44 protein-coding genes, 10 pseudogenes and 1 riboswitch are annotated in these 57671 nt (G+C 36.2%); of the genes and pseudogenes, 11 read left to right on the forward strand and 43 right to left on the reverse strand.

Annotated features, from left to right (window positions below; genetic code table 11):
* Positions 1-202: 202 nt before the first annotated feature.
* Positions 203-759: pseudogene (locus H1D32_RS12475) on the forward strand (tyrosine-type recombinase/integrase).
* A gap of 30 nt (positions 760-789) precedes the next feature.
* Positions 790-1611: pseudogene (locus H1D32_RS12480) on the forward strand (YitT family protein).
* Between the two features lie 65 nt (positions 1612-1676).
* Here the strand turns inward: H1D32_RS12480 and H1D32_RS12485 are convergent.
* The 7 genes and pseudogenes from H1D32_RS12485 to H1D32_RS12515 all read right to left on the reverse strand — a co-directional run bounded on the left by H1D32_RS12485 (position 1677) and on the right by H1D32_RS12515 (position 8242).
* Positions 1677-2670, reverse strand: a pseudogene (locus tag H1D32_RS12485) (ABC transporter substrate-binding protein).
* Positions 2667-3419 (reverse strand): annotated as a pseudogene (locus H1D32_RS12490) (ABC transporter permease). Before H1D32_RS12490 ends, H1D32_RS12485 begins: the two co-directional pseudogenes overlap by 4 nt.
* Entirely contained in the window at positions 3416-4180 is a 765-nt protein-coding gene (locus H1D32_RS12495) for an ABC transporter ATP-binding protein (RefSeq protein ID WP_261178636.1), read from the reverse strand. The pseudogene H1D32_RS12490 and the gene H1D32_RS12495 overlap by 4 nt, the downstream one beginning before the upstream one ends.
* Positions 4173-4844 (reverse strand): annotated as a pseudogene (gene tenA, locus H1D32_RS12500) (thiaminase II). The gene H1D32_RS12495 and the pseudogene tenA overlap by 8 nt, the downstream one beginning before the upstream one ends.
* A 2-nt stretch (positions 4845-4846) precedes the next feature.
* On the reverse strand, positions 4847-6133 hold the full coding sequence (locus tag H1D32_RS12505; RefSeq protein WP_261178777.1) for an acetylornithine deacetylase: 1287 nt from the start codon (positions 6131-6133) through the stop codon (positions 4847-4849).
* Between the two features lie 120 nt (positions 6134-6253).
* Positions 6254-6355, reverse strand: a riboswitch (TPP riboswitch).
* 195 nt (positions 6356-6550) lie between these two features.
* Positions 6551-6916 (reverse strand): hypothetical protein, encoded by a 366-nt coding sequence (locus H1D32_RS12510; RefSeq protein WP_261178637.1) that lies wholly within the window; start codon positions 6914-6916, stop codon positions 6551-6553.
* Positions 6917-7264: 348 nt separating this feature from the next.
* Positions 7265-8242, reverse strand: a pseudogene (locus H1D32_RS12515) (aldo/keto reductase).
* A 543-nt stretch (positions 8243-8785) separates the two neighbouring features.
* Between H1D32_RS12515 and H1D32_RS12520 the strand changes: the two are divergent.
* Complete coding sequence (locus tag H1D32_RS12520) at positions 8786-9289, forward strand: VanW family protein (protein ID WP_261178638.1); 504 nt, start codon at positions 8786-8788, stop codon at positions 9287-9289.
* A 52-nt stretch (positions 9290-9341) separates the two neighbouring features.
* Here H1D32_RS12520 and H1D32_RS12525 read toward each other — a convergent pair whose 3' ends face one another.
* From H1D32_RS12525 to H1D32_RS12535, 3 genes are all read right to left on the reverse strand, one after another.
* On the reverse strand, positions 9342-10103 hold the full coding sequence (locus H1D32_RS12525) for a protein NO VEIN domain-containing protein (RefSeq protein ID WP_261178639.1): 762 nt from the start codon (positions 10101-10103) through the stop codon (positions 9342-9344).
* Positions 10104-10154: 51 nt separating this feature from the next.
* On the reverse strand, positions 10155-11282 hold the full coding sequence (locus H1D32_RS12530) for a DNA adenine methylase (RefSeq protein WP_261178640.1): 1128 nt from the start codon (positions 11280-11282) through the stop codon (positions 10155-10157).
* A 139-nt stretch (positions 11283-11421) separates the two neighbouring features.
* The gene (locus H1D32_RS12535; protein WP_261178641.1) at positions 11422-12558 is read right to left on the reverse strand and encodes a S8 family peptidase; all 1137 of its coding nucleotides are present in this window, start codon (positions 12556-12558) and stop codon (positions 11422-11424) included.
* Positions 12559-13106: 548 nt separating this feature from the next.
* Here H1D32_RS12535 and H1D32_RS12540 point away from each other — a divergent pair.
* Complete coding sequence (locus tag H1D32_RS12540; protein ID WP_261178642.1) at positions 13107-13958, forward strand: helix-turn-helix domain-containing protein; 852 nt, start codon at positions 13107-13109, stop codon at positions 13956-13958.
* A gap of 41 nt (positions 13959-13999) precedes the next feature.
* On the opposite strand, the gene eutH is transcribed toward H1D32_RS12540, so the two are convergent.
* The 11 genes and pseudogenes from eutH to H1D32_RS12600 all read right to left on the reverse strand — a co-directional run bounded on the left by eutH (position 14000) and on the right by H1D32_RS12600 (position 25033).
* Complete coding sequence (gene eutH, locus H1D32_RS12545; protein ID WP_261178643.1) at positions 14000-15121, reverse strand: ethanolamine utilization protein EutH; 1122 nt, start codon at positions 15119-15121, stop codon at positions 14000-14002.
* A gap of 127 nt (positions 15122-15248) precedes the next feature.
* Positions 15249-15674, reverse strand: coding sequence for an OsmC family protein (locus H1D32_RS12550; protein WP_261178644.1), 426 nt, complete (start codon positions 15672-15674; stop codon positions 15249-15251).
* Between the two features lie 291 nt (positions 15675-15965).
* Positions 15966-16807, reverse strand: a pseudogene (gene speD / locus H1D32_RS12555) (adenosylmethionine decarboxylase).
* A 360-nt stretch (positions 16808-17167) separates the two neighbouring features.
* Positions 17168-17449 carry a DUF6509 family protein gene (locus tag H1D32_RS12560; protein ID WP_261178645.1) on the reverse strand — a complete coding sequence of 94 codons (282 nt, stop codon included), beginning with the start codon at positions 17447-17449 and terminating at the stop codon, positions 17168-17170.
* A 246-nt stretch (positions 17450-17695) separates the two neighbouring features.
* Positions 17696-18493 (reverse strand): TerC family protein, encoded by a 798-nt coding sequence (locus tag H1D32_RS12565; protein WP_261178646.1) that lies wholly within the window; start codon positions 18491-18493, stop codon positions 17696-17698.
* A gap of 283 nt (positions 18494-18776) precedes the next feature.
* A complete protein-coding gene (locus H1D32_RS12570) occupies positions 18777-19373 on the reverse strand; it encodes a hypothetical protein (protein ID WP_261178647.1) in 597 nt (198 codons plus the stop codon).
* A gap of 178 nt (positions 19374-19551) precedes the next feature.
* On the reverse strand, positions 19552-19851 hold the full coding sequence (locus H1D32_RS12575) for a thioredoxin family protein (protein WP_261178648.1): 300 nt from the start codon (positions 19849-19851) through the stop codon (positions 19552-19554).
* Between the two features lie 377 nt (positions 19852-20228).
* The gene (locus H1D32_RS12580; protein ID WP_261178650.1) at positions 20229-21143 is read right to left on the reverse strand and encodes a TIGR01777 family oxidoreductase; all 915 of its coding nucleotides are present in this window, start codon (positions 21141-21143) and stop codon (positions 20229-20231) included.
* A 383-nt stretch (positions 21144-21526) separates the two neighbouring features.
* Positions 21527-21882, reverse strand: a pseudogene (locus H1D32_RS25420) (YisL family protein).
* A 406-nt stretch (positions 21883-22288) separates the two neighbouring features.
* Positions 22289-23641, reverse strand: coding sequence for a TldD/PmbA family protein (locus H1D32_RS12595; protein WP_261178652.1), 1353 nt, complete (start codon positions 23639-23641; stop codon positions 22289-22291).
* A 3-nt stretch (positions 23642-23644) separates the two neighbouring features.
* Positions 23645-25033: a TldD/PmbA family protein gene (locus tag H1D32_RS12600; protein ID WP_261178653.1), complete on the reverse strand. Its 1389-nt coding sequence runs from the start codon at positions 25031-25033 to the stop codon at positions 23645-23647.
* Between the two features lie 270 nt (positions 25034-25303).
* On the opposite strand from H1D32_RS12600, the gene H1D32_RS12605 reads away from it, so the two are divergent.
* On the forward strand, positions 25304-26365 hold the full coding sequence (locus tag H1D32_RS12605; protein ID WP_261178654.1) for an AbrB family transcriptional regulator: 1062 nt from the start codon (positions 25304-25306) through the stop codon (positions 26363-26365).
* Between the two features lie 159 nt (positions 26366-26524).
* Here the strand turns inward: H1D32_RS12605 and H1D32_RS12610 are convergent, their stop codons facing one another.
* The 3 genes from H1D32_RS12610 to hmpA all read right to left on the reverse strand — a co-directional run bounded on the left by H1D32_RS12610 (position 26525) and on the right by hmpA (position 29404).
* Entirely contained in the window at positions 26525-26989 is a 465-nt protein-coding gene (locus tag H1D32_RS12610) for a hypothetical protein (protein ID WP_261178655.1), read from the reverse strand.
* 73 nt (positions 26990-27062) lie between these two features.
* A complete protein-coding gene (locus H1D32_RS12615; protein WP_261178656.1) occupies positions 27063-28034 on the reverse strand; it encodes a bile acid:sodium symporter family protein in 972 nt (323 codons plus the stop codon).
* Positions 28035-28168: 134 nt separating this feature from the next.
* Entirely contained in the window at positions 28169-29404 is a 1236-nt protein-coding gene (gene hmpA / locus H1D32_RS12620) for an NO-inducible flavohemoprotein (RefSeq protein WP_261178657.1), read from the reverse strand.
* A 300-nt stretch (positions 29405-29704) separates the two neighbouring features.
* Between hmpA and H1D32_RS12625 the strand changes: the two genes are divergently transcribed.
* Positions 29705-30154 carry an RrF2 family transcriptional regulator gene (locus H1D32_RS12625; RefSeq protein ID WP_261178658.1) on the forward strand — a complete coding sequence of 150 codons (450 nt, stop codon included), beginning with the start codon at positions 29705-29707 and terminating at the stop codon, positions 30152-30154.
* Between the two features lie 233 nt (positions 30155-30387).
* Positions 30388-31086 (forward strand): iron-sulfur cluster repair di-iron protein, encoded by a 699-nt coding sequence (gene ric / locus H1D32_RS12630; RefSeq protein ID WP_261178659.1) that lies wholly within the window; start codon positions 30388-30390, stop codon positions 31084-31086.
* Between the two features lie 39 nt (positions 31087-31125).
* Here the strand turns inward: ric and H1D32_RS12635 are convergent, their stop codons facing one another.
* The 17 genes and pseudogenes from H1D32_RS12635 to H1D32_RS12715 form a co-directional block, all read right to left on the reverse strand.
* On the reverse strand, positions 31126-31569 hold the full coding sequence (locus tag H1D32_RS12635) for a hypothetical protein (protein ID WP_261178660.1): 444 nt from the start codon (positions 31567-31569) through the stop codon (positions 31126-31128).
* Between the two features lie 105 nt (positions 31570-31674).
* Entirely contained in the window at positions 31675-32391 is a 717-nt protein-coding gene (locus H1D32_RS12640; protein ID WP_261178661.1) for a metallophosphoesterase family protein, read from the reverse strand.
* A 29-nt stretch (positions 32392-32420) separates the two neighbouring features.
* Complete coding sequence (locus H1D32_RS12645) at positions 32421-33281, reverse strand: proline iminopeptidase-family hydrolase (RefSeq protein ID WP_261178662.1); 861 nt, start codon at positions 33279-33281, stop codon at positions 32421-32423.
* A 713-nt stretch (positions 33282-33994) separates the two neighbouring features.
* Positions 33995-36274: an EAL domain-containing protein gene (locus H1D32_RS12650; protein WP_261178663.1), complete on the reverse strand. Its 2280-nt coding sequence runs from the start codon at positions 36272-36274 to the stop codon at positions 33995-33997.
* Between the two features lie 574 nt (positions 36275-36848).
* A pseudogene (locus H1D32_RS12655) lies at positions 36849-37561 on the reverse strand (polysaccharide deacetylase family protein).
* Positions 37562-37965: 404 nt separating this feature from the next.
* On the reverse strand, positions 37966-39738 hold the full coding sequence (gene ltrA / locus H1D32_RS12660) for a group II intron reverse transcriptase/maturase (RefSeq protein WP_261178779.1): 1773 nt from the start codon (positions 39736-39738) through the stop codon (positions 37966-37968).
* A gap of 907 nt (positions 39739-40645) precedes the next feature.
* Positions 40646-41032, reverse strand: a complete 387-nt coding sequence (locus H1D32_RS12665) for a retropepsin-like aspartic protease (protein ID WP_261178664.1) — start codon at positions 41030-41032, stop codon at positions 40646-40648.
* Entirely contained in the window at positions 41029-41286 is a 258-nt protein-coding gene (locus H1D32_RS12670) for a hypothetical protein (protein WP_261178665.1), read from the reverse strand. Before H1D32_RS12670 ends, H1D32_RS12665 begins: the two co-directional genes overlap by 4 nt.
* Before the next feature lie 139 nt (positions 41287-41425).
* A complete protein-coding gene (locus tag H1D32_RS12675) occupies positions 41426-41734 on the reverse strand; it encodes a hypothetical protein (protein WP_261178666.1) in 309 nt (102 codons plus the stop codon).
* A 971-nt stretch (positions 41735-42705) separates the two neighbouring features.
* A complete protein-coding gene (locus H1D32_RS12680; RefSeq protein WP_261178667.1) occupies positions 42706-42888 on the reverse strand; it encodes a hypothetical protein in 183 nt (60 codons plus the stop codon).
* Positions 42889-43078: 190 nt separating this feature from the next.
* Positions 43079-43900 carry a S1 family peptidase gene (locus tag H1D32_RS12685; RefSeq protein WP_261178668.1) on the reverse strand — a complete coding sequence of 274 codons (822 nt, stop codon included), beginning with the start codon at positions 43898-43900 and terminating at the stop codon, positions 43079-43081.
* A gap of 187 nt (positions 43901-44087) precedes the next feature.
* Positions 44088-44408: a GNAT family N-acetyltransferase gene (locus H1D32_RS25425; protein WP_396126184.1), complete on the reverse strand. Its 321-nt coding sequence runs from the start codon at positions 44406-44408 to the stop codon at positions 44088-44090.
* 1104 nt (positions 44409-45512) lie between these two features.
* Positions 45513-46636 (reverse strand): annotated as a pseudogene (locus tag H1D32_RS12695) (RNA-guided endonuclease InsQ/TnpB family protein).
* A 105-nt stretch (positions 46637-46741) separates the two neighbouring features.
* A complete protein-coding gene (locus H1D32_RS12700; protein ID WP_261178669.1) occupies positions 46742-47047 on the reverse strand; it encodes a phospholipase D-like domain-containing protein in 306 nt (101 codons plus the stop codon).
* A gap of 362 nt (positions 47048-47409) precedes the next feature.
* Positions 47410-48189, reverse strand: coding sequence for a phytoene/squalene synthase family protein (locus H1D32_RS12705; RefSeq protein WP_314733411.1), 780 nt, complete (start codon positions 48187-48189; stop codon positions 47410-47412).
* A gap of 66 nt (positions 48190-48255) precedes the next feature.
* Positions 48256-49710 carry a phytoene desaturase family protein gene (locus H1D32_RS12710; protein WP_261178670.1) on the reverse strand — a complete coding sequence of 485 codons (1455 nt, stop codon included), beginning with the start codon at positions 49708-49710 and terminating at the stop codon, positions 48256-48258.
* The gene (locus H1D32_RS12715; protein ID WP_261178671.1) at positions 49710-51209 is read right to left on the reverse strand and encodes a phytoene desaturase family protein; all 1500 of its coding nucleotides are present in this window, start codon (positions 51207-51209) and stop codon (positions 49710-49712) included. Before H1D32_RS12715 ends, H1D32_RS12710 begins: the two co-directional genes overlap by 1 nt.
* A gap of 260 nt (positions 51210-51469) precedes the next feature.
* On the opposite strand from H1D32_RS12715, the gene H1D32_RS12720 reads away from it, so the two are divergent.
* The 4 genes from H1D32_RS12720 to H1D32_RS12735 all read left to right on the forward strand — a co-directional run bounded on the left by H1D32_RS12720 (position 51470) and on the right by H1D32_RS12735 (position 56262).
* The gene (locus H1D32_RS12720; protein WP_261178672.1) at positions 51470-52207 is read left to right on the forward strand and encodes a glycerophosphodiester phosphodiesterase; all 738 of its coding nucleotides are present in this window, start codon (positions 51470-51472) and stop codon (positions 52205-52207) included.
* 71 nt (positions 52208-52278) lie between these two features.
* The gene (locus tag H1D32_RS12725) at positions 52279-53562 is read left to right on the forward strand and encodes an MFS transporter (protein WP_261178673.1); all 1284 of its coding nucleotides are present in this window, start codon (positions 52279-52281) and stop codon (positions 53560-53562) included.
* Positions 53563-53940: 378 nt separating this feature from the next.
* Positions 53941-55032, forward strand: a complete 1092-nt coding sequence (locus H1D32_RS12730) for a hypothetical protein (protein WP_261178674.1) — start codon at positions 53941-53943, stop codon at positions 55030-55032.
* Between the two features lie 3 nt (positions 55033-55035).
* The gene (locus H1D32_RS12735) at positions 55036-56262 is read left to right on the forward strand and encodes an amidohydrolase family protein (protein WP_261178675.1); all 1227 of its coding nucleotides are present in this window, start codon (positions 55036-55038) and stop codon (positions 56260-56262) included.
* 244 nt (positions 56263-56506) lie between these two features.
* On the opposite strand, the gene H1D32_RS12740 is transcribed toward H1D32_RS12735, so the two are convergent.
* On the reverse strand, positions 56507-56980 hold the full coding sequence (locus H1D32_RS12740; RefSeq protein ID WP_261178676.1) for a hypothetical protein: 474 nt from the start codon (positions 56978-56980) through the stop codon (positions 56507-56509).
* 271 nt (positions 56981-57251) lie between these two features.
* On the reverse strand, positions 57252-57617 hold the full coding sequence (locus tag H1D32_RS12745) for a hypothetical protein (RefSeq protein ID WP_261178677.1): 366 nt from the start codon (positions 57615-57617) through the stop codon (positions 57252-57254).
* Positions 57618-57671: the final 54 nt, after the last annotated feature.

Raw genomic sequence — 57671 nt, forward strand, 5'->3', positions numbered from 1 at the left:
AAAGATATGTTATTTTACTTCATAGGTTGTCAGGGTGATTTTTTAATAAGTTCCTATCTAAGTGATGGGGTTCTGTGGTTTTTTTTCGTGGTGTTGATGTGGTTTTTTGAGTCCTTTAATTATAACATATATTCAGAATATACGTTACTTATAACTATGTTATACTAATGTTAAGTAACATAATAAGTAGGTGATTGATAAAATGGAATTTGTTGAAGCTATTAAAAACCGTCAAAAAATTAATGAAATTAAAGAGATTTTATATCACCGTTCAAAACGAGATTACCTTTTATTACGTTAGGTATTAACACAGGGCTGAAAATAAGCGATATATTAAAACTTAAAACTTCTGAAATTTTGGATCCGGATTCTTCTATTCATGAGTTTTTACTATTAGGTAAAAATGAGACAAGTTTGTTTTATTTAAATGACCAAGTCAAAAAAGCAATTCAGGTGTATATGGAGACCGTTCCTTCCCTGTCTCAGGAAGATTATTTATTTAAATCAAAAAAAGGTGAAAATCCTATTACACGACAACAAGCGTATCGGATCATTAATTCCGTGGCAAAAGAAGTTGGGATTGAAACAAAAATCGGGACACATACTTTACGTAAAACGTTTGGGTATCATGCCTACCGTGGAGGGGTTGCCGTTTCCTTACTGCAAAAAATCTTTCATCACTCCTCCAAAGGTGAGACGATGAAATACATAGGGATCGAAAAAGATACTGAGCCTGCAAGAATAGATGTGAATTTATAAATGGTGGTGTACATATGAGGATATTACTTAATTACTGCCCTACTTACAATCGGATCAATTATCGTAGCGATTGGACTAGAATTAATTCTTTCTCCTAACGGTTTAGTTGATGGTGGTGTCACTGCTCTGGCAATTATGGCAAAATCAATATTCAATGTTCCAATTTGGGTTGTATTTATCCTACTAAATATCCCATCGTTACTAATTTCGGGTAAGTTTATGGGAGAAAGTTTGTTGTTAGGACTTTATATGCCAATGTTGTTACGACCATAACGTTAATTTACTTAACTCCATTTCCTGCGATTACATCATCAGAAGTTTTAATTGTTCTGTACGGTGGGCTATTGCTCGGATTAGGGATTGGATTAGTTGTAAAAGCTGGCGGAGCAATTGACGGGTCTGAAATGATTGCTACCTGGATAAACAAAAATATGGGATCCCGATTAGTAATTTTTATTAGGGATTAATGCAATCATATTATCTATGGCAGCAGTCGTTTTTTCTTTAGAAAAGCGATGTTTTCAGTCGCCATCTTTTTTATTGTTACGAAGGTGATTGATTTATATTGGACGGTATTAATCAAGGGAAATCAGTGGTGATCATTTCTAGTAAACCTGAGGAAATCGGGCAAAACCTCATTGAAGAACTAGGCATATCGATTACATACCTAAATGGAACCGGTGGTTATACAGGCGAACCTGTGCAACTGATTTATTGTATAACTGATCGGATGATGTACCCAAAGCTTAAGAAATTGTTTTAACGCTTGACCCTTCGGCTATTTTAGAAGCATCCTACGTGACAGAAACGACTGGTGTTGAAAAAAACTCATTACTCTGTTCAAACAAATAAATAGTGAAAAGTCACTTTGAACTTCACATGAAGCTATCAAGTGACTTTTCTTTTCGATTCTTATATTATTCTACGATATTAACAAAAATCTCCTCTAAAGCAGGCTCTTTGTAATTAAGTTAAAATTGAGCATCCACTCAATGGTTTCTTCCCAAGAAGAGGCTTCTTGACTACCGAAACCAGCTGCCGACTCCATTTTAGGTAAAAGGATTTCAAGGCTTTGCTTTTCTACTTCTTCCACTAGTGGGAAGTTAGCTTTATCTTGGTGGCTTAATAAAATCGATAGGGCTTCATCTGGGTTTGCTTTCATGAATTCATAGCCTTTTGTAGCTGCACGCCAGAAGGCTTTAATATCCTTTTGGCGCTCATTCCATGTCTTATCGTTTGTTACTACTACTAGCTCATAGAAACTAGGAACGCCGTAATCAACAGGGTTAAAGTATCGTGTCTCATAGCCCTTATGCTTTAAAACAGGAACTTCATGGTTGATATAAGCTCCAATCACCCCGTCAACGCGACCAGTTGTCAGTGATGTACCTAATTCAAAACCAACATCAATCATTGTGACGTTGTCAGGGTTTCCACCATCGGTTTTAATCATTGTCTTTAATAACGCTTCATTTAAGGAATTCCAGGAAAGCCAATTGTTTTTCCTTCAAGATCCTTTGGTGTTTGAACGGTACTTTCTTCAAGAAAAACTACATGGTTTAAAGGTGAGCGAACAATCGCTCCCACAGCTTTCACTGGGACATCTTGGTTTGCACGGGCGATGACAACATCTGGCTGATAAGAAATTCCTAATGTAATTTGACCTGCTGCTGCAAGATTAATAGGATCCGTTGGGTTTGCTGGAAATTGAATATTTAGCTTTATTCCCTCTTCTTCAAAATAGCCTTTTTCCATTGCTACATACAAATAGCTATGTACTGCATTTGGATACCAATCTAACATTAAATCAACCTCAGCTAATTGATCTTTTCCAGTTGTTGCTTTCTGACCACATGCCATAAGTACAAACGTTAATAATAAAGCCATGAATAACAAAGAATATTTTTTCACCCTGTTTTCCTCCAGTGTAAGGTCATTTTTCTAGTAAAACGACGGCTAAAAATAGGCCGATTCCAATAGCTGATAATAAGACAATTGGTGCAAATACACCTGCGCCATCAAATTGAGTCATCATTCGTCGACTAAAATAGCCAAGACCACTTTGAGCGCCTAACCATTCGCCAATGGCTGAGCCTATCACGCTTAAGGTAACGGCGACTTTTAATCCGGAATAAAAGAACGGTAAAGCAGTAGGAACATTTAACTTAAAAAAGATATCTTTTTTACTAGCTCCCATCGTAAGCATTAAATCTCTCAGTTCTTTGTTACTTGAGCGAAGTCCATCGAACGTACTAACGGTAATCGGAAAAAAACGTGATAATTAGTGTTACCGCCACTTTACTCCATATTGAATATCCAAACCAAAGAACAAAAATTGGTGCTAAGGCAATAATCGGAATCGTTTGTGAAGCGACAATAATAGGATAAAATGCTTTCTCTGCTGTTTTATTTACGTTCATCCAGACGGCAATTCCTATACCTAATAGGATCGATAAGGCGAGACCAACAATAATAATCGAGAGTGTTGCAGGTAAATGAACTAAAAATAATACGCCTCTGAGTTCCCACAGCTTAACGATCACCTGGATTGGTGTTGGTAATATAAACGCCAAATCAACAATAATCCCCACTACCTGCCAAATGATCAAGAAGAAAAAACTAATAGGAATGGGTGCAACTGTTTGATTAACATGCTTCATAGTGTCACCTTTGCTCGCAGTTGTTCAATGAGTCTTTCTTTCACTTCAATAACAGCAGGAGCATGAATATCACGAATTGTCCGTGGACGACCGAGAGGGACGCTCACTTCCACAAAATTTGTTACTGGTTGTTCAGTAAAGATAAAAATACGATCTGATAAAAACAATGCTTCGTCAACATCATGAGTAATAAATAAAATTGATAGCTTCCACGTTTCCCATTGAGTCAGTAACCATTCTTGCATCGATAGTCTTGTAATCGCATCTAAGGCACTAAATGGTTCATCTAACAGTAAAACGTTAGATCCGCTTAAGACAGTTCGTAAGAAGGATATTCTTTGTTTCATCCCTCCGGATAACTCACTTGGATACAAGTGTTCAACTCCATTTAAACCGAACTGTTCTAACAGGGTTACTACCCTTTGACTAGCTTCTTGTTTTTTTACCCCTTGGATTTCTAGAGGTAACGAGGCATTTTCAAGGACCGTTCGCCAAGGCATCAGTAAATCTTGTTGTGGCATATATCCAACCTGGCCTAAGCGACTTTTGTGTGTTTGGCCATTAATAAAAATGTCTCCCTGTTTTGCTTCTTCAAGACCAGTAATTAATTTGAAGATCGTACTTTTTCCAGAGCCACTAGGACCGATAATGCTAACAAATTCGCCTTCGTCGATATGAAAGTTTAATTTACTCAAAAGCGTTTTTTGGCCATTTTCATAGGCAAATGATACATCTTCAAACTTTAACGAACACTTAGTCATTTGTTGGCCACATCGCTTGATGATAAGCCATATCCCAAAACATATATTCAAATCTTGTAGTGTTCAGGAAGACTTCCTCTAATCTCTTTAAGTCTTTTTCTGGAAGGCCAGTTGTGAGATCATCGAGGAGTTCGATACACCAAATCGCAAGTTGACCAAATTCGTCAGAACTATACATTTTAATCCACTCACCATATAACTCGTGTTCGCTAGCGCCAGGAATTTATTAAGTTCCTTTCCTATCTCCCAGTAGCTCCACATACAAGGTAGTAAGGCTGCAACAAGAGCTGCTAAAGTCCCATTTGCCCTACCTGCAACATATAATGGCTGTAGGCCAGAGTTGTTGGGGAAGGATCCGCATTTTCAAGCTCGGTTCAGTTACTCCGAATTTTTCTGCATATTGGCGGTGTAAGGACATTTCCTCATTTAATGTGGAATCTAACAAACTAGCAAAGCGCCCCATCGTCCGAACGTCGCTCGCTTTGACTGCCCCAAGAGCAAATAATTTGGCGTAATCGATTAAGTATAAATAGTCTTGAATCATGTAGAACCGGAACTTCTCTTTTGGTAGTGTCCCAGCACCCATCTCTTGTACAAATGGGTGAGTGTGATTTGCTTGCCAGATTGGTTGTAGCTCTTGATATAATCGTTCACTAAACTTCATGGTTACACAGCTCCTTCTTTTTTCGTATTGGTCCAGCTATAAATGAATTTCGCTAATACTTTTGTAAATTCGAGCAATTGATCGATTGACACTTGTTCATTCACTGAGTGAGCGTACTGAAGTGTTCCGGGTCCATAAATGACGGTTGGAATTCCCGCATCTCCTAACCAGCCTCCATCAGTTACCGTTGGTGAAACATCAATTTCCGCTTTTTTCCCAGAGACATTTGCGTGAGAGGTAGCTAATAATTGAACAGCTTGATGAGATGGATCAACTTCTAAGGAAGGGAATACCTCACCACGCTCTTCTATCATTGATGTGCCTCCCCAAGTAAAAAAAGGTGCATTTTCCTTTAACCACGGATCACTTTCGGCAACACGTAAAACATGATCTTCAATTTCTTTTGCTACTTGTTCGTAGGTTTCATTTGGATAAAAATGTACGGTAATCCAAAGGCGACATTCATCAGCGATAAACGCTGCATGTCTTCCACCTTCAATGACAGCTGGATTGATAGTGTTTGTTCCAGGTTGGAATCCTGGATAACTTTTGGTGACAGCCCAGTGTCGTTCAAGATCTTGCAAGCCTGAAATGATTTTCATCATTTTTTCAATTGCACTTGCACCGAAAAGGCCACCACCTGCATGAATCATGTTTCGTCTTGTTGCATCATGAAACGTTTGATTACTTTTGATCGTAATCCACCCAGTAATCACACCACCTTGACCTTGAATGTGCAAATCGCTTGTGTCAACAACAACCGCAAAATCAGCTTTGTAACCCTTTTGACAACACTGTAATGTCCCTGCTTCCCCTACCTCTTCACCAATGACAGACTGAAAAATGAGATCACCTGGGAAGGAAATACCAGCTTCTCGTAATAGTTTTACGGCAAATAATGCACCAGCCAAGCCTGCCTTCATATCTGCTGCACCACGACCAATGATAGCACCATCTTTTACATAAGGACTAAAAGGGCTTTTATTCCATGCTTCATCTTCACTTACTTCTGCGACATCAATATGACCATTAATAATTAAGCTGTTATGTGTAGCAGAATTCGTACCTTTTAATGTCCCTACTACATTTGGGTCATTAGGATAGACATCCCACATATCGATGTCAAAGTCGATCTCTTTTAAAAAGTCGGCAATGAATTCCTGAGCCTCCTTCGTATTTCGTGCTGGTGGTGCCGGCGTTTTAAATGAAATTAGTGTTTTTGTTAACTCAATTAGTTCGTGTTTGCGTACATCAATCTGCTCTAATACAAGATTAAGCTTTTCTGGCATTTCATCAGTCCTTTCGGAAATCATGTAAAACAAAAAGAAAATAGCCAACAAAAACCACTTCCAATAAAGAAGTGGTTTAGATAGACAATCATAATTAGGCAAAAATAAGCTCGCCAACTATATGTATCCGCACTTCTTCCCTCCGCTAGTATGACCTAGATCAGGTTTTAAGGGTTAAGACATCAGTCTCTCTCAGCTATAAAAGCACCCCTAGAGTGGTAATTATGTAGTTTTGAAGAATTAGTAACTATTACTATTTATTTCTATCATACTTGAGATCTTTTTTCAATAAAGTTTTTCAACTGCATTACCTTAACCGAGTGATATCAATCTATATGTAGTGCGAAAATAATATATTAGGAAGTTCATTAATCAAAATATGTGACTAGAATTTCCTAGTCACATACCCCGATTCCCCTATTCTTTTGTACTACTATTACGATTTAAACGACGTTGAAAGTAGATGAAAATTGGAAGTGGAATGATAATCCAGCCAAAGCTTTTTACTAAATTATTTTTTGCGCGTTCAATTTCATTTTCTTTCTGTGAGTTCACCATCATATCATAACTGATTCGTAATTCTTCTTCGGTTAACTTTTCAGCTGGTTGCTCTGGAGACTTTTCAAACCCAGGTCCTCCAAACCGCTTGTATTCTTCAAATGATTGATAATAAGGTGTTGGGGCAACGATATCAGCCACTGCCATAAAAGCGGCAACACTTCCACCTATAGTCATCATTAAGGTAGCAAATAACACTAGATAAATATAAACATTTTTAATCATGTCTTCTCCCCCTCTTTCTGAGTTTCCTTTCATCCCTGCCGCAGTAAGTAAAAAAATGAATGCAATAATAAAAATAGGTAGTAACAAAATAGAAAACAAACTCCCTCACTCCTTCTACCGTTTGATTTTCTGAAATTGGCTACGTAAATCGGCATCCCCCCGATCTTGCAGTTGGTGACATTTACTCCTATGACGGAAAAAAGAAAACCTATAGAATAAATGCATGTGAAATTGTCGTGAGAGACATCAGATAATTACATATTATACTTCTATTTTAAAATATAGTCGTCTTTATCCGAGTTTAGTTACAAAAAACACACTAAATTTTAGTGTGTTTAAAATCTTTCTTTAAGGCATTAGCTCGCCACGAGACGCGACATAAAGGGAGTACCACTCTATCTTGTCATGAGTTCTGCTTGCATTGCTGCATCTTTACATTTTTTAATCCGATCTTCGTTTGAGGTGCCGATAACTGGCTGAACCATTGCAGGATGTCGCATGAGCCAACCAAGGACGATGGCTTCTTTTGTTGTTTCTTTTTGAATGGCGAGTTCCTCAACTATCTGTTTTGTTTTTAAGTAAGCTTCTGTCGGATTCTCCTTTTCGCGTCCTGTATAAATTCCTTTGGCTAATGCTCCCCAAGCTTGGACTTGAATATTTTCTAAGCAGCAATGTTCAATTATCCCCTCAGAAAAGTTAAATTGTGTGCCGGATTTTTGATTCACTAATACCCCTGACTCAAGCCAATCAAGTTTATGTAAGTTCATTTCAAGCTGATTGACGACAAGTGGACTTGTACAATAACTTTGTAATAGCTTCATTTGGGCAACGTTCATGTTGGAGACACCGAAATGGGTCACTTTCCCTGAATTTTTTAATTGCTCAAACGTTTCGGCAACCTCTTCGGGCTCAATTAACGGATCAGGTCGGTGTAATAATAGGATATCAATCTACTCAAGGCCTAATCTGTCTAAAATTCCTTCTACGGAATTGATAATATGGTCTTTAGAAAAATCGTACCGATTTGGAATTTCCCCTTCTGGAAACCGAATACCACATTTTGATTGAATAACCATTTTTTGCTTTAGTTTTGGATTGCGTCTCAACACTTCACCAAACACTTTTTCTGCTTTGCCGAACGTGTAAATGTCGGCATGATCAAACATGGTAATCCCAATCGAAAGTGCTGCATCAATGGCACGTTCAGCATGTAAAATATCGTTTTCTGATATCGGATTTTGGTTCCAGCCGCCACCTAACCCCATGCAGCCAAAGACAAGTCTGCTAGATGTAATTTGTCGCCTGCTGTAATGGTATAACTTTCATTCACTCATCTCCTATGTTGCTAACCTTAGGACATCATTATACACATTTCTATGATAGATTTCTATTATTAGGAAAACGATAAAGATTTTTCAATTTACATAAAAATTCATGAAAAGCTCTCTTCCTACCCATACTAAAACTAGGAGGAGTTTCTGAATATGAAATATGCTTGTATTGCACTTATTTTGCTTTTGTTCAAACACTCAATGTATCTGACAATGTCTTGATTTCTTTGAAGGGCAAACGATTGCTAGTGTCAATCGTTCTGAATTTCACTCCATACTTGGTAATTCAGTCATAGATGTTGAAAAAGTTGATCAATTTTTAGATAAACTTGATCAGCAAATAAAAAAAGACCCAATTAATGCTTGGATTGATGATTACGGCGGTGTTGTTGATGAGCAACTAGGTCATAAACTTGATCGCCAAACATTCTTAAATGACTTTTACACCTACTTTTATAGCAAAGGATCAACAAAAATTTCTGTTCCGACCATTCCTATTTATCCTAAGGTTGATAGTGAATTACTTGCAAATATTCGTGTGAAACAAATTGGTCAGTACATAACCTATTTTAATCAGCGAAGGAAAGGAAGGGTTCAAAATATCAAACTGGCTTCTGAAGCTATTAACAATCATGTTGTTTTTCCAGGAGAGGTCTTTTCTTTTAATCAGGTTGTAGGGCAAAGAACGTTTGAGAAAGGCTATTTACCTGCTCCGGTTATTATTAAGGGGAGAGTTTATCGAGACTTTGGTGGTGGAATTTGCCAAGTATCCTCTACTTTGTTCAATGCTGTTGACCGTGCAGGAGTACAAATCGTACAACGTTATTCCCACAGTAAACGTGTTCCTTATGTACCGCCAGGACGGGATGCACAAGTAAGTTGGTACGGTGCTGATTTTTCTTTTAAAAATATCCATAATCAACCACTCTTAATTCGAGCAAAAGTTTATGGGGGCTCACTCCTCATTACAATTCATTCCTCAGACGTAATCAATTTCAAATCTAGGAATGTACCCAATGCACCAATCGAAAGTCCTTTATAATATCTCTAAAAGTAAGTAAGGTAGCCACAAGAGTGGCTACCGCTTTTTTTGCTTATTCATTTAGGGTAACCTTGAATGCAATTGCTTGTAACGTTACTTGATTAAGGAAATCTTTTCCGTTTAAACGATAAATGTCGCCTTTTCCCGATGCTTCTTGGAAATTATATACTCGAACGATTTCTGCTTCTTCTTTATATACTTCGATAAATGCCTTTTCATTTTCAGATAGGTAAAATGGCGTATTCTTTGGTCCTGTCGTTGTTTTGACTTCAAGAAACTTCGGGTTACCATTTGCATCATAAGAAAGAATGTCGTAGCCAGCGCCGTCCCCTTCTTCGAGAGATACATGAATAACCTTTTCAGCCAATTCAGTATTCAAACTATCTTTTTCATGTTGAAGAACAAACACTTCACCTTTTAAGCCAATGCTTTTATTTCTAGCATTAATCTCGTCAAAATTTAGTTTTCGGGCTCGAAACTTCCTCTTCTTTTCTTTTCGTTTTTGAATTTCTTGTTGTTGTTTTTCTTCATAAGGGAAATTCATGACAGTTTTAGATCGTAAAAATCCATTTTTTCCTTTTCGCTCATACTCACAATATTTTAGTAGGTCATTATGATCCCGGTGGGAAACCATATTCCGCACCTTTTGTTCAAATTTTGTATCGTTTCTATTTTGATTTATTTCTAAATCATTTCCACTTGGGTTCATTTCCTCCATTAGTGCTTCTTTCAGCTCAGTAGTCGACATCTCTCCTACTTCCTCTAACATTTTAATGGCCACTGAAAGGATTTCTTTTTCACTGAAGTTACTCAATTCAATTCCCCCTTCGTAAAAAAACTTCACGCAACAATGACTAATTAGTAATTAGTAATTAGTAATTAAAATATGTTCGACCTTTTTATCATTTCGATCCATGAAGCTTACACTATATGCCTTGTCAAAGCCGATAATATTAATTCCTGGTTTGTTATAGAGCTGATAGATAAAATCAGTATTTTTTATGATCAGCATAAAACGACAGTTGCATTTCGTAAGTAAGTAATTCGCTAGGCGCTCTTGGTCATTACTTGCGAAAGCATTTCCTGCATACGTTGAGAAATCGCTATCGTATGGTGGATCTAAAAAGATGAAATCATGTTCATCGATACTAATATTCTCAAAGAACTGTTCAAAATCTAAATTAAATAGGCTTGTCCGATCTAAAATCTCTTGTAGGCCAGAATTCCAAAGGTATTCGATTTTATTTATGAAGGCTTTGCTATTATAGGATGCACCACCATAGGGAACATTAAAGCCTCCACTTTTGTTATAACGAAACATGGATGAGTAACAAAATTCCCTTAGGTAGAAAAATAAAGCGATGTGCAATTCATGGCTAATCTGATATGTCGCTCTTTCATTATATAAATGACGATAATACGTATAAACGCTAGCACGAATACTCGCTTCTAGGTTTTTTTGATAATCCTCTTCAGGCAAATCACCTTTCTTTTGTTCGTTATTCCTTGTATTGTTGAATTTAGAAAGTATTGATTTTTTCAGCTCTGTGATTAAGACTTCTCGATCAATCCCTAATGTAGCGGGAATGGCAAGCTCAATTTCTGTTCGGGTTCGGTCCACCAATTGATCGAGTTCTATTTTTAAGTCTTCTTTTGTGATTTCATCGCTTTTGTAACGTCGATATAGTTCTCTTAATTCGTTGTAATGATGGTCTGAATAGGTTCCGATATAGCACCATAAATCCCAAATGTCTAATAAATATTGTTTAAAATTCTGATTATGCTCTTTAATTAATTTATATAAGGAGATTAATTCAGTTGAGAAGTCATTCGCAAATGCTTTTTTATATTGTTCTTTTTTTAATGATAAGAGGCAAGCGCCTCCTCCTAAAAAAGGTTCGATATAATTATTGATGGTTAGAGGCATGTACTTATGAATGATTTCTAGCTCAGTTGTTTTCCCTCCTGGCCACTTAACAAACGGTTTTACCAAAATAGTTTTCCTCCTGCTACTACTAAACTTTGTTCCTATTATAGCATTTTACTATAAAAGATCGGTAGTTGTATCTATTTTTGCTAAAGCGAAAAAGGATGAGCTTCCCATCGAAATGGGAAAACTCATCCTTTTACATTTAATATTGTATAGCAGTTGCTGCTTGCACTAAGCCATAGCCGTATTGACTAGACAGTCCAAGGTTCTTTGATGTCTGTTGTAGAAGTTGTCGTAATTGTACATTTGTTAAGTTTGGTTTCGCCTCCCAAATAAGCGCTGCAACCCCAGCAACATGTGGTGATGCCATTGATGTTCCATTGTAAGAAGCGTAGCTATTGTTTGGAGTAGTACTTAGGATGCTTACACCTGGTGCCGATAGTTCAACAGCTGGACCAGTACTAGAGAAACTAGCGCGTCTTTCGTTTTGATCAATAGCAGCTACTGCTATAACCGAATTATATTTTGCAGGATAGCCAACGCTATCGTTACGTCCACCGCTGTTACCGCTATTACCAGCTGCTGCAACTACTAGAATACCTTCCGCGTAAGCAAGATTACAAAATTGTTCTAAAATTGAAGAGCTTGACGATCCGCCTAAACTCATATTAATAATATCCATGCCATTTTGGATTGACCATTCAATCCCTTTGGCAATTCCTTCATATGAGCCACTTCCACTATTATTTAATACTTTCACGGCATATAAATCTGCATTCTTGGCAACACCAACGACACCAAAATCATTGTCAACAGCGGCTACTGTTCCAGCGACATGTGTTCCATGGCCACTACCGTCATAATATGGATCGCTGTTGGCTGAGTCCGTAAATACAGAAAAACCGCCTTTTACATTGGCATTTAAATCTGGATGACTTCTGTCGATACCTGTATCTAGAATGGCAACCTTCAGTCCATTTCCAGTATATCCAAGATTATTTGCTTCTGGGGTTTGAACCTTTGGAACACCCCAAGGAATGGTTTGCCCAAGTGCTTGAACTGCTGCATTTTTTTCTACACCTTTGATCTTGGGATGATTTGCTAACCCTTTTGCTTGTTGCTCAGTTAGTTTTAATGAGACGACTGAAAGAAGTGTAAAAGTGTGTAAAACTTCATTATTACTTACGCCAAATGCTTTAAGTATACCTCTTTCAACATTCCCATCAAATTGAACTAAGTATTCGTCTGTAGTTGCATCGTTTGCAAAAATCGTTGCTGAAGGGAACATCATTCCAAACAACAAAACCATCGCAAACAATACGGACAATAACTTTTTCATCTTATGACCTCCTGTGTTATGTTTTGGTGTTACAACCTTATTGTAATTCGAATATTTCAAAAATTAAAAATTCGTTTCGCCTGTTAATAGGAGCTATTTTGCTAAATTAAGAGGATTAAACAATAAATAAAAGTAATATCGTACAAAACGATAACTATAGTTATTACAGGACAAAAATGAAAAAAGCAAAGTAGCATTAGCTACCTTGCTTTTCTTGAAACGTTAAGTATTTATACTTCATGAGGCAAGTCTGTTGGTGTAACATCATTTGCTGCAAAAGTCGTAAGTGCTGCTCCTGTAAATAACAAATTTAAAGCAAAAAAACAAAATAGGACTTTTTTCATAGGGATCACCTGCCTGTTTAAGTATTGGTTTTTCTGTTATTATACTATCAACCGCAAGTTTTTAAATTTTAAAAATATTCATTTAAGTTAATATTGCCCATAATAAACCGAGGAATCTTCTATTATCATGACAGGATGAAACTAAAAATAACTATAGTTATCGGAGGTCAAAATGAACTTAAAAGAATTTAGTAACGAACTCGCTTGGTTAAGAACGAAAAAAGGCTTATCTCAAAAGAGTTAGCCAAAGGAATTTGTACTCAACCTGCCATTAGTAAAATTGAAAAAGGTGAAGTTTGTCCGCAACTAGATACCTTATATATGCTCGCTTTAAAATTGAAGGTGCCTCTTTCGTATTTTATTAATATTTTACTTTTTGAAAATAAGGATTACATTGATCAAACTGTTACTTACATTGAGGAACTAACTTCACGCCACCAATACCAAGAAGCGTATCACTTAGTGAAGGCGGAACTAAAAACGAAAAACCAAGATCCTTGGTTTCACTCTTACTTGACTTGGCAACAATACTATAATGGCTATCAATTAAACTATTATCATGCCGATGAATGTTTAGATGATTTAAAGAAATTGTTAAAAAATCAAACGATTATTATGGAACGATTTCTAGATTTGAAGATCATTAATACGATTGGAACCATCTATTCTAATCTAGGAAAATATAAAGAGAGTTTGTTTTATTATGAAAAAATACTCAGTAATTATAATGGCAAGTATATAAATCCTATTTTAGAAAGTAAGAACATTTATATATTAAGAGTCATTTACAATAAAGCTAAAACACTATATGATGCTGGTGATTATCAGGTAGCGGTTGAAACGGTTAAAGAGGGAATTCGATTATCAATTAAAAATCATAATATGTCTTTATTAGGCCAGCTTTACTATTATCAAGGACAATGTTATGAAAAAATGACCTACAATCGAGATGAAATTAAACATTCCTACCAGCAATCGCTTTATTTCTTTGAATTACTTGAGAATTATACGTATGTAGAAATTATTAAGAAGCTTAAAAAGGAATTTCTTGAGTAGGTGCATTCGTAGTAAACTAAACCATCTAAGAGGGTTAGTTACTACGCTTCATGAGCATTTTGTAAAACTACTGTTTCTTCAGTTTGAGCTTGTACATTTGGTGTAGTGGCAATGGCTAAAATAATGGCGCTAAAACCACCTACAAATTTACCAATTATCATAGCAAAGACAATGTCTGGTTGTACTCCTGCGACAAAACCTAAGTGACTACCGAAAACGAACGCACCACTAACGGCGAACGCAACATTTATTACTTTCCCTCTTGGTTCCATGTCTTTTAAAATGGTAAACATTGGAATACTGTGGGCTAAAGACGCAACTAGTCCTGTCGTAGACGTTTCGCTTATCCCTACTAAAGAACCCAGTTTTATCAGTGGCTTCTTAAATAATTTCGAAATGAGTGCGACCATCGGGAACGCTCCTGCTAGAAAAATGGCTATCATAGCGACAATTTTCATTCCTTCATCTAAAGGTGTCAGATTTGGAATAATGGTTATGTTGGTGAACGTTTCCACAACAATGGCAATTAATCCGATAAGTGCTAAGATTTCTACCCCTTTTGCAAAAACGGAAAATCCGGATATCATTTTTTCTGGCTTAATCCATAAACCTACGGAAATAAGAATCGAAAAAAGAATTGTTGGAATTAGGTTCAAAAGAATCATCATAATTGGAAGGTTTGCTACAATTCCTCCAACAAAACAACCGAGGGGAACAGTAATCAATCCTAATAGAATGCCTTTAGCAAAATATTTGTGGTCTTCTTTTTCAATAATACCTAAGGCTACCGGAATCGTAAAAACAATTGTTGGCCCCATCATCGTTCCTAAAAACACCCATGCAAACAAAGCCGCCTCAGGAGTATTAGCCATTTCCTCGGCTAAGGCGTAGCCACCCATATCAATCGCCAAAATGGTATTTGCAAATACTGCAGGGTCAGCACCAACTAACCCGTAAACTGGAGCGATCACCGGTGTTAGTATACTTGCGAGCACTGGAGATAAGGAAATAATTCCAACCATTGCTAACGTTAAAGAGCCCATCGTCATAAATCCATCTGTAAATCGGCCAGCAAGACCTAGTTTATTTCCTATGATTTTGTCGATAGCGCCAAGACAAAAACAACCAATCACGATAAAGACGATTACTTCATTAATACTCATTCTTTTTCCCCATTCTAAAAAACTAATTAATCTTCTTTTTACTTTATCATATCAGAAGATAATTTCAGTCAGTTTTCTATAAAAAAACACAAGGAAATTTCGCTACGAAATATCCTTGTGTTTTAGACTAATGAATTGCCTTTCCTTGGGTTCCGTTAATCGAATAACTAACTTCAATCTTGCTATTTAAAGAATGAGATACAGAACAATATTTGTCTTTTGAGAGTTCAATGGCTCGAACGACCTTATCTTCCGGGAGATCTCCTTCAAATGAATAATGAATATGTACAGTCGTGAACTTTTTTGGGTGATCTTCGGCCCTTGTACCTTCGACATCCATATGAAATGCCGTAGGGCTTAGGCGCATTTTTGTTAAGATTGAGATAATGTCAATTCCTGTGCAGCCAGCAACCGCATTCAAAAGTAGTTCCGTTGGTCTTGGTCCTTTATTTTCACCACCAACATCTCCGGATGCATCCATAGTTAGTGAATGACCTGATGGAGTTGTGCTTGAAAAAGCCATGTTTCCTGCCCAAGAAATCGTCGTTTTCAATGATGTTCCCTCCCTTTAATTTCCTTTTAAGTTTTTACTAATATATAGAGTATATGCAACAGCTTGTATATTATAAGTCTTCACGCTTTGCGTGAAGCTTTTGAGAATAAATAAGCCATTGGGACAAATAAATTTGTCCCAAAAAGATTATTTATTCTCAAAAGACGACCTAGTAACAAAGTTTACGAGGACAGCCTCTAAAAAAACGATGGCTCTTTTGCACCACGAGTTGATCAAGAACGAAAAAAACGAGCACACTTTCCATTCTCCAGGGAAAATATGCTCGTTTTCTTATTTTAAGATTGATTCTTTCGACTCAACTAATTCACGATTAATATTCTTACCATAATATAATTCATCCATTTCTAGCTTCAAACGTGCGGTAATCTCTTCCTGCTCTTCAATACTAAGTGTATCTTTTTTATAACCAAAAAGATAATTATTTAGATCAAAGTTCTTTAGTTTACATTTTGTATGGAAGATGTTTTCTTGATAGATGTTCACATCAATCATATCGAACTGATCTTTTACTTCACTAGGAATGTAGTTTGAATTGAGTTGATATCATGATCAATGAATAGCTTGTGCCCATTAATATCTCTCGTGAAACCGCGGACGCGGTAGTCCATCGTCATAATGTCTGTATCAAATGAGTGGATTAGATAGTTTAGTGCTTTTAAAGGTGAGATTTCCCCACATGTTGATACGTCGATATCAGCTCGAAACGTACTGATCCCTTCATCTGGATGGTATTCAGGATAGGTATGAACAGTTATATGACTTTTATCTAAATGAGCAAGAACCGTTTCTGGAAGCGGCCCTGGAGATTCTTTAAAAAAGCCTTGTGGAGCGTTATTTACGGGACCTTCTGAAACTAATATCGTTACACTCGCGCCCTGAGGATCATAATCTTGTTTAGCGATATTCAATACGTGTGCACCAATAATACTCGTAACATCTGTTAGGATCTTTGTTAAACGATCAGCATTATATTGTTCATCTATATATTCTATATAAGCTTCTCGCTCTTCTTTTGTTTTTGTATAACAAATGTCGTACATATTAAAACTTAATGACTTCGTTAGATTATTAAACCCATGTAATTGAATACGCTGTTCTGGCGTTAGTTTCATTTCAAACTCCCCTTTTCTCCGCCTTCAATGTATGATGATGATAGTAACAAGCCATCAATTGCGACAAAGAAGAACCATTTTTATATAAAACATAATTAATTCACCACGCTATTATAACAAAACCACATAAAAAGTGATAATAAAATCTTATAATATACCAATTATATTTTCAAATTAAGTTTATTATCTTCGCAACTACATATAGATTGATAAAGCTCGGTTAAGTGATTAAAAAATTGACTCTAGTATCTACCAATTAAAGTTTATTGTGATGACAACTTTAAAAACCATTTTCCCTAACTCGTCAAGAACCAAACAAATAAGGGTACAACAGTTATCATTGTTGTACCCTCGTGAATGTTACTTAATATGTTGTTGGCAATATTCTTGTAGCAATTGTTCTTCCTCTTCTTCTAAGGCAAGATCAATGTATTTATCGCTTGTTTTTTCATAAATATCATAATGCATCATTCTTGTAGTATTCTCATCAACTGCAACAATTGCTTTTATGTATAATCCATGCTCAGTATATAATTCATCTTCTTCATCAACCTCTACGTGAATAAAAAATTCATAACGCTCTCCGCTAAGGATACCTGTTATATCTTCGACTTTTTCTACTGTATGTTTAATAATGTTCATTTAATTTTCCTTTCTGACTTCATATTTTTCTTATTATGTCTAAGAGCCTAAAGAGTTATTTCTTTAGGCCCTAAATAAGTTTAACGTTATTCAGTATCCCTGCATATAGTTAAATAACTAGATGTTGCAGGAGGTACGGCGATGACGAGAACCTTAAAGATAAAAGCTCTTATCGGTATTTCTATTGCTGTTTATGGTTTTTATAAATTATTACACTTTTTTAAGCAAAATCAACGTGTTCATTGATTAGACTGCACTTGACTGAGCTAATTCCTCTTTTTCCTTTTCTTCTTCACTAACTTCCTTAGATAGGAACCAACCAAGGACTGCAATTAAGACAAGCACTACATAAAACGTAATCTTCCAGGCTTTCATCTCTGCTACGTGCTCAGGTAAAAACGCAACTTCTGGATGTGATAGCGTGTAAACCGCTAACTTTACCCCTACCCAACCAACGATAAGAAAGGCAGCTGTTTCTAATCCAGGCTTACGAGTAAGGAGACCCACAAAATAAGTGGCTGCAAATCGCATGATGACAAGGCCGATAAAACCACCTAGGAAAATAATTAAGAATTTACCGCCATCAAGACCACCAACCATTGGTAAACCGGTATTAGGTAACGTTACTGCGATCGCTACAGCAGCTAAAATAGAATCTACAGCAAAGGCGATATCAGCTAATTCCACCTTAATTACAGTAACCCAAAATCCTGATTTCTTTTTGGCTTCCTTCATTTCCTCAGTTTCGGCTTTATGTCGTACATATTTTCTGATAATAAAGTTTAATGCGATAAAGATTAAGTATGCTGCTCCAATGGCCTGAACTTGCCATACATGGACGAGAAATGAAATAGCAAATAATGATCCGAATCGAAAGACGAAAGCACCTGCTAAGCCATAAAACAATGCTCTTTTTCGCTCTTTTTCAGGGAGATGTTTTACTAAAATCGCTAATACAAGCGCATTATCTGCTGCAAGTATCCCTTCTAAAACAATAAGTACTAATAATACCCAACCATACTCTAATAAAATTGAAACGTCCAAAATAAGTCTCCTCTTCTGCATTGATGTAATGTAAATAAAAAATGACCCATACCATAAAAGTAAGGTCATTAAATAACATCCAATTATGCAAAAGGACAGACCAATACCGTTATGGTAAAGGTCTCGCTAACAACAATTGTTGCCAATAAACCCGGAGGAATTTCCTCGTGATGACGAATTTATTGTACCAGCTACTCCCCTTTAAGGATAACTTTTTATTTGTTCTTATTTTAATAGGAAGTTATTAATCTGTCAATCTACTTGCTAATCTTTTTTTCACTACCTAATAGGTACTTACGTCCTCTTCAAATAATGGAAGGAGATCCTCCAAAAATAACACAACGAAAAGGACTTGCTGGTTTCGCTCATGTCTTAGATGGTTTCGCAATCGTTTATAGTTGGCCATTTCCTCAGGCAATCTTTTATTCTGTTCCCAAAGTTTCTTGGAAACTAGTAAAACTTGGACCGCATTTTTTTCATCGGTTTGACTCAGCTGCATAATTGCAGTCAAATTGTTTTCTACATCACTTTTAAATTGCCAATTTCGATCAGTAATGGCTTCGATAGCAACAATGGTTAACGGAGTAGACATTAATATAACAGCGATTTTCCCATCTGCTTCTCGTTTACCATCATATAAATCATATTCGGCACTGGCGATGTCAGAATCTCTCTTTAAGTGTGCAAAGGTCTCTAATGAGTGATTACTTACAGGTAAATAGAAGGTCTCGCATGTATTAAGGTAAGCTTTCTTTAATAAGTCAAAAAAACGTGTTCGCAACCAACTGTTGCTTGTCGTCAACTCATAAGCTAGATAATCAAAAATCCTCAAATATAAATTAGAGTCATCTAATCCATGATTAAATCTATCAATTACCATTTTTTATTACCCCGTTTCAAAGAAATTTAGACGTAGGCAAAGACTTTTTCTCTATGGTTAATTTTTATGAGGTAAGACAGTGAATAAGTACTGCCTAATTGACTCAAGCAAACAATTGTAGACGTGTTAGCTACTATGAATTCTGCTTACTTTAGGTTTTCTTTCCTTACGAATGGAGCTAGTTGGCGTTCAATGTTTCCAATGAGTGAAATGCGTAAAATTCATGTGCTTTCAGTCCATTAACAAACACAGCCAAATACGGGACACTTTTTATTTGCCATTTCATAGCAAGGTTTCGATTAACATTAATATTTACGGAATAAATCGTAGTATTACTGTATTTTTGATTCCAAATTTCTAACATCTGTTTTGCCAATTTGCACGTTCCGCATAACGGTGTATAACAAAAGTAAATTTTGATGGTATCTTTCTTAGTTAACAAATGCCAATCGATCATTTTTTCTGTCACTTCAACCATTTCTAACACTCCTCTACAAACACATTATAACGAAAGTGGAATAAAGAGAGAAACGAAGTGAATTGCAAAAGATTATCAAGCTCTTGAACCTTTGCGGACTTGGTTCGGAAAACTTTTCAATTTTACGAGTTGCTCCTGTCCGAACATGGCTTGGGTTCGGACTACTTTTCTATTTTACAGCCTGCTCCTTTCCGAACTTTAACCGATCCGTTTACACCACATAACAGTCGTTAGTATGGTGTTCACTCATACAGAATTATAAACGACTTGAAAAGTGTAGATGAGAAATTATGTACATTCTTAAACGGTCAAAAATGTGCACTGTTAGCTTGACATTTACAAAAAAAATAACGAGGAGTTCCCCCCTCGCATACCATTTATGATGAGATTAAGTCTTTTAATGCTACTTCTATATCTGTATATTGAAAAGTAAAACCACTGTCTACTAATTTTTTAGGGACACAATTTCTCCCTGTTAAAGCCAAACTTGGCTCGGTTTGCATGAATAGGTACGCACCTAACCAAACAAATGGCGTGGGTGCCGGTGGTGTCCAGCCTTTTCCCATTACGTTCCGCAACGACTTCATGAATTCTTTATTCGTAATTGGTGTAGGTCCAGTAGCGTTGTAAATACCTGAATAGCTTGTATTTTCGATGGCTTCTAAAAACATGTTGTTTAAGTCATCGATATGTAGCCAGCTTATATATTGTTTTCCTGAACCTACTGTGCCTCCCAGGTTTAAGGAAACCAATTTCTTTAAAGGTTCAAGTGCGCCACCATCCTTGCCTAATGCAAAGCCAATTCGTAATAACACTTGGCGAGGAGTCGTCAATGCTTCTTTAAAGAACTCAGTCTCCCACTGTTTACATACATCTACAGAAAAACCAGACCCAAAAGGAGCATTCTCGTCACATCGCTCGGTTGTGTCACCGAATATCGCTAATGAACCAGCTTGAACGAAAGCTTGCGGAGGTTGCTTACATTGAAGGATTGCCTCTCTTAAGACTCTGACTGAATCTAACCTAGAAGAGACAATCTCTTCTCTATTTTTCTTTGTGTAAATGCAATTGACGCTTTTTCCTGTAAAATTTACAACCGCATAACTCCCGTCAATTTCACTAGCCCAGTCACCTAAGGTTTTTCCATCCCATTGCACATACTTAATTTGACCATCTAATGGAGCTGAATTTCTGGATAAAATGACTACTTGATAACCTTTACCGAGTAAAAAATTTGCCAACGATTTCCCTAAAAAACCAGACCCGCCCGCTAAAACGATTTTTTTCCCCATTACTTCATCCTCCCTTTATTGTTGATAATAGACTTCTTTCGTAAACATGGGTGGTTTATTGACAATAATTCAATAAATAACTCAAATTTCTACGTTTAACAGACCTTTAATAAAGGCTCTTTTCTAAAACATTGCTCCTGCGGTTACTCGTCGCACAAAAAAACTTGTTGCTTTTTAACCTAAAAAAATTGGTAAAATTCCTTAGATGAAGCTATCACCGAATACAATAAGTAAGAAAAGAGCAGTGCTTACTAAATAAGTAGTGATATCTTAGGATTTATGTGTAAAAATCCGGCTTTTGGGATTTTTACGAAAGCAACAAACTTCAGGAAACAGCCTTAATAAAAAAGCAGAACATGATAGGTCCATGTTCTGCTTTTTTGTTAAAAACTGATAACTCGATATCCGATAAGTAAAACGACTGTTAGTACTGAAATACAGAAAACCCAATAAATTGGCTTAAGTGTTCCCTTTTTGGTTTTAACAAGGATCATTTCCATGAAGTAAACTAAAGATAGAGCAAGTAGTCCTTTAACTATGTAGGTACCTGGGAATTGCATTAAAACTAATAAGCCTACCCCTGTCCCAATCATGATTACATAAAAAGCCTTACAACCATGTGGGTAATTTTTGCGCCTTTGGCAACATTTGCTCGATAAAGAAAAAATGTAACAAAGAAAAGAAGAACTAAAACCATCCAAAAAAACGAATGTGGATGATATAAAGCTACGTGTGGCATAAGTGTAAACCTCCAAATTATATTTACTGACTTGTCAATTATAACCTGAAAGGATTGTAACTCCAAAAAATATGCTTAGGGAGATGTGGACCTGTCGTCTAGCAAAAGGAAATATTCACTACCTTCACTTCGGTTGGTGAGTGTTTAGTCATTATATTAGTTTACATAATATGATTACGGGAAACGTATTTAGGAGAAAACTGGTAAAATAGTGATTATCAGAACTAGTTACTTATAGTAAGCTAATACCTACTAAATCACTCTAAGTAATTTCTGCTTCAGTTCCACTATTCTTCCCTCAAGATGTTACTTCTAATTTATGAAACGCATTTTATCAAATAGTGTAAAAAAGCACACCAGGAGCTATACTCAAATGGTGTGCTGATATCTTGTATTATCTTGAAAATTACTCTCCTGCTACTGCTAAACTCTTCACTTTTAATGAAGGTGAGCCAACATATCCTCCCATTGGGAAGCCGAATTTGAGATCATTCGCAATTGCCTCGATTTGATCGAGCATTGTGAAGAAATTTCCAGCAATTGTGATTTGATTTACTGGTCGCTCAATTTTCCCGTTTTTTACAAGGTAGCCGTTGGCAGCTAATGAAAAGTCGCCTGAAATGGGATTTGCGCCAGAGTGTAACCCTTGTAAATCAGTAATAATTAATGCTTCCGTTTCTTTCTGAATTAGCTCCTCATACGAAGTTTTGCCTGCTTTAATAAACATGTTTGAAGGTGCAATAGTTATTGTTCCTTTATAAGAAGCCTTTGTCGCATGGCCTGTCGATTGAACCTGGTCTTTAGTGGCCGACTTTAAATTATGAAGAAATGTTTTTAGAACTCCATCTTCGACAAGGTTTACCTGCTTGGTAGCAACACCTTCACTATCAAAGGAACGACTCATAAAGCCATCTGTCAAAAAGGGATCATCGACAATTGTTACTAATGGATTAGCGACATGAGTATCAAGTTTATTTGCTAATCTTGATTTACCTTTTTGAACTTGATCTGCTGAAAAGGCTTGGCTGAATACTTGCAATAAAGAAGCTGCTGCTGTATTTCGTAAAATAATCGGGTATTCGTTACTAGGGACAGATGAAGCACCTAGGAAACTAACGGCTTCCTCAACCACCTCACTCGCAATTTGAGCTGGATCAAATCGTGAAAAATCCCGGGCTAGTGTTAATCTACTTGCACTCTTAATATCTTCGCCGTCCTTTACAACAACTGAAAGATACGTATAAACGACATTACCTTTTTCATGTTTTTCAAGCCCTTTTGTATTGGATATCAGCCTCTCACTGTCATGTGATTCTAATAAACAATAATTCACACTAGTTACTTTATCACTTAAAGCGAAGCATTCAGTTTCGATTTGTTTAAGGACTGCAATTTTCTCATCAGCAGAAATACCAGCTAGATCTTCAGAAAATAGGCTAACTTCTTCATATTGATCAGATCCAGCAAAAATCATTTCAGAGTCTTCACTATCAATAATGCTTAAATTCTCTTTAGCTTCTGCAAGCATAAAGGGAATAGATTGCTCATCGATTTTTTCAGTATATGCATAACCCATTTTGCCATTGATAATACCGCGAAAAGATACGCCACCTTCAATAGCAATGCTATAACTATCAATTTCTCCTTTAAATATTTTCGTACTGAATTTTCCGTTGCTTTGATAATACAATTCCATATCTGTAAAACCGACCTCTTCTCCTTGTGAAAAAAGGTCATTTTTGAATTTTACAATATCCATCGTTTATTTCCCCTTTCTGCCGCCAACCGTTATTTCACTTACACGAATCATTGGTTGACCAACGTTCGCCGGTATTGAACCACTGACAGATCCGCACATTCCTTGACCATGAGCCAAGTTATTTCCGACCATATCTACCTTTTGTAAAGTTTTAGGGCCATTTCCGATTAATGTCGCACCGCGGACTGGTTCAGCAATTTTTCCATTACGAACGATATACCCTTCGTTAATTGCAAAGTTATAATCACCCGTTGCTGGATTCACGGAGCCACCACCCATATACTTAGCATAAATTCCAAATTCCGTATTGGCGATGATTTCTTCAGGTGAAGACTTTCCAGGGGCAATAAATGTGTTCGTCATTCTTGAAGTCGGAGCGTATTTATAAGATTCCCGACGACTTGAGCCAGTGGACTCTGTACCCATACGCCGAGCTCCTAACTTATCTATCAAATAACCTTTTAATATTCCATTTTCAATTAAAACATTTTTTCGTGTTGCTTCCCCTTCGTCATCGACATTTGCGGAACCCCATTCATTCGCTAGTGTCCCGTCGTCAATGTAAGAGACGATCTCAGGTGCAACTTGCTCCCCTACCCGATCTGCAAAAATGGAATTGTTCTTTGCTACAGAAGTTGCTTCTAGTCCATGCCCACAAGCTTCATGGAAGATAACACCGCCAAATTCATTATCAATAATGACAGGGAATTTCCCGCTAGGGCACTCTTGGGCATTCAGCATCGTAACTGCTATTCTAGCAGCTTCAGAACCATAATGTTTTAAGTCTAGCTGCTCTATAAATTCAAATCCTTTATGGGCCCCTGGTAAGTAAGAACCCGTTTGCATTTCATTACCACGAGCTGCGACTGCTTGAATTGCTAGACGAGTACGTGTTCTTTCATCCTCAACAAATTTTCCTTCTGAATTAGCAATTAAGACACGTTGCTGTTCATCCTTATAAGCAACGGACACTTGAGAAATCAATTCGTGATAATTTTTGGCAATATCATAGACTTCTCTCATCACATTCACTTTTTTTGCTTTAGCAACTTCCCTTGGGTTATGTAGTATTGGATGTTGATTTGTAAACGTTTGACGGTTAAGATTTAAGGTTAAGTCTATTGGCTGACCTTTAATTGCTTTTGCAGCTTCTAGGGCAACGGCAATTAGTTTATCTCGGTTATGCTCGTTCGTATAGGCGTAAACACTGTTTAAACCTTGAAATATACGGATCCCAATGCCATAGTCTCTACCAGAAATACTCGTCTCTACTTTCCCACCAACGAGTGCAATATTCGTATTGAATTTATCCTCTACAAATATCTCCGCAAAATCGCCACCAGTACTAAGCGCAGCTGTTATTAAGTCTTCGATAATTGATTGTTGAAGCATAATTTCCCCTCCTTGTTTAGGTGTATTTTTTACACCATATAATAAGGATAAATGAAAATACAGATTTATGAAACTATTTCGATTATAAAAAAATAATTTAATGAGTTTCATAATCTTTATTTTCGCTACTAAGTAGATTGATATAGCTCGGTTAGGTAATGATGAAATTCATTCTATTTAGTTAAATAATCATTTTTTGTTTAAAAATCATGTATAATATTTCGTATCACGAAAAATGATTATCTAGCTTTTTAAAAGGGGTTATTTCTAATGACATATATTAAATTTCCAAGGTTGATAGAAACCTTATTCATCGGCTATTTAGGTGGGTATCTTTTCACACTTGCCAACTTTCCACTCCCTTGGGTGCTCGGTGCTTTAACCCTTACTTTACTATGGCAAGGGTTTACGAAACGGAAGGCTTATTGGCCGAATCCATTCAAACAGGGGGGCTTTTTAGTTCTCGGTATGTATTTTGGTCTTTATTTTACGATCGAGACTTTTTTCACGATTGGTCCCTATTTACTACCTTACCTTTTGATGACAGTTGTTCTTATTTTTGCGAGTATTTTCATTAGTACTGCGGTGACAAAGTGGATTGAGGTTGATAAGATTACGAGTGTATTTGGATCAATTCCAGGAGGATTGTCAGAAATGGTTCTTGCAAGCGAGTCCCTTAACGCTAAAACCACTCTTGTACTTATCTTCCAGACCGTTCGTTTGTTAACGGTATTATTTACTGTCCCAGCGATGATCATCTATTTCTTTAAGGATCAAAGTCAAACGATACAGGCAATAGCAACTGCTCAAAGCTTCGTTTTTGGTGGCTGGAATTATTTTTGGTATCTTATCCCGATTTTATTTGGGGTGTATTTCCGTGATCGCATACCAGCTGGGCTCGTAGTTGTTCCACTAGGGATTACCGCTGCTATGAATATTAGTCCCATTGATATGGCTACCATACCTTCAATTGTGCTACTCTCTGCACAAGTAGCGGTTGGAATTGGATTAGGGAAAAGTATTTCGTTCGATGACTTAAAACTTGGTGGGAAGTATTGTCTCGTCTACTTTGTGGTTTCTTTATCTCTTATTCTTGTTGCATTCGGCTTAGGGGCTGCTTTAGCTCACTTTACAACGTTAGATTTAGCAACGGCAATGTTAAGCGTTGCTCCTGGTGGCTTAATTGAAATGGTATTAACAGCATCCACTGTTGGTGGTGATCCTGCGATCGTTAGTGCTCTCCAATTGACAAGGATCCTCGTCATTGTTATCTTCGTCCCAGCTTTTTTAAAATGGTACTTTAGAAAAGAAGCTTCCAAACAGGCGGCATAATGTTGGTATAGCAGAAGAGGCTGTCCCAAAAGTGTCTGACACCACGCGGATCCTACTAAATATAGACGTACATATATATCATATGTCTATATTTGGTGCCTAGCGGTGTCTGACACTTTGTTTTGAGACAGCCTCTTCATGATGTTCAACACGAGTAGTTTAATTAAGTATTTTTCTTAACTCCTGGGTAAGTTCAACTGGAATTTGGTATCCAACCCCATTTTCTGAAGGGTCGATAAGTAAGCCTTCTAGCTCTGCATGCTCAGTCTCATTCCCTAAGTTTAAGTGATACTGTGAAGAAGTTTTATCATCAAAGTGCAAGCGAACGTCATACTCGGCAGTATAAAATATCAAATGACTAGGACCCAATGTATCTCCATTTTCAACCGCCTCAATAAACAAACTCATCTCCGCCACTTCATCAATGACGATTTTTGATTTAAGTGGTGCTGCAAGCTTTACCGAATTAAGCGGTAAAAGGATTTTCGTTTCCCAATTATGGTATACGACTATTTTGGTTAGGTTCTTATCGCCAAATGGAACCGTTTGTTTGGAGTTTAGTTGAGTGCAGCCAAGTAAAGTTATTGCTAGCAGCGCGATTAGTATAATAAAGCTGTTTTTCATATGCTTTATATCCCCCTTCACATACTAGTCGAATTGCCACGGTGATAAGTTTCAACTACACTAGCTAATTCTATCAACCTGTTTGTGCAGCCTTTAGTTCAGTCTCTTTCGGTGCGAAGCGATGAAGCATATGGCCGAAAAAGGATGCTAACAATTGCTGAATTAACATACATGAAATAACTGGGATTGCTACAGGTGGTGCGAAAAATGTAATGGCGATGACAGCCCCCGCACTAATATTTCTCATCCCGCTATTAAACGTTAGCGCCACAACATCTTCATAGTTCCAGTGAAACACGTATTTGGCTACCAAACCACCGATGACGTACCCACAAAAGGCTAGTAAGAAAACTGTTACAATAATCCCAACTAGTTTCCAACTAACATCTGCTAAAAACGGAGCTACTGCTGCACTATTGATCGCGACAACAACTCCAAGACCAATTTTTGTAAAAGGAGCGAGTTTCGGACTTACTGTCGTTTTTACGCTTCCTTTTGTTACTTGGTTTAGGATCATACCAGCTAACGAAGGAACAACTATCATCCAAAATAAGCCGCTCATCATACCCCACTGATCAATTTCTACAGCGGAACCAACTAATATTTTTAAACTATACGTAATGATTAAAGGTGACAACATTGTATTTAAAAGGATAATAGACAATGTTAAGGCGATATTGCCCTTATAAATCGATACCCAGATTAGACTCATAATTCCAGTTGGGATGACAAACGCTAGCACAATACCGGTAATTGTGTAATTATCACCAGGAAAAAATAGATGACCGACGCCAAGAGCGATTAAGGGCATGATAATGTGTAGGATTGCCAAACAAATTAAAATACGTTTTGGATGGAAAACAGCTCTCTTTAAATCACTAAAATTTGAGTTTAAACTTCCTGAAAATGTCATAAATGCAAAAATCCAAGGCACTAAATACGTAAATCGCGCTAAAAATGCGGTGAGGATAACTCCTAAAACCACACTTGTAGGTGTGATAACTGGCATCAATTTTTCTAGTATTCGATTAAAACGAAATAACATAGGCTGACCATACCTTCTTTTCAATGAATTTAGTTTTCCTTTTATAAGCATATAAGATTAATGGAAAAATGAAAACTATTTCGAGTGTAAAAATAAAAGAAGTAATTACAATGTAATCACTTCTTAGTATATTTTTAATTTTTGAGATTAGTAGCAGGACCAAAAAATTCAAAGTGAATATTCTCTTGTGGAACTCCCCATTCAGTTAATGCCTGATTGATCGCTCTCATAAACGGAATAGGACCACAGAAATAAAACTCTGCATCCATACTTTTTAAGATTGATTGTAACCATGGAAGGTTAATATAACCTTCTTTATCGTAGTTAGTTGCAAGGCGATCTTCTTCGGTTGGTTCTTCATAACATACAAATGTATTGATATAGTCACTTTCACTTGCAATCTTTGAAACTTCTTCTTTAAGAGCATGAGTTCGGCCGTTAATAGCGGCATGGATGAATGTCACTTCTTTTTCTGGATGATATTCAGCTAGCGTTTTTAACATACTCACCATTGGTGTAAGACCGACTCCACCACTTATTAAAACCACTGGAAGGTTACTTTTTGTGTTTAAGACAAAGTCACCTGCTGGAGATGTAATTTCTAGTACATCACCAACATTAACTTCTTGGTGTAAAAAGGTTGAGACAATCCCATCAGGTGTTTTTTCACTTGCTTCTTCTCGTTTGACACTAATCCGGTAGTAATCTTTACCGGGAGCATCGGATAAACTATATTGTCTAATATGAGTGTACTTTTCCCCATCTATAACAGCTTTTACAGATATGTATTGACCAGGTTGATACGTAGCTAATTTCCCACCATCTTCTGGTTTTAAATAAAAGGAAGTTATGACGTCACTTTCTTGTACTTTCTTACTAACAACGAAATTTCGATACTCTTTCCAGCCACCAGCTTCTCTTTGTGCCTGTTCATACATCTCTTTTTCCACAGAAATGAATACATCAGCGATTAACCCGTAAGCTTCTCCCCATGCATTGATAATCTCGTCTGTTGCTGCTTCCCCAAGAACATCTTTAATAGCAAGTAGTAAATGCTCTCCTACGATTGGGTAATGCTCTGCCCTTACATTTAGACTTCGATGTTTGTGTGCAATTTGTTTTACGACCGGAATAATCGCTTCAAGATTTTCAATATGCATCGCAGCAGCATACACCGTATTGGCTAATGCTTTAGGTTGCTTCCCTTGCTTTTGATGAGCATGGTTAAAAATATTTAGCAATTCCGGGTGATTAGAGAACAACATTTCATAAAAGCGTTTTGTAATTGCTTCCCCATGTTCAGCTAAAACGGGTACAGTTGATTTAATAATTGTAATGGTTTCGCGGCTTAATGTTTTTGTAGTACTCATTGTAATTCCTCCTATAATAAAACATGTATTTAAAATACATGTTTTATTTAAACACGAAACACCTTTTAAAGCAATATATAAAATACTTCTTTTAATAAATGATTACTTCTTTCTACTGGTTTTATGATACTATTTACTTAATTCTTTTCTTGAAGAAATAAGCCTTGTGTGACAAAAGATCCAAACTGGCTCAATGTTGCCTACAGAAAAAAACATCAACGATAGAACTATTTAGGTTATCGGTCTGCTTGGATTTTATAAGCTTATACATTTATCGTTTTTTAGATCGGAGTGAGTATTGTGCACCTAACAGCATTTACAGATTATTCTTTGCGTGTCCTTCTATATTTAGGAAATCAACCGGAAAATAAACTTTCAAGTATAAAAGAAATTGCAGCAATTTATAACCTCTCTACTAATCATCTTAGTAAGATAGTCTTTGAATTGGGAAAGCTTGAACTTATCGAGACAAACAGAGGTAGAAACGGTGGAATCAAACTAAAGAAGCCTGCAAATGAAATTAATATTGGATGGGTTATTCAACAAACAGAAGAAAACCTAGAACTTGTCGAATGCTTTAATAAAACTAACAATGCTTGCATTTTAACAGCAGCTTGCCGCCTGAAGCATGTTCTTAATGAGGCTTTAGTAGCCTATTTAGACGTACTGTCTTCATATACGCTGGAGGATTTGTTACTAAATAAAGAAGAACTTCAGTCGATCTTTCATTTAGAAGCGAACAAAAACTAGAGATAAAACTATATGGAAACAAAAAAACAGGATCTTGTTAGTAACATGTTCCTGTTTTTTTATTTGTTGAAAAAAGGACTGCAGATCCTTTTAGAGAAAACTACACTTTATCAACGACTTTTTTCCGTCTGAAAATATTTTTAAAAAAATTTTCGCCATTGTGACAATTGTCCTATTGGAACATTAGTTATAGGCTTATACTTAAAATATCTTATAAAAGGAGTTGGTTCTTAATGAACGCAATTTTTAATAGTGCAACTAAAACTGGTGATATCGTAACAAAACTACCTGCAGCAAGTAAGGTATTTAAAGAATACAAAATTGACTTTTGTTGTGGTGGAGATCGCCCAATTGGTGAAGTCCTACAAGCTAAGAAATTAAACGAGGTTGAAATTTTAGAAAGATTAAATGAACTTTATGCTACAAGTAACCGAACAGATGATGTGAATTGGGAAGAAGCACCTTTAGCACAATTAGTAGATCATATTGTTAACAAACATCATGTCTATACTTCAGAGGTTCTTACAGAATTACAGGCATTCGTAACGAAGGTCTACCGTGTGCACGGTCAGGATCACCCACATTTACGCGATGTTTATCAAGCGTTTACGACGTTAAAGGCTGAAATGGAGCAACATTTAATTGATGAAGAACGCGATGTATTCCCACATATTGTTGCTTTTGAAGAGTCGCAATCTGAAGCTGAACTTTCAAAAGCTAAAGCGGAGATCACAAAATTAGAAAGCGAACATGAAGCGGTTGGAGATCTTCTGAAAAATTTACGTGAGTTCACTAATGATTATAATCTTCCTCCAGGTGCTTGTAATACGTACCGTCTAACATATTTAAAGCTTGAGGAACTTGAAACTATGACTCATGAACATGTTCACTTAGAAAATAACATTTTATTCCCACGTTTAATGAAAGCTTAAATAAAAATAGATCCCCACTTCTCAGTGGGGATCTTTCGCCTATTTTAAGCTATTTACAATCGCATTCGCTGTTGCTTGCTTTACTTGAACTTCTTGTTGAGCTTGTTGAACTCTGCTTTGAATTTGTTTCACCGTTTCTTGTTGCTGGTGTAGTTGGTAAAGTGCTTGTTGTAGTTGCTGATTTTCATTTAATAAGGTTTCATGAGCCTGTTGAACTTCTTGTTGAGCTTGTTGTAAGTCTTGTGGCATCCCAGTTGTTTGTGTTTCTAGTGGCATAGCCGTGTATTGTTGCTCCTGAGGCATGCTAGGAGTTGCCGGTGTTTCATCTTGACTCGTATCAAATAACAATCCTGCCATTTCAACGAGTTGTGATTGACTGAATATCTTATCTTGATTATCATTTATAGTCGTTGCGTTTGTTTGAACATTTTGAAATGCTTGTTCAAGTTCATTCTGACGTTCTTGATGATTTGATGGTTTCATCAGTATTCCTCCATTAATTATGATTATGGTTATCCTACTGATTAGCGTGCGCATTAAATTCGATTCTATGCTCAAAATCCGATTTTACTCGGATAAGTCTTTCCACTATCTTGCTCCATTCACAATAATTCGTTTCATCATCTCAGCATTAGGGTACCCGGCTTCTTGATAAAGTTCAAGCACACGTTCCTTATTGTAGTCCACTCTTTCAATTGATGTTCTTATCCTTCCGTCGACTACTTCAACAATCGCATAAGAAGCTTTTGCCAAACCATCAAAAGGTAAGCCAACGCTACCAGTATTAATAATTACTTTTCCTTTTAAATATCTGATATAAGGAACGTGAATATGACCATAAACAAATAGTTGAGCATCGTGACTCATCAATGAATCCTCAATCAAGAGATCGTCTGCATCTGGAGAAATAATGTCAAATAAACTAGTTGGAGTAGCGTGGAATACATGAATATTGACGTTCCCAACGTTTAAATTTAAGTGATGAGGTAAGCTTTTTAAATACTCGATGTCCCGAGGATCTAACTTATTTAATGCCCATTCCCGCTCAATGTTCATTAACTCTAAAGCACTATCAGGAACTTCCCCTGACCTTACTCCGCGAATGATCCATTCATCAGCATTTCCTTTAATCACGTCCGTAGATAATGAACGAACTAATTCTAAAGCTCTTTTTGGTTCAGGACCCCGGTAACTAATATCACCTAATACAATCGTCTTATCAATTCCTTGGCGTTCAATATCTTGTAAAACCGCCTCTAGAGCAACTGCATTTCCGTGAATATCTGAAATAAATGCAAATTTCATTACTACGTGCCTCCAGTTTTGTTTTTAGTTTATTCTTTAAGAAAGTTCCTAACAACCTGTAAAAATTCATCTGTCTCTTCTAAGTAAGGCATGTGAGCACTTTCTTCAAAAACATGCATTTTGGAATTTGGGGTAAGGCTCGAATAATACTTTGTCGCTTCTGGTGTTGCTTCATCAAAACGCCCACATGTAAAAAGAGTCGGGACTGATATTTCGTGTAACCTTGAAGTGCAGTCGAAATGTTTTAGATTTCCAGTTACGTGAAATTCTGATGGTCCCCACATCATGTTGTATACCTCGCTATTTTTAAGGTGAGCTCCTTTTTTCAAAAATTCTGGCCAAGGGTCTAGTCGGCAAACGAAATTTTTATTAAATTCTTGAGTTGCTTCCCTGTATTCCTGTGAGTCCGTTGTTCCATTTTCCTCACATTTTTTTAACGTTTCTTGAACATCCTTAGGTAATTTCTGGCGATTTCGTTCTTGATCTTCGGCCCATAGTGGTGCACTGAGACAGGAACTAGAAAAAATAACACTCTTAACTCCTTTTGGTTTAGTTAGCATATAAGCTGCTGCTAGTGTCGTCCCCCATGAATGTCCTAAAATATGTACTTCATCTAATGAAAGGGCTTCCCTAAGTTGCCCTAATTCTTCAACAAAACGATCAATTTGCCATAAAGAGGTATCGATTGGTCGGTCTGAGTATCCACACCCTAATTGATCATAAAATAAGACCGGTCGCTGTTCGGAAAGAACCTTTAGTCCTTGTAATGAATAATGGGAAGAGCCTGGCCCGCCGTGTATCACAATTACTGGGGTGTTTTTAGTACCTTGATCATGGAGTTGATACCAAACCTTACCTCCTGTTACTTCTACAAAACCTTCTTTTATCATGTTTTATCCTCCTTAACATTCCCTTTGCTATTTAAGAAAAACTTATTTTAGAAATTGTAGCATTTTCTAACTCGTTACGTCGACCAAAAGCGAAGATCTTATTTTAAATCCAAATGTATTGGTTTTAATTCATTTTTTTCTAAATACGAAAACATCCCAAAACAAAAAGGGTGTGATTAATTCACAACCCTTTAACATAGTTATTTATTGTTTAAGGTCTAATCCTTATTTAAATTGTAGATCTTTAGATTTAAATAAATAGCAAAGAGAAATGCGATCACATAAAAACTTGCGCCAGTATAAGAAGTAGCGGAAAAAAAATCCAAGAATGTCATCATATCCCACCGCCTTTTATTTATATAATACCACTTCCTCCTTTGTTAAACAACTGAAAATTCATAAAATTGTAACAATTCAATTTGACAAATATGCAAAAAAGCTAGGATATCCTTATATCCTAGCTACAGGTGACTAAACGACGTCTTCCTCCATCCCCTTGTTCGTGTTAAAAGCTCAGGTTAACGGTATACGTAGTATGTTGATTTAGCAGATATCCTCACACAGTTGAATTTTTCTTTTCGTTTGCTGGTTCTATCTATATAAGTCATTTGGGCAACCAAAGAGGTTGAATAGTAATAAACTTACCATTAATTAAATTAGCGAAGTCGTGATGATTTATCTAGGCGTCCTCATGTATTCCACTTGTAGCATTGTTAAAATAGTTTATGATTTATTTGTTGAAGGCTAGTAACTAATACCTCTAATTTTTGTGGACGTCCAAGAAAAAATCCCTGTACAAAATCACATTTTTTTGCTTGAAGGAACTGTAACTGTTCTTTCGTTTCTACTCCCTCAGCAGTAATGGTTAAATTCATCTTATGTGCCAAGTCGATGAGTCCCTCTACGATGCCATTGTCCTTTTCGTTTTCTCCAATCCCATTTATAAATGATCGATCAATCTTTATCGTGTCAACAGGAAGTCTTTTTAGATAATTAAATGAAGAAAAGCTTGTCCCGAAATCATCAATCGCAATTGTAATTCCAGCATTCTTAAGTGAATTCAAGATATGGATCGCCATGTTTGGATCGCTCATAATGGTTGTCTCTGTGATTTCAAATTCGATAAAACTAGGCTCTAATTGATATTTGTCTATCACTGAAAAAATACTAGCTTCAAGTTCCGGGTCTAAAAATTGTTTCGGCGACAAATTAATCGCCATTCGTAATTCTGGGTAAGTTTTGTGCAACTTTTGTAAGTCATGACAAACTTGATCAATGACAAACTTACCTAATTCGATAATAAAACCAGAATCTTCAGCTATTGGGATAAACTCAGCGGGGCTAATCAACCCAAGCGTGGGATGTTCCCAGCGAATCAACGCTTCTAGCTCAAGTGGCTTTCCTTTTAAGTGGACCTTTGGTTGGTAAGCGATATGAAAATGCTTCTTTCTAAAAGATAGTTTCAGTTCATTTTCTATTAAATATTTTCTAGTAAATGCTTCCTGCATCTCTTCCTGATAATAAAGAACTTGTTTTACTCCACGAATTTTTGCGATAGACATAGCCTTCGTAGCACTTAAATAAAGTTGCTCAGCTTGGTCCCCGTGGTCAGGGAATTTGCTAATCGCTGCAGAAGCAGTTATATGAATTGGTCCTTTAACTGTATCAAACGGTGCACTTAGGTCTTGTTGGATCTTATCTAAGAAGGAATTGATCGGTTTTTCTTGTGGAAGCAAAATCGCAAATTCGTCCCCGTTTACCCGAGCTAGTGATTGGTCATCAGTAAGATTTTTTAAGCGGAAAGCAAATTGTTTTAGTATTTCATCCGCATTGGTAACTCCAATTAAATCATTAACCAACTTGAACTTATCAATATTAAAGAGGACCAGGTGAAAAGCTTGACCAGTCGTCATTTGTAACTCGATTAGTTGATCTAGTGATTTTCTATTATAAAGACCGGTGAGTAAATCATAATTTTCCATAAAATCTAGTTCTTTTTCAATTGCAAGCTGATTTGTAATATCGGTGATTGAATAAAGGAATATCTTCTCTTTATTTAGGAAAACAACGGTTTTATTCAATGTAACATACAAAGTTTCCCCGTTTGACTTTTTAATTGTTGCCATGTCGCCCTCTTTAAGGAAAGAACCAATCTCCTCTTTTACAAAGCTAGAGATATCTTTGCCTATCACAGATGATCTTCGTGTCTTTAGTAATTGTAAACCCACATTATTAATATAAAGAATTGCGCCTCTTTTCACTAAAAATATCATTTGCGGTGATAATTCGAGTAATTTTTTGTATCGCTCAAGTTCTTTATTAGTTAAGATCATTTCGCGATTTGAGGTTATATCTTTTAGGATGAAATAAAAACCAATATTTTTTTCTTCAATTATGATGGGTATTCTTTTCACAAGAGCAATGACTGTGATTGAATGCAATTCTAGTAATACCTCTTCTTCTAAAGGAATTGTTTTTGGACTTTCACCAAAAACACTTAGCGTTGGGAATAATTCAGTAATCGTTCGATCTATAACTTGATTTTCTGCGATCTGAAATGAGCTAGTAAAGGCCTTATTCACCAGTTGGATCGTACCTTCAACATCTGTAGCAATAATCGAATCGTTATTATAGGAAAATAATGAATGAAAACGTTCTTTTTGTTCAAACACTTCATATTTTTTGTTTTCGAGTTCAGTCACATCTTTAATAAATGCAATTACATAGTTGGCTTTGTTAATGATGACGGGAACGAGAGTTGACTCTGCCATCTTAAATTGAGCGTTATTTTTAAGATTCATGGGCTCTATATAGGTTACAGATTGTCCACTCTTTACAGCCTTTGAGTATTTTTCGTGCAGAGGTGTTGCGATTTCCTCACTATAGATATCTTGAAGGCATTGTCCAAGCGCATCTTCTGGTAAATTAGCAAGGACAATCGCTTGCGCACTTACTTGGACGTATTCAAAACGACCATCGTCCCGTTGTTTCATTAAAAAACGATATCAAAAAGCTTGGACATCATTAAGAACATTTCTTTAACTTCAGTTAAATCACGGTTAAATTGCATCTATATTCTCTCCAGTAAAACATCCAGTATTTTTAAATGCAGATCTTAATTATATGTTCTTTTCGAAAACATTGTGGCTTTTAGGTCGTAACCAAACATTCGCTTGGTTACGACCTAAAAGCCAATAGCAACAATCTCTTTAAAATAGCCTAATTGAAAAATAGATTTCTTGTTTATTCTACATTTTACTACATAAATTTATTGTCTTCTATGGGAATCTAGTAAAAAGAAAAAATATTTCTTCCAATTGTCACCTTCTATATTTTATTAATATAGCAATCTGGCGAAACGTTGTCATTATGTTAAACAAATAGGTTTCAGAAAGAGTGAATTTCATAATTAACTTATTCTATCCAACTGTAGTCACTAAAGTCGTAAGTTCAAAAAGTCTTCCGTGACCGCCATCCTAATCGAAAACAAAAACTCTACTCGCAAAAAGCTAAAATTAGCAAATAAAAAAAGACGCTCTTCGTAGCAGCGCCCTTTTAATAGTCATTCTAGCTTTCATATTCTAGTAGTTCTGAAACTGTGGTGAAAGTATATCCTTGTTGCTTTAAAGACGTTATGATTTGACAAACAGAATCTAGGGACTCTCTTCGACTCTCATACATGACATGCAGCAAAATGATGGAGCCTGGCTCTACATTTTGTAAGACATGCTCAACGATTTTTTTGAGTCTGAAGCCACTTCAGGATAGGTCTCAGGTTCAATATTCCATAATATAGTTTTACGTTCTTCCTTAAAAAGATAATACGGTAGAACTAGTAATTTTTTCCCGAATGGTGGACGAAAATGAATATCTCCTTCATAGCCAATTTTCCGAATTAGCTCATCTGTTTTTTCAAGTTCAGCTTTTATAAAGGATGGCGATTTAAACACCATTCGCTGATGTGAGTAAGAGTGGTTACCAATTTCATGTCCTTCCAAGGCGATTTGTACGGCATCATCATAATATCTCTCGATTTCATCGCCTGTTTAATAGAACGTTCCCTTTACGTTCTCCTCTCGTAAGATAGTTAATATTTCATTAGTATTCACACCAGGTCCATCATCAAACGTTAGGGCAACTACCCTTTCACTAGTCTCCACTTTTCCAACTGGCTTTGTGAAAAATTGAAAATTTCTAGAGCTTGCAAGTTCGTTTGTAAAATAAACGATCGAAAAAAACAAAACAAAAACAACACTAATACGTATGAATATTTTTTTCATATTTCCTCCAAGTCTCACTAACGTTAAGATAAAATTGTTATTTAAATAGTTTAGCATGTTTTAAATGGTTTGTGAGATCAAATACAATAAACCCCGACCAATGTTATTAACGGGTTTACTTCATAGGTGCAAAACGGTAAAACAAAACATCATTACAAAGTAAATCGCACAATTTCCACACTGTTTTTCACAGTATAATTCACACGAAAAAAGGCTTCGAGAATTTTTTTCTAAGCCTTTTAATTTTAATTGCTTATTGATACGAATAGGTAAGGGTTTGAAGTTATCGCTCCCTTTTCCCCTCGTTCACACCGTACATGAGACTTTCACCTCATACGGCGTTCCAACTAATCCAATCCATTCAATTCTATGTATTTAATGAAGCAATTTAATTTTTCCAAAGTCTAGATTGATGTATTTCTGCATTGTTTTCTTAATTCGTTAACCTTTTCTAACTGCTTTCGATTGAGCCGAAGCGCAGTTAATAAAGCTTTTATTTTATCAGTGTCTTTGAGATGTACAAGTCGATGCACACTTTCATGTAGCACGATTAAATTTGAATATCCATCATCTTTCGAAAGATGATAAGGATTTTTATGATGACAATGCCAATCGTTTAAGCCCAGTTCAACACCTGAGACTGCACATTTTCCGTATTGGGCAATGAACTTACTTATTCGATTGTCGTTATATTCAATTGTTCGATTTGGGATAAAGTTTTTCATTATATGACTGAGTATCTTTTTATTGATAGCTTTAAGATTTTCGTGTAGTTTTTCTCTTCCTTCGGCAGTGTAGTTGCACGTACCTTGAGAAAAGCATAGATTTGTTTTATGTCTTTGAGCGTGAATTGGGACGAAAACCATATTCTGAATTTTGTATAGTTTAGCCTTACATCCTTTATAACGCTTTTGTAAAGTACTAGTCATATCTGAAAATTTCGCTTCTGTTCTAATGTCTTTTAAACGATTATAAAGTGTTTTCTGAAGAAAAGAGCTCAACTCACTTAAATTTTTCATAATCCTTGTTGCTACTGAGTAATAATTTTGGATTCCCATAACGACTGTATTGAAATGCCAAACGGTTTCAGCACAAGGTTTCTTTTGTATAGTTTTAATACAATCTTTAATTTTAATAAGTGCAGTTGCTTTTGCTTTCTTTGTCATATTCGACTTCGCTACATAACCCATTCTTGTTTTACCTTTCCTAATCGCTCGGAATGTAAAACCAAGAAACTCTGACGAGTTTTTCTTTAAATTAATAACCTTTGACTTTTCTTCGCTTGTTTCAAGGTGTAATCTTGTTTTGAGGAAATCCTTTATAGCACAATTCATCCTCATTGCTTGTGAACGTGTGCGACACAAAACCTTGAAATCATCTGCATATCTTACGATATAGCACTCTTTTAAATTCGATTGTTTAAGTACTTTTACTTTATCGCCGTTTCGTTTGTAGGGATGATTGGTTACGAATGTCTCCCATTGATTACTAATCCACCAATCTAGTTCGTTGAGAACTATGTTGGATAATAACGGGGAGAGAATACCGCCTTGTGGTGTTCCTTTAGTTGGTATCCCTTCGCCATCAATCTCAGCTTTCAAAAGCTTTGAAATGACGGCAAGCAGCGCTTTGTCTCTAATCCCTAAAGACCATATTTGTTTTAGTAGCTTACTATGACTAACATTATCAAAGAAGCCTTTAATATCAACATCTATACAGTGATAGAGACCCACCATATTAATGAGGGACTCAAATCTTGCTTTTGCGTGATGTGTGCTTCTATTTGGTCTAAAACCGTAGCTATGTTTATGGAATTTCGCTTCGCAAATTGGCTCTAAAACTTGTAAAATACTTTGTTGTAGAATTCTGTCCCATATCGTAGGAATGCCTAAAGGTCGTTTTTTCCCGTTTGATTTTGGTATAAAGACACGTCTGACTTTTTCTGGGCTATATGATTGAAGCATCTTCTGAACTTTATTTATTACTTTTTCAACAGACAAATATTTTACATCTTCAATTGTTAACTTATCCGTCCCTGCTGTTTTACTTCCAGTATTTCTTTTTATGTTTCGATAAGCAAGGCGAATATTTTCATTAGAACTAATCAGTTTCATTAATTCATAAAAGTTTTGACCATCAACACTCTGAGTGTATAAATTATCATAGCTGTGTTGCATATCATAATACTCGTTGTGTCTCAGTTTCTTCCGTTTTAGCAAGTCGGTGACTCCCTTGGGAGTTGAACCTCTTTTAGTCTTACAAGAACCTTATTAATCGATAAAGAACTGTCTAACATGGTTGAATGTTCCTTTATTAGTCTAGTGGCTATCCCTCCGTGCGGATTAGACATTTCATTGGTACTGTGCCACCACTTTCACTGATACTAAAATAAGTTATACAATAGCTAATCTCATTATTGCTTTCCTAATTACCATTTCTTTAGGAGTAAGCCCTCCATGTTATCAGCTTACAACGTTGAATTATATCTATTATGGAATGAACTTAGGTGCTTCCTCTAAGCCTGTTAGCCGTTCATATGCCTGTAACATATCATGGACTTTCATAATAGCGAGTCTTACTCATCCACTGCTAACTTCACAATTTGGTGATGTACACATTTCTATGTAGTAAGCGTTTAGACCCGTACATTCAGAAGTTCGTCAGCGTAGCCCTTTATTATAGGCTTTTTGCATTCTCACCCTATTCATTCAACTCAAGCATCATGATTTACACCACCCCCTCGGGTAGGCTTTCGTCAGCTTTATCTGTTACGGTAAATTCTCACGCCTTTTTGCCGAGCTTATAACACTATCAATCTTACTAATTATAGTGCTATTCGACTAAGAGAGAGCCCTTCAAGACGTTACTCAATCATTTGACTCTTCGATATAACCCTTCAACTCCCCGAAGGGAATTGTCTACCTTTTACCTGAGTAATGTGACCATTCTCAATTTGTGGTAGAAACATTTCGCACAACTATTGCACTCGTTACTTTAAGTGTACCATTTCACATAGCCACAATTTTCTATTTTAACTCTTATGTTTAATAATGCTAAAATAAAAATGCCCCCTTTAAAAGAGGACTACTTTATGGATATATTAAACTGTTTCAAATCAATAATAAGACCTACTTCTTTCATGAAGTCAAAGCCGATAATACCATCAATCTCAAGACCATAATCCATTGCCCCTAATTCAACATGGAAGTTTTGAATTGCTATTTCATCGTTAATAGAGATTTCATCTATGTTTTTAGTATAAACAAACTCAAGGCCACCGACTCCTTGAATCGTTTGAGTTACATCATTTGCTTCTGGTTTTATCCCTATTTCTTCGAGTTTGTTAACATTAAAAATTGTTCCAGCAGATCCAGTATTAATTAAAACATTTTCTGATTTTAAGCTTTGCCCTCGAAAAGTAACTGTAGCTTCTATAAATGGTAAATCTGACAATTCCCTTATCTTAATCATATTTTTCTAAGTCCAGTCCATTTCTTCTCACGTATTTCAAGATCTTCCCTAGATGTATGAAAGAAGTAAAGTTCACGGTTAGACTTTTGCTTGTGTAATTCATTATGACGACGGAATGCGTCCATTGAGTCGTCAAAGCAATCTATTACCGCAATCTCATCTACTATACGATAATTATTATCTGAGTGAGCTTCAATTGCTTCAAATACAACCCATTTATCTGGATATGCTTTTCGAACATCCTCCCATAACATTTATACTCCCCCTTTGTGAAGTAGTGATTTCTATTTCTATTTTATCAAATTTCTTTAATACACCTCAAATTTTTTTATTCAAGATAAGTTTCCGTTAGTTGAGTAAAGAATTTGACCTTTTACTTCAAGTGAAATTAATTTACATATATTGAATGATCAAAATGAAAAATACACCAGTTAACCAAATTAGCAGAATAAAAAACATTCTTTGGTTACCGATTCTTTTATCTTTCCAATCTTCTAATGAAGGTAATAACACATAACCTATTAGGATAATTATCAACCCTACAACCAGTACAGTTTGAATAGACATAATTATTCCAATAAGAAGAAGAGATGCACCAATAATTAATAAAATAAATTCTCCAAGTTTAAAAGGGTTTTTTAAACTCAATTTAAATTGTTCCATTTCCTCTTTGGTAAAAAATATAATATTTTCCTTCGGCAATCCTTCTCCCCCTTATTTGATACGACCTAGGCTCAGGCGCACTCGTATTCGTTACTTGAATAACCTTTATTGCATTTTATTTACTAAATCAAGCAGTGTTTGTTTAACTTCACCTAATCGTTAGCACCACAAGCGATAACCCTGTTCATTTATTGCGTTCGTTACTTCAAAAATGGTAACGCTATTGCATTTTGGTACTAATAATCTCAGTTTCTTTCTGCGTTTTACCAATAAGTTTTCCAGTTAGAAGTAAAACCGCTCCGATTACCAGCATTCCATAAAAAACGATTGAGAGTTCATAAAACCGAGAGGATAAACAATTGAACTTACTATTACACCCAATCCAAAAGAACTAATGCCATTCCCGACTAACTTTTTTCTCATTAATCTCATCTCCTTTTTGTAGTTTCAATACCCGTCAAAACAAAATTCTAATTTTTCTAATATTATTTACGGAAGTATACAATATAGTGTTTCAGATTTAAAATCTTGTTCAAGTATTCTGTTCTTGCTTAAGTTAGGAATACCTATCTTAATTCCAGTCTTTTTCCATATGTTATCCTTCTCAACAATCCTGCTCCAACACTTAAACAAAAGCGTCACTGCTGCTGTTCCAGTAAATCTTTCTTATCTACAGTATGTTTTTCCACCGTATTCAACGTTAGCAAAGAGAGAGAAAATGCCCGTTTACTATCTTTGTAGAAGCATTATCTACAGTTAATATTTATAGTTTTCAACGTATTCAACGACAGGACTTTACGTGGAGGGGTGGGTATGATAGGCTTGGATGCCTTTTGAAACAACGGCTTCAGACTTTCAAGTACAATCATGCCCGCAGAGGCTCCACTTCAAGTCCTTAACCACTTATCTTGGCATCCATGTACACAAAGATAAAAGGTGCATTATATCAACGTTTTATTGTTGATACTGGAGATAAGGAAGCGTTACTTCAATAAAAATCTTTAAAAATGTCACTTCAAGTTTTTAGTCCTAGCTAAAATTTCAGAAACACCCATAGCTATACTTGCATTTAGCATTGCGAATATTGAGATAATCATAGATACACTATCTGAATCACTAAAAAAGCCCATTACAAAAAATATAAAGGCAAATAAAAATACAAGTGTGCCAAAAATAGATAAAAACCTTCCCATTATTTCTCACCTCATTCAATAAGTGTTTCTTTAGCAATCCTGCTTCGTTAGCACCACGACGGAAGCAACAGCGTCTTGCACTAAATGCTCCCAGATAGTTTAAGTACACTACTTCACAAAACCTTGATTAATCAAGGTTTTTATTGTTGGGCTATAGCACTCGTTCAAAACCATTATGCTATACTTAAATTTATTTCTTCCATTCCTCTAAAAAAGTACGGATTTGTTCATTTGGCATCGCCATTCCAGATATAAAATGTCGAAAAAGATTATAATTCCCACCTATATGTATACCCACTATCTCCAAGTTTTCATTAATCAAAGCGCTGCCGCTACTTCCTTCTGATACTAGAGCTGTATGCTCCAACATTGGATGTTGTCTTTTTCCTATTTCGTCACCAAAAGTCCTAAGTTTCTTACTGCTTATTTTTCCAATTGTAACAACATTTCTTTTACCATATGGATTACTCATAGATGCAACAATGTCCCCATACTTAGGGTTTTCATCTGCAACTGGCAGTACATTATAGTGATCATCAGTTATAAAACTAATTATAGCTAAATCATATTCATCATTTACATGCTCGATTAAGACAACAGGAAATTGTTGATAATATTTAGCTCCTCCCTGAAACTGCCCGCCTTTACTTAGGTAGTCTACATAGTCTAGATCATCATACCCCATAACAACAAACTGAGTATCATCTATATTATCTATTTCTGAAATCACATGGTTGGCAGTCAGTGCAAAGTAACGATTACCTTCTTTTCCGATAATCACTCCACTAGCGCCAGGTGAAATTGATATAGATCGCCCGTTTTCATCATCGATATTCTCTAGACGAACAATTTTAATATTCGCTGAAATTGCTTCTTTTTCAATTTTTTCTATTAGTCCACTATACATCGCTTTGTTAAAGAACAATTTATTATTAATTAAGGGATGAAAAAAGAAAATACTCATTATAAAAAAGACTATTAACAAAAACAGTATTAAATGTTTGATTCTCATCTCTCATAACCTTTCTAAGAAGTTTTCTGTTTCTAAGAAAAAGAAACGTTTTTCATACTGAAACAAAAGCGCTAATGCTACTGATGTATTAACCTGTTCGTTTGTAAATAAATTCCACAAAAATAGCGTTAATTCCTTCTTGAATTAACGCCCTGATAGTTGAAGAAGAAAAAGTTAAAAATACTCCTTATATTTTCCCAACCATAAACAAGTTCAGAAAGTTTTTTTCCTGCAACACTTCAACAGCATCTAAATTTTTTCCACCAAGCGCTTCGTAAAAAAGACGAGATGTATTATCTTCTAAAACAAGAACAAGCATTGAGTTTAATCCCATTCCACTAATTTCATCTATGATTGGTTTAACAAGCGCTTTTCCATAACCTTGCCCTTGATACTCTTTTAAAACATAAATAGCATATAACTCCCCATTATAGCCATTATATTTACCACTTCTTTCTTTACCTCCAGAAGAAAAACCAACTATCTCTCCTTCACTGTTTTCTGCCACATATACACTGCCATTTGGAATGTTATTTACCCATATCTGTTCCCGTCTTTCATATGTTAAATTTATTAGGTATTCATCAGGAACAATATTTGCATATGTTGTCTTCCAACTGTTGACATGCACTTTACCTATCCCTTAAGCATCGGCAATAACTGCCTTTCTAATTTTGAATAACCTTTTATCCATTGTCTCATCCCCTCTGTATACCAATAACACTAAATACTTTTTTTATTGAACAAACTTCAAGAAAAGCTTTACTGTTGCTGTTACAGTAAAGCTTTCGTTAATTAAATAAGTACAAATCTAAGAAGTTTTATCTTACTCTCTTTTTTATAAAATCAATAATCGTTCCAACTAAAAACCAGTAGGATATGTTAATAAAATAAACTGCAAAATATAAATCATGAACCGCGTAAAATTTTATTTGTTCAAATAATGCCTGTAATAAATGAAAAAGTGGATTTGTAATACTTATTAAATATAGTAAAATATTTTTATCGTCATAACCTAACCAATTAAATAAACATACACCTAAAACTATTATTGTTAGCCAAAATTTAAAAGACTTAATAATTCTGATAATATTACCCCCTATATAATCAAACCTAAAATTAAACCTTCTCTTCAATAAACCTGCTTCGTTACTTTAATTACATTCTTTCACAAATTCAATATTTCTTCTATTTTTATTTTAACATAAATATCCAAACACCTCTTATTTACATGCAAATTCACTTGCTAAATCGCACATAAATCACATGGATGGAAATAAATATTTCCATCCATGTGGATAGGGGGGGATTACATTGTGATTTTAAGGCTATTCGAGAATAAACCTTAATACAACAATAAAGAAACGCATGTGATTCCTGTGTGAAATCGCATGCGTTTCTTTATTGTGGATGGCCTGACCGAAATTTTTAAGAAAAGCTCGCCAAAAACCGGAGTATAATGGATTGGCATCTCTAAGAGGAGGTGAACTACCCGCCACTTAAATTCTAACGAATTTTGAAGTAGGAGCTTCTCGAATAATAGGTGCTTTTACTAGCCACCCAAATTGACCGAGCTATCCCCGCTGAACCAGCGGTTCGAAATTATAATCAACTAGGCTATTTTCGTTTCTGAAAGTAGTCTTTTTCCTTCGTTTTCAATATTATTTGCAGCATTTTCGTCACGGTCAGATTCATGACCACAAGAACACTTATATATTCTTTCTGAAAGTGATAGCTGTTCTTTGACTTTGCCACATCTTGAACACGTCTTTGTAGATGGGAACCATTTATCAATCTTGATAAATGCCTTCCCTCGGTCCTCAAATTTGTACTTTAAGAATGTAGTGAACATACCCCAACCGTTATCTGACACGCTTTTCCCAAATTTTAGAGCCTTTGACATGCCCTTCATATCAAGGTCTTCAACAACAACGGCATCGTAATTATTAGCTAAAGCATAACTCTTTTTATGAAGAAAATCACGACGTTGATTGGCGGTTTTTTCTTGTAGTTTCGCTACTTTCTTCTTTTGTTTATACCAACGATTGGAGCCCTTTTTACGTCGTGACAAAACACGCTGTTCTTTGGCTAATTTTTCAAGAGATTGACGATAGAAGGGAGGGTAATTGGCTCTCTCACCATCACTTGTCACGTACAAATCAGTCATTGAAAAATCCAAACCAACAACGTTTTTCGGTTCGACTTTTTCGACAGTTTTTCAAATTCAGTCAGAACTGATGCATAGACCTTTCCAGAACTAGTCATCGCAATTGTTACAGATTTTAATTGGTGTGTTACTGGTATTTCTCTGTGTTGTTTAAGTTTGACCCATTTCATTTTAGGTAACTTGATATGACCATTCAAAATTTCAATATTCCCGTTCACAACATTAGTTGTATACGTTTGTTTATGTTTTTTGCTTTTGAATTTTGGAAACTTTGCATTTTTTTTGAAGAAAGATTTATAGGCTTTGTCTAAGTTCATTTGAGCGTTTGCCAAAGAAAGGCTATCCACTTCTTTCAAAAATGGATATTCCTTTTTGTATTTAGCTGGCGTAGGATGTTTATGCTTCAATAATTCATCCTTATTCTCTTTGAACTGTTCGTAGGTTTCGATTCTATCATTCAGCATTTTGTTGTATGTAAAACTCACACAACCGAACGTTTTTCTCAACAACGTCAATTGGTCTTCTGTTGGATATAAGCGAAATTTGAATGCTTTGTTCTTTTTAGCCATATCAAGTCACCACCAAACGTATGTTCTAGGTGATTTTATCAAAACTATGTCTAGTTGTCTTTGTTTTTGCTTTTTCTTTTCCAAAATAAATAAAAAAAGAGCCATTCATCTCCCACCTACCACTAACGCGCTTGAGGAAGGAGAATTCTGGCTATAAGTTGATAAATTAGTTAAGACGACGTCGACTCCTGCGGCTCTCAAGGTTTGGAGATGCTCTGGTTCATACGATCCATAAACTGTATTGATCTGATCTGTAATAAATGTAATCTCAATCTCTGGGTTCTGTTCTTTCTTATTTATTAATGACTCTGTAAGTTTTCTAGTAATCTTAGGATAATTCTGTTCTCCCTGATGCTCGGCATTAAACAAGAACATATCGAAAACAATAAATTCCTCAGCAAGATCGATCATTTCTAAAAGGCGATCAAAGATCTGCTGTTCAGAAACAACCTTTCCATCCTTCTCGTAAGTCAGATCATATAAAAATTCAACATCTGGAACTGTGTGATGCTCTCCCTGAAAGGATAAACTTCAGGTATCGGTTTAAATAAACCATATAAGGTGTATCCACCTACAACACTAAACAATAGTATCAAGACAATAGCTGCCTTTTTCATAGTCTCATTCCTTTACACAAAAATTCTCATTCCTACCATTTAATACTTGATCACATTAGCCTATCCAGATGCTTTAAAAATTATTTTTATATTAAGTCTTAGAATTTTTCCAGAAAAAAACACAGGAAATTTCATTTTGAAATCTCCTGCGGCCAATTATGCAAATGCCTTTAGCGATTGCTGTAAAACGATATTAATTTTTGCTCTTTCAAATTCTGAGACAACCGCTCGCTTTGTAAAAACATTGTAATGATTGTTTCGAATTTCGTTTAAAATTGCACGATAACTGTAGTTTGCCGCTTGTACGGGAATTCTTGAATACAGTGGATAGTCATTGGTAGATTCTAGTGCTTCTTCGTACAGTGCTTCAGCATACGTGGCTAAGTCTTCTACAAGTGCTTGGAATCGGTGATCAATCGTTTGTGCTTTCAGGTCTTCTAAGGTAAGCTTATGTTTCCTTAGGTATTCTTCTGGTAAATAGACTCTGTCTCTTTTTAAATCCTCACCTACATCCCGCAAAATGTTCGTTATTTGCATAGCAATTCCTAATTTTTTGGCACCTTCTTTCATCCGAGCAGTTGGTACAGGTGCGAGAATTGGCAAAAGCATTAAGCCCACGGAACTAGCCACACGATAAGAATAATATTCTACTTCAGATAAGGAACTGTATCTTGTTTTCTCAAAATCTAGCCTTTGTCCTTCAATCATTAAGTAGAATGGTTCAGGATCGATCGGAAACTTTTCAAAAACATCATGGAGAGCTAACCAAAGTTTGTTGTTATCATGAAATTCACCTTGTAAAAAGCGATCAAATTTAAGTTTAAATTGTTCTAGTTCTTCTAACGAGTGGAGCTCATCAACGATATCGTCAATTTGTCGACAGAATGTATAGATGGCCCAAACGGCCTTTTCTCTTGCTCTGGTAAAATAGAAAATGCTTTAACAAAGGTCTTAGAGTTAGCCTTCATGGTTTCATAACAGTATTGGTAGGCTTCACTTAATCTACTCATTAGATTCATTCCTTTCTTCCGTAAGGAGATAATTGACTAAAAGTTTTGCCCCTTGCATCACAATCGGAACACCACCACCAGGATGAATACTAGCACCAACTACATAGAAGTTTTCATAGTCAAAAGGTTTTATTTGTGGACGGAAAACACCAGATTGAGTTAATGTTGGTGCAATTCCAAAGCTTCCACCTTGGTATAAGCCATCTGCTAACGAATCCTTTGGCGTTCGAATTTGTTTCCAAACAATATGCTCTCGTAAATTTGGAAAGCCACGGTTTTCGATTTCAGAAATGATTTTTTCAACATAATCATCGATTTGATCCCACTGTATGTCTGGATTGGCTGGGACTGGTACTAAGGCATACAAAACTCCATGTCCTTTTGGTGCTAAACTTTCATCTATAACTGAAGGGTGAAACGTATAAATTGCAGGGTCACTTGGTAACTTCTTATCTACAAAAACCTCTTTCATATGCCGTTCTAAATCATCACTCATAAAAAATTGATGTATGACGTCATTTTGATATATTTTTGATAATCCAAAGTAGAGTAATAGACAACCTGATGATGGAACAAACGGTTTCTTTTGCTTTAATTTTGGAAGCAACTCCTTGATTTGTGGAAAGTCACCATTGTAGATAATTCGTTCGAATTCAAAACGCTCACCGTTGCTAATGACACCAACACAGCGTTTATTTTGAAGAAGAATGTCACTGACTTTGCTGTTAAAGTTGATCTTAACGCCCCTTGTCTTTAGTTCCCTAACCAATAGCGATATTAAGTGAGCGTATCCCCCTTTTAGATACCAGACGCCATGAAAATGTTCACTAAACGGGACCAATGAGTAAAGAGCAGGTGATCCGAAAGGTGCCCCGCCTATATATAAGGTTTGAAATGAAAATGCGTCCTGCATCTTTGGATGTGTAAAGTATTGTTTCGCTTGTTTTTGGACGGATTGGTAGGCTTTAAGCTTCCAAAGAGTTTGGATGTTTGGTACATTCCAAAAATCTCTTTTTCTCACAAAATCGCGATCAAGAAAGGCCTTTTTCCCTTCTGTAAATCGATATTCCATGTCATCTAGATACTGACGAAAGTTTTCCTCTTCACCAGGAAACTTTGCCTCAATTTCTGCAAGCTGTTTCCTAATATCGCTCCATTTTGAAAAAGATCGCCCAGTCTTATAGTGAAGTCGGTATAATGGATCACAGCGCACTAAATCTAAACTACTTAGATCAATTCCGACTTCCTTTAAAATTTCTTTTAACATGTCTGGTAATAAAATAATCGTTGGGCCCTGGTCAACTTTGTAGGCTCCGTTTTTGACAAAAGTAAGTCGACCGCCAGCTTCACTATTCTTCTCGAATATCGTGACCTCATAACCTCTCTTACTTAAGTATAAAGCGGTAATTAACCCACCAATCCCTGAACCAATAATCGCCGTTTTCATCAAGCATTCCTCTTTTTCTGATCAAATTCCATAATACTTCTAGCTGTAATTCGCGCCGATTCAAAAATTGTTGGTAAACCACTACCTGGATGGGTTCCACCACCGACAAGCCAACAGTGGTTTAATTCTTGAAATTGATTATGTGGACGAAAGTACATCATTTGGCGAAGGTGATGAGCTAAATTAAAGGTAGCGCCACGGTACACATCAATTTCCTGCTCCCAATCCAGGGGGGTGATCATTCTTTCTACTTCAATATAGTCTTCTAAATTCTTATAGCCAGTCTTTTTTTCTATTTGGTCTAAGACGACTTTACGAAATTCATCCCTATGTTTCTCCCAATCTATCAAGCTATAATTATTTGGAACCGGAGCTAAAATGTATAATGATGATTTTCCTTCGGGAGCTAAGGTTTTATCAATAACAGATGGGTTGTGTATATAGATCGATGGATCTTGTGAAAGTTTCTTTGTTTTAGTAATTTCTTCGACGTTCTTCCGATAATCATCAGAAAAAACAATTAAGTGATGCGGTAAATCAAAGGTTTTGTTCACGCCCAAATAAAGCATAAATGTCGAACAAGAATAATCCTTTTTTTCTAGTTTCTGTTTAGAAAATTTCGTTAACGAGTCTTCTTCTACTAGCGTTGTCATCGCATGTGCAAAATCAGCGTTTATTACAACCTGATCAAAGCTGAGTAGTTCTCCCGTTTCAAGTTGAATCCCAGTAACATTTTTACGTTTGTCGCTAAGAAGGTTGGCTACACCACAACCTAAGTGAATGGTCCCACCTAATTCACAAACTACTTTTGCCATCGCTTTTGTCAGTTGATTTAATCCGCCCATGGTATGGAAAATCCCATATTTATGCTCCATAAAGGAAAGGATACTAAAGGCACCAGGGCATTCCCATGGTGACATCCCTAAATATTTTGACTGGAATGTGAAAGCAAGCTTTAGTTGTTCGTCATCAAAATACTCACTTAAGACATCGTATAATGACCGATTTAGTGAAAGTTGTGGTAATGCACGGATCGTTCTTAAGCGTAAATAATCAAATAATGAGCTATGACGATTTTGTAAAAGTGGCATTAATGCAGCCAATTTCTTTTCAGTATCCTTCATAAAATTTTCGTAGCCATTTTCATTCCCGGGGAAGCTATCCTTAATTTCTGCTTTTGTCTTTTCTTGGTTCCGTGAAGGTGAAAATCGCTTGCCAGGAAATTGTAATTCATACATCGGTTCAATCTCGACAAGTTCCACATAATCTTTAAGTTTACGGCCTGTAGCTTGGAAAATTTCAGCCAAGATATGTGGCATACTAAAGAAGGTTGGCCCCATATCAAATATAAAATCACCTAATTGGATGCTCGACGTTCTTCCACCGACATAAGATTTTTTCTCGAAAACCTCTACTATATACCCGTTAGCTGCTAATAACATTGCCACTGCTAAGCCACCAGGACCAGCACCAATAATCGCAATCTTTTTTTCATTCATTCACGTCACCTCTTAATTGCTTATTTTTGTATAGGTTTTGTATTGTATTTGTGTATGTATTGTATATATTATGTGTAATTCAACCAATAGGCAACTAAAATGCTCAAATGATTTTTAGAAACAAAAAAAACAAACTAAGTGATTTACGCTCAGTTTGTTGTAACTGTGTACATTTATATTAAGTTTGGTAGAAAATAAAGGGAAAATGTTATCTAAATCGAACTATTATAGTTATTACAACAGAACGAGGTGACCTGATAATGAAACACAAGACATTAATTTTTGCTCATCGGGGTTCCGCTGGGACTCATCCGGAAAATACGATGGAGGCTTTTGAGGCTGCACTCCAAGCTGGAGCAGATGGTCTTGAGCTTGATGTACAGCTTACCAAAGACCTTGTTCCGGTAATTATTCACGATGAAACCGTTGAGCGAACGACAAATGGTGAAGGCTGGGTGAAGGATTTGACCCTTGAAGAACTACAAAAGCTTGATGCCGGAAGTTGGTTTTCTCCAGCTTTTCGTCATGCAAAAATCCCAACCTTAAAGGAGCTCTTACAATGGATATCTTCCACCCACCTTCTATTGAATATTGAGCTTAAGAATGCCGTTATTCGCGACTCAGGCCTTGAAAAAATTGTCTTAGCACTAGTTGAAGAGTTTGGTTTAACGGATCGCGTCATTATTTCTTCCTTTAATCACTATAGTTTAGTAGATATACGGAAAATGAATGCTGAAATTGAAATAGCTGTATTATTCATGGAAGGGCTTTATGAGCCTTGGAACTATGCAAAACAAATAGGTGCTCAAGGATTGCATTGCTACTTACCTGTAGCAGTCCCTGAACTTCTCGCTGGCGCCGCCAAAGCAGGTATGCCTGTTCGGCCGTTTACAGTCAATGAAGATCACCATATCACCGCTTTACTTAAGGGGGGGTGTTCAGCCATTATTACTGATTGGCCCAAAAGAGCTGTTCAAATTCGTGAACAGTTATTCTAAATTGCTTGATGAACGTACACAATTTAATACACAATAGCGGTACTCTATAACGGTAATGTGGGGGTTGCGAAATGAACGTTGGTAAACCTTTTTCTTATGGAAAGATTTTTGTTATTGGTAGTGGGTTCTTTGCGTTAATGCTTATTTGGACCTTTTACAATGCTTATATGCCACTCATTCTTGGCGAGTATATTGAGAGTCGAGCGATTCGCGGCGCGATTATGGGGTTGGACAATTTGCTTGCTGTTTTACTCATTCCAGTGATCGGCGCCTGGTCTGATCGGATGAATACGAAGATCGGTAATAGACTTCCGTTTCTTGTCGTGGGCATGCCAGTTGCGGCTCTGTTTTTTATGTTAATTCCTTATGGTGCCGCTGCCACTTTATGGATCCTACTTGTTGTCGACATTATCTTTTTGCTAGCAATGACAATATACCGAGCACCAGTCATTGCGTTAATGCCAGACCACACTCCTTCAGAGAAACGTTCTACTGCAAACGGAGTTATTAACTTTATGGGTGGAGTCGGTGCAATTGTTGCCTTATTCGGTCTCTCTACCCTATATGGGATTGACCGCACGTACCCGTTTTTAGTCGCAGGTCTATTACTTTTTCTTGCGTTTATCATGCTCTATTTTACTGTCGACCGCCATCCGCCTTATGCTGGCAATACTGAGGATGAGCTAGAAGAAACGCAAGCGGCTAAGTCCTTTTTTCATGGCTTGAGTCAGCTGAAAAAACCTGAGTTCAGGGGACACCTTTTCATCTTAATCGCTATTTTTATCTACTTTATCGGATATACAGGAATTGAAGCATTGTTTACTGTTTATGCTGTCGAACACTTACGAATGGAAGAAAGTGCAGCTGGCTTTACTCTAGGATTTTTCAGCCTTGCCTTTGTGCTGTTCGCCATTCCAGCAGGGCTATTAGGGAGTAAACGAGGCAAAGCTCCGATGATGTTGCTCGGTTTGATTTTCTTACCAATTATTTTTGTTACTATTCCCTTCCTTCCCTATTTACAAGAGTTCGTTCCGAGCTTAAACCAAACTTTATTGCTTCAAATCACCCTGTTTATCGGTGGAATTGCCTGGGCCTTTATCAACGTCCAAGCTTACCCTTTAGTTGCTGACTTAGGCGGAAAAAGTAAAATAGGCTTTTTCACAGGTTTATACTATCTTTTCTCGATGGCCTCAGCCATTATTGCGCCTGGTATCTTAGGTCTATTAATGGATTTGTTTACCCACCCTTCATTGTTTTACGGTGCTGCCGTTAGTTTTGTTGTTGCCTTCTATTTCTTAAGAAAAGGTAGTCGAATGATTTTATGGAAATCGGCCGAGTCAATAAAAGTAAGTTAATTACTTTAAGTGCCAGAAACTTTAACGAAACTCATAGAACATTTTCTATGAGTTTTTTTGTGTTAAGTGTTAGGTATTTAAGGATGAATGCTTTTAATTAGAAGGTGCTATTTTACAGTTTCGAGGGGGAATGTCTCGTAGAGTCCTTTCTAGGTGCCCCTTTTTACATTATTTAGAAAGTCGCGGCTCGTAGAACTATTCTATGAGACAAAATTAGAAACACATGCCGTAATATGACTAAACAAGATATTGTACAGCATTTGTTAAGTGGACTCTACCGCTAGTAAAAGCTTCAACCAATGAAAACAAATGTTTCTAGACAAACACACATTTTTTTAGATAAACATAGATTAATAAAAAAATGTGGGAGGGATTTTTATGAATTTTAGGAAAGGACCAAGCAGCGGCAAAGCTCGGTCGAACTGGAATTTTTACGAAGTGGTCGGTGTATTGTTAATCGTCTCTTCTCTATTGCTGCTACTGTTTGTTCCAAATTCGCTTTCACAATTGTTTGATACGATTATTAAGGAAGTAAAGCCCATAGTCGTTGATGTGTTCTTAACCGGTGAGGTTGGAATAGCGATTATTGTTAGTATAATCGTTGGTAGAATTTTGGAGCGCTTAGGGTTTACCGATGGATTAATTCGGTTATTTGTTCCAATTATGAAATTATTTAAAATAAATCCAGCTGTTATTATTCCAAGTGCATATAACATTTTAGGTGATATCAATGCCGCAGGTAAAATTGCCGGACCGATCCTCGTTAAAGCTAATGCTACAAAGGCTGAGCAAAAGATTTCTGTCGCAACGATGATACAATCACCACAGTCATTTGCCACCTTTGTATTAGGATTAATTGCACTTGCTGCATTTGGGATTAATGCCTTCCCGCTGGTCATTTTATCCATCTTTGTGCCAATCATAGTTGTTCCATTCATCCTCTCTAAAACGATATATAGAGATACAAAAAAGGTGACATTAGAAGATCTCCCACGTTTTACACCAAATACGAAGTTTCTCCAAACAATTTTTTCTTCTGCTAAAGAGGGTGCAGAATTACTGTTTTTAATTATTATTCCGGCGGTTGCAGTTGTGTTTTTCTTCATAGGGGTATTAAAATTTATAGGTGCTTGGGGCGTTATTGAGTCAACCTTAGCATCAATGTTGACATTTATTAGTGTCGAGCCTAGTACTGGAATTGTTTCAATTCTTGCAGCACCTACTCTCGCTGTTGCTCAGCTAGCAGAATTAGCAGGTACCATTGATCCGAGATTAGTCGTTGGTTCCTTTGTCCTAGCAAACTCAGGTTTACCATTATCAGTTATCTTTGGTCAAGTACCAGTAACATGGGCTGAATCGTCAAGTTTAAATGAGAAAGAAGTATTAGAAGCTGCGATCATTGGTCTAGTGTTACGATTGATTACCGCTTGTGCTCTCGCCTATCTTTTAACGCCATTTTTGGTGGTGTAGCTGATGAATGCCTATGTAATTCGAGGAAAGAAGATTGTAACCGTTAGCAAAAAAGGCACAATTTTGGATGGTGCCATTGTAGTTCGTTATGGGAAAATTAGAGAGGTTGGCAAATGGGAGATCATCAAGGAACAATTCCCCGATTTAAAGGTTATCGATTGTTCTGATCATGTAATTACTCCTTCTCTAGTTGACTGCCATACTCATCTATTGGAATTTGCACCCTCATCATTATATCCAGTTACGGAAGAAACACATTTTCTCGCAGGAAAAGCGATTCTTTTTCATGCCCTCTCTTCGGGAATTACTGCCTTAGGCGAGCAGGTTTGTGGTCACCCTCTTTGCGACTTTTCAATTGATGAATATCGTGAGGCTGTTCGAAACTTGCCACTTGATGTGTCTTTCGCAACAACTAGCATAACAATCGGGTTTAAAGAGTTAGCTCATTTTACATCAATGACTAAATCTAAGCCAGTTGAAAAACGAGATCTAATCAATCAAACGATTATTTTTCAATTAGCAAAAGAAAGCGAATATCCTGGAGAAAATCTTTTTATAAACGCAACGCCTGCTAATTTTACAGCTGCAGATGTTCCACGGGCAGGCGAACTCATTTACTCCGAGGCAGAGTTAACAAAAATTGTAGAGACCTTTCACTTGTTAAATAAAGAAATCGGTGTTCACGTCGCTGGTGAAGAAGGTATTCGCTTGGCACTAAATGCAAAAGTAGATGTCCTCCACCATGCCCATGGAATTACAAATGAATTAATCGAACTCGCCTTACAGCAAGGAACCAAAATTGTAGCAACACCTCTTGGTGGAACTCACTTAGAACCGAACTCGCCGGAAAATATCGCAAACCTAACTGAAAAACAAATTCCAGTATCAATAGCGACGGATGCTTATCTCCCACCATATCCTGATGTGCCTTGGTTGCCATATAAAGACCAGCAATTAAGAGGTCCTGAATCGTTAATGACCATTGCTGCGCCCGCTATGAAACTGTTAAATGAGCGACACGTAGATGAAAATAAAATTCTGGCTTTACTTACAGCTAATCCTGCCAAAGTATTAGGCAAAGGTAAACAATTTGGGAGCTTAGCAAAAGGGCTAGAAGCAAACTTTCTAGTTACAGAAGGAATTCCTGGCTTAGAGATTACTGATATCGAAAAAATAAAAGCTGTTTACTATAAAGGAAAAAAAGTAATTAACCGAGAAAAAAATAGCTAGCAGAGAAACGTATAAATAGTTCCGATAACGTGGAGAAAACTTAAATTCTCAGTTCAAATAACATACATTTTCGAAGTATAAATAGTAAGTAAATTAACAATACAATTAGCACACAAAAAAAGCTTGGGTTATTATCCCAAGCTTTCTGTTTTGAATATGTTGTTCTTATTCAACTATTGCAACCCTTTACTTCAAAATGGATTAAGATATTAATGATTAAAAACCCAATACAAAAACAAATTACCTAGTTTTTTAAACGCTCCATAATTAATCCAACATCATCTAGGGTAAGTATCTTTCCATCAGCGTACTCTATTTGAATTGAGTAAATATCTAATTTGCTCGGTTCAACATTTGAAATAAGAACAATTAAAATATGGTCGTCTTTTGATAAGTTAATGGGTAAGTTAATTTCATCTAGCTTTTTTAATGAATTAAATTCAAATGTATCTGTCATTTGACTAATCTTTATTTCCTGAAACGGACTTTCCATTTGATTAGTATCTACTTCTATTCCAGTTATGTTATTTATATTTTCTAAACCAGAATGTTTAGAGATGGTTAAACCGAAATAGATAGACCATTTGCTTTTAGTTTGATCTGGGTGTATGCCTGATGGACCTATAATGATGTCTTCTTCGGTAGGAATTGATGAAGAACAAGCACTTAAACTAATCATTGTTATAAAAATTAATAACGTTTTTGTTATTTTTTGCATTCTGAACCTCCATTGTTTAAAGTACAATTATTGCAGAATTTAGCCGTAAAGCCCTATAAAGTAATAACTTTCATTAAAACTGAATAATACCCTTGTCTTAATCTAATTATGTCAATTCTTTTCCCACTATCAGACTATTAGTACAATTGGTCTCTCTACAAACTTAACATAATATTCCGAAATTTTCAGAAGGTATTTAAGATAAAAAAGACGATTAAAATTAATGATCGCTTGTTTAACTCTTGCTTTCGTTAACGCAAGAAGCCCTTTTTTACTTAATGGTAAACCCTTTCCCAAGAACTGTTTTTTTATCCAAACCAACATAAACTACAAGGTTTCCAGTAGTATCTGTCTCAGTGTTATTAAAAGTAACAGAATAAACTTGATCTTTGTCATAATTTATATCAATTGATGCTTTTAAATCATCATTAACGGGTACTTGTTTTACAATTGAATCCTTTGGGCTTACGGGTATTAAAGCACTTTCTTCATCAGTTAAACTATTGAAAGCTACCATCTCAATTGGCATTTGGTTCTCGGTCTTGGATGCAGAATAGAAAGAAACTATTCCTATAACCATAAATATTGAAAGTACCCCTAAAATCCCGAAAATGAGAAATTTAATTGATTTTTTCATAATTCTCCTCCCCTATACAAATGACTTCCATAAGAATTACTAATAAAAAATTTA

This window comes from Anaerobacillus sp. CMMVII (assembly GCF_025377685.1).
Taxonomy (GTDB): Bacteria; Bacillota; Bacilli; order Bacillales; family Anaerobacillaceae; genus Anaerobacillus.

Bases quoted from the DNA above. Each gene is read 5' to 3' on its own strand.
- H1D32_RS12495 (WP_261178636.1), bottom strand. From the start codon at position 4,180: ATGACTAAGTGTTCGTTAAAGTTTGAAGATGTATCATTTGCCTATGAA.
- H1D32_RS12505 (WP_261178777.1), bottom strand. From the start codon at position 6,133: ATGCCAGAAAAGCTTAATCTTGTATTAGAGCAGATTGATGTACGCAAA.
- H1D32_RS12510 (WP_261178637.1), bottom strand. From the start codon at position 6,916: ATGATTAAAAATGTTTATATTTATCTAGTGTTATTTGCTACCTTAATG.
- H1D32_RS12535 (WP_261178641.1), bottom strand. From the start codon at position 12,558: ATGAAAAAGTTATTGTCCGTATTGTTTGCGATGGTTTTGTTGTTTGGA.
- eutH (WP_261178643.1), bottom strand. From the start codon at position 15,121: ATGAGTATTAATGAAGTAATCGTCTTTATCGTGATTGGTTGTTTTTGT.
- H1D32_RS12560 (WP_261178645.1), bottom strand. From the start codon at position 17,449: ATGAACATTATTAAACATACAGTAGAAAAAGTCGAAGATATAACAGGT.
- H1D32_RS12570 (WP_261178647.1), bottom strand. From the start codon at position 19,373: ATGGTAATTGATAGATTTAATCATGGATTAGATGACTCTAATTTATAT.
- H1D32_RS12575 (WP_261178648.1), bottom strand. From the start codon at position 19,851: ATGGTTGAAGTGACAGAAAAAATGATCGATTGGCATTTGTTAACTAAG.
- H1D32_RS12580 (WP_261178650.1), bottom strand. From the start codon at position 21,143: ATGGGGAAAAAAATCGTTTTAGCGGGCGGGTCTGGTTTTTTAGGGAAA.
- H1D32_RS12595 (WP_261178652.1), bottom strand. From the start codon at position 23,641: ATGGATATTGTAAAATTCAAAAATGACCTTTTTTCACAAGGAGAAGAG.
- H1D32_RS12600 (WP_261178653.1), bottom strand. From the start codon at position 25,033: ATGCTTCAACAATCAATTATCGAAGACTTAATAACAGCTGCGCTTAGT.
- H1D32_RS12605 (WP_261178654.1), top strand. From the start codon at position 25,304: ATGACATATATTAAATTTCCAAGGTTGATAGAAACCTTATTCATCGGC.
- H1D32_RS12610 (WP_261178655.1), bottom strand. From the start codon at position 26,989: ATGAAAAACAGCTTTATTATACTAATCGCGCTGCTAGCAATAACTTTA.
- H1D32_RS12615 (WP_261178656.1), bottom strand. From the start codon at position 28,034: ATGTTATTTCGTTTTAATCGAATACTAGAAAAATTGATGCCAGTTATC.
- hmpA (WP_261178657.1), bottom strand. From the start codon at position 29,404: ATGAGTACTACAAAAACATTAAGCCGCGAAACCATTACAATTATTAAA.
- ric (WP_261178659.1), top strand. From the start codon at position 30,388: ATGAACGCAATTTTTAATAGTGCAACTAAAACTGGTGATATCGTAACA.
- H1D32_RS12635 (WP_261178660.1), bottom strand. From the start codon at position 31,569: ATGAAACCATCAAATCATCAAGAACGTCAGAATGAACTTGAACAAGCA.
- H1D32_RS12640 (WP_261178661.1), bottom strand. From the start codon at position 32,391: ATGAAATTTGCATTTATTTCAGATATTCACGGAAATGCAGTTGCTCTA.
- H1D32_RS12645 (WP_261178662.1), bottom strand. From the start codon at position 33,281: ATGATAAAAGAAGGTTTTGTAGAAGTAACAGGAGGTAAGGTTTGGTAT.
- H1D32_RS12650 (WP_261178663.1), bottom strand. From the start codon at position 36,274: ATGAAACAACGGGACGATGGTCGTTTTGAATACGTCCAAGTAAGTGCG.
- ltrA (WP_261178779.1), bottom strand. From the start codon at position 39,738: ATGCAACACAGCTATGATAATTTATACACTCAGAGTGTTGATGGTCAA.
- H1D32_RS12665 (WP_261178664.1), bottom strand. From the start codon at position 41,032: ATGATTAAGATAAGGGAATTGTCAGATTTACCATTTATAGAAGCTACA.
- H1D32_RS12670 (WP_261178665.1), bottom strand. From the start codon at position 41,286: ATGTTATGGGAGGATGTTCGAAAAGCATATCCAGATAAATGGGTTGTA.
- H1D32_RS12680 (WP_261178667.1), bottom strand. From the start codon at position 42,888: ATGGGAAGGTTTTTATCTATTTTTGGCACACTTGTATTTTTATTTGCC.
- H1D32_RS12685 (WP_261178668.1), bottom strand. From the start codon at position 43,900: ATGAGAATCAAACATTTAATACTGTTTTTGTTAATAGTCTTTTTTATA.
- H1D32_RS12700 (WP_261178669.1), bottom strand. From the start codon at position 47,047: ATGATCGATCTTGCTGAGGAATTTATTGTTTTCGATATGTTCTTGTTT.
- H1D32_RS12710 (WP_261178670.1), bottom strand. From the start codon at position 49,710: ATGAAAACGGCGATTATTGGTTCAGGGATTGGTGGGTTAATTACCGCT.
- H1D32_RS12715 (WP_261178671.1), bottom strand. From the start codon at position 51,209: ATGAATGAAAAAAAGATTGCGATTATTGGTGCTGGTCCTGGTGGCTTA.
- H1D32_RS12720 (WP_261178672.1), top strand. From the start codon at position 51,470: ATGAAACACAAGACATTAATTTTTGCTCATCGGGGTTCCGCTGGGACT.
- H1D32_RS12725 (WP_261178673.1), top strand. From the start codon at position 52,279: ATGAACGTTGGTAAACCTTTTTCTTATGGAAAGATTTTTGTTATTGGT.
- H1D32_RS12730 (WP_261178674.1), top strand. From the start codon at position 53,941: ATGAATTTTAGGAAAGGACCAAGCAGCGGCAAAGCTCGGTCGAACTGG.
- H1D32_RS12735 (WP_261178675.1), top strand. From the start codon at position 55,036: ATGAATGCCTATGTAATTCGAGGAAAGAAGATTGTAACCGTTAGCAAA.
- H1D32_RS12740 (WP_261178676.1), bottom strand. From the start codon at position 56,980: ATGCAAAAAATAACAAAAACGTTATTAATTTTTATAACAATGATTAGT.
- H1D32_RS12745 (WP_261178677.1), bottom strand. From the start codon at position 57,617: ATGAAAAAATCAATTAAATTTCTCATTTTCGGGATTTTAGGGGTACTT.